We start from the raw sequence: 41,749 nt of genomic DNA, 5'->3' as shown, positions 1-41,749 counted from the left end.
GCGGGCGCCGGGATCGGCGGCAGGGGCGCGGTGGCGTCGTTCGGCGCGGCCGGCGGCAAGGTGGTCCAGCCCACGCCGCTCGGTTCGGGCGGTGGCGGCGACGGCGACGATAGGATCGGCGCGATGTCGAGCAAGGGGCGCTGGGCGATGGCGTCGAGCCGCTGCAGCACCGCATAGCCCTGGTCGCCGGACATGCCGGCCCAGTGATAGGCCGAGGCCAGGCGGTTGCTGTCGTGGGCGTCGATCGCGCTGGTGATCAGCCCGATCAGGTCGCGCAGATTGCGCGCGCAGCCGCCGACGTAGGCCTGTTGCTGCTTCTGCTGGGCGGCGGCGCCGCGCGGCAGGCGGTCGACCCCGCCGACCGCGGCGCAGTCGCGGTCGGTATAGACCGAATTGCCGTGGATGTCGGTGCAACGGCGGATCTGCGCCGGGGCGGAGCCCGGGTACAGCATCGCCACGGCCCACAGGGCGGTCGACGACAACAACAGGCAAAGGCGGGCGAACGAAGGCATCGGCGAAGACTAGCGCCGAGGGGCGGCGAGGGACAGTGCGGCGATACCGAACGCGGGCCGGGGGCCACGGTGACGCCGCCGTCGCGCCGCCGACGCCGCGGCCGGATCGCCGCGGCGTGGTGCAAGGACGCAGCCCACGGGCTGCGCCCTCGCGGCTGTCGCCTAGGCGGCGGTCAGCGGAACGCACCCACGGTGGCGGCGCGTTCGTTGAGCACGCGGGCGTTGTTGCTCTTCGCCGCGGTGCCCATCGGCACACCGTTGTAGGTGATGTTCGGGTTGGACCAATAGTTCAGGCGCGGGCAGTTGGAACCGCAGCTGTAGGCCATGATGGTGCGCCAGGTCTTGTTCGGCGCCCAATAGCCGTGGCCGTAGGCATAGGTGCCGTTGGTGCCGTTGTTCGGATCGTGGTGAGCGCCGAAGTTATGGCCGATCTCGTGGGCGAAGCTGTAGTAGCCGGTCATGCAGGTGTTGCCGACCACGCTGAAGGCGCTGGCCGCGTTCGAGTTGAGATAGCCCAGGCCGCAGTACGCCGGGTCGGTGATGATCAACACGTTGACGTCGGCGGCGATCGTGTTGCGGGTGGTGTGGTAGCTGTCGAGATAGCCGTCGCTGGTGCCGCGGAAGCGGCTCAGGTCGGTGTCGAAGCCGGCGCTGACGTAGCTGTTGGTGTAGTTGCCGGCCAGCTCGAAGCGCACGTTGACCGCGCTGTTGGCGAAGCTCTGGTTGCTCTCGGTGATCGCCAGGTTGGACTTGGTGGTGATGTTGCCGACCGCGTTGGCGGCCGCCTGGGTGTAGACCACCATGACGCGCACGGTGACCGGAGCCTTCTCGCCGGCGGCGGCCTCATTGAACTTGGGGTCGTTGAGGAAGGGCACGATCGGCTTGGCGGTGTAGCCCGCGGCCGGGTGATCCGGCGGCATCAGCGCCTCGTCGATCAGGCTGATGGTGTGGCCGCCGTTCTTGAGCGGATCGATGCGGTAGAGCTTGCCGCCGCTGCGCACGGTGCCGGACATCTGATCGCCCTGGCGCACGATGGTGGCCGATTCCTCCGGATCGCCGATGAGTTCGGCGCCGGTGAACCGGTTGATGCGCTTGAGCTGGGTGTTCGGGTCTCCGACCAGGCCCTGCCAGATCACCACGCCGTCGGACTTGCGCTCGGCCTGCAGCTTGTGCGCCTTGAGGCTGACGCCGGGTGCGAGGTTGAGCAGCAGTTCCTGCTGATTCTCGGTGATCTGAGCGGTGTTGGCGCGGACCAGGTCGACCTTGACCGCGGCGCGCTCGGCCTTGACGGCCTGGTAGGCGGTATCGGAGTTGGCGCTGCGTATCTGACTGACGGCAGGCGAAGAAAACAGCGGGGCCGGTTCGGCGGCCGAGGCGGCGCCGGCGAGGCCGAGCGACAGAGCGATGGCGAGGTTCAACGGCAGCAACTTGCGTGCGGACATGATGCGCTCTCTCCAGTGAGGACCGCTGCGCGTCGGGGCGCGGGGCTCCGACGGCGGTCGCGAGGGCATCGCCCGTCGTGGCGATGCGTCCTGCTGGCAGTGAGCTACCGCGCCGTCTCGCCGCTCAAGACCGAACTTGTCGCAGGACAAGTCGGAGATGAGACCTTTGCTAGCAATTCGTCATCGGCGCTCGCCGTGCAAAGCCGTTTCTTGACGCCTGCACTTGTTCTTTCAGGTGCCTGAATGCTTCAGGCGATGCGCGACAGCACCGTCAGGGTCGGCTTGGCCAGGTTGAGGGTGTAGAAGTGCAGGCCCGGCGCGCCGCCCTCGATCAGGCGGCTGCACAACTGCGCGACCACATCGGCGCCGAACTCGCGCACGCTGTCGACATCGTCGCCGTAGGCTTGCATGCGCTGGCCGATCCAGCGCGGGATCTCGGCGCCGCACAGGTCGGAAAACCGCCGCAGCTGGCTGAAGTTCGAGATCGGCATGATCCCCGGCACGATCGGAATGTCGATCCCGGCGGCGCGCACGTCGTCGACGAAACGGAAGTACGCATCGGGGTTGTAGAAGTATTGGGTGATCGCGCCGTCGGCGCCGGCGCGGACCTTGCGCTTGAAGTTCTCCAGGTCCGACAGCGCGTCGCGCGCCTGCGGATGGGTCTCCGGATAGGCCGCGACTTCGATATGGAAATGGTCGCCGGTCTCGGCGCGGATGAATTCGACCAGCTCGTTGGCGTAGCGCAGGTCGCCGGCGCTGGCCATGCCCGAGGGCAGGTCGCCGCGCAGGGTCACCAGGCGCCGGCACCCCAGTTCGCGATAGCGCGCCAACAGCTCGCGGATCTCCGCGCGGGTGCCGCCGACGCAGGACAGGTGCGGCGCGGCGTCGAGCCGGTGCTTATCGCGCAGACGCTGGATCGTGTCGGGGGTGTAGCTCAGGGTCGAGCCGCCGGCGCCGAAGGTGCAGGACACGTAGTTCGGCGAGTAGGGCTTGAGCTTGGCCGCGGACCGGTCCAGCTGGGTGCGCTGCTCGTCGGTCTTGGGCGGGTAGAACTCGAAGCTGATCGGCAGCATGGGCGAGTCGCACGGTGGTGGGTGACTGGATAATATCTCTCTATCGCGATGAATGAAACAAGCCTGTTCCAGTCCGGGCCGGCGCTTGCCTAAACTGGGGTCATTACCGCGATAAGTCGCCCATTCCCATGAGTACGAGCCGATGAATGCCGCCGAGCCCCATGCTCTCGATAACCCGATCTGGTCGTCCCTGCGCAGTCGCCACGCCGCGCTGGCGCTGAGCGCTGGGCCGCTCGCGCGCTACCCGGCGCAGGTCGCGCCGTTCATGGGCGTGGCCGAGGAGGGCGCCGACGCCGCGGCCGCTCTGGAGGAACTGGTGCCGGCGCAGGACACCGTCTTACTGCTCGACCGCGCACCGGCAGTGCCACCCGGCTGGGAGCTCGAGCACCTCGCGGACCTCGCGCAGATGATCTGCGAGGCGCCGATCGCCGGCGCCCCGGCGAGCGAGGACACGAACGACATCGTCGAACTCGGCGAAGACCAGCGCGGCGATGTGCTCGCATTGACCGCCCTGGTATACCCCCATTACTTCCGCCCGCACACGATGCGCCTGGGCCGCTACTTCGGCGTCTACCGCGACGGCCGCCTCGCGGCGATGATCGGCGAACGCATGGGCATGGACGGCTACACCGAAATCAGCGCCGTCTGCACCCACCCGGACTTCAACGGCCAGGGCCATGCGCGTCGATTATTGAGATTCCTGTCCAACGACAACCACGCTCGCGGGCGGATTCCTTTTTTGCACGTCAGCCACGAAAACCCGCGCGCGGTCGGGTTGTACGAACGCAATGGCTATCGCCTGAGGCGGGATATTCCGTTTTGGTCGTTGCGGCGTTCGTAGGCCCTAGCGGTCGCCGCACTGGCCTGCCGCTTGAGCTAAGCCGCCTAGCGATGCGCTTACGTGATCGATGCTTCCATCGGGCAGCAACGTGTCGCGGCTCGCGCCGCTCCTACCCCAAAGCCGCGCATCCAAGGGTAGGAGCGGCGCGAGCCGCGAACACGGTGCCGAGGCTCGCGGCGCTACTCCAGCTTAGCCGCGGAGTCTTCAAATCCCCGGAATACCCGGCACATCGTCCGGCAGGTCGATATCGGGCAGATCGATATCCGGCAGGCTCACGTCGGGCAAGTCGACGTCCGGCAACAGGTCCAGGTTGAGATCGGGCACGGCTACCGGCGGCAGGTCGGTAATGTCCGGGAACCAGGATTGTTCGGTCAAACGGTCGAACAAACGTTCGCCCTGTTTGCCGAGGGCGAGCGAAGGCCCCAGCGGGGTGAAGGCGAAGGGGCCGGCATCGCGCAGGTACTGCACGCCGGTGTCGCCGAGGATCTCCGGCACGTCTTCGGGTTCGAGCTTGCCGATGGTGATCTTGGTCTGGTCGATGCCTTCCTGGTTGAGCACGTCGCCGATGTCCGGGGTCAGCGCGATCACCGTCAGGTCCTGCACGGACAAGTCGTACAGGCCCGAGTCGACGTAGGCGTCGGGATGGCTGGCGAAGGCGAAGCGGCGGAACGCGGCGGAGTCGCGCTCCAGCTCGGCGAAGCCTTGCGGGTCGCGGATGCGGTAGTCCTCGATCGCCGTCTGCAGGGCGAGGGTGGTCTTGTCGCGCCATTCCAGCCCTTCCGGCGACAGGTCGGTGCCGTCCAGCGCGGCGAACCGTTCCATGTATTTGTCGCCATAGCCCAGGTAGTAGTCCGGCGGTTCCACGCCCGGATTGCGCGCCTGGAAGTCGGCGAGGCGCTGTTCGTAGTAAGCCGGGGTGCCGACTTCGACCGGGGCCGGGTCGTTGGCAGGCGGGGTGTAGCTCGGAAACGACGGGCCGTCGATGGGGCGGATCATGGCGTGCTCCTGCAGGGTTGCGCCGCCAGCCTAGCGGCCGCGATTGCGCCTGCCAGCCTCGGTAGGACCCTAGGTCGGCGGATGGTTCGCCGGTTCAGCCATGGGGGCATCAGTGTGTTGTGTGGCCCATTACACGCCTCCCTTCAGCCGATGCACCGTACTTGCGGGGGCGTGTCGCGGCTTGCGCCGCTCCTACCCTTGGATGCGCGGCTTCGGGGTAGGGGCGGCGCGAGCCGCGACCGGGATGCCGCGGTTGGCGGCGTCGCTGCGGTGAGCGATGTAGGGCGCCGGGGCGAGGGAACGTCGCGAGGAATAGAGATCGCAAAAAAAAACGGGCGCCGAAGCGCCCGTTTCGTGTCGCATCGATCCGCCTCGCGGCGGGACCGATCAATAGCGGTAGTGGTCCGGCTTGTACGGGCCGTCGACCGAGACGCCCAGGTACTTGGCCTGGTCTTCGGTCAGGGTGGTCAGCTTCACGCCGATCTTTTCCAGGTGCAGGCGCGCGATTTCTTCGTCGAGCTTCTTCGGCAGGATGTAGACCTTGGCTTCGTCGCTGTCCTTGTGGCCCACATGTTGATCCGTGCCAGATTCTGGTAGGTCTTCATCGCCGCTCGCATGCGCAGTTGACGTAAGTCGATACGCCGGTGAATCGAAGGAGTGTCGTAAGCGCCTATCGTGCAACTTCGGCACGATTCGGGTAGTGGTTTCGACGTGAATTCGATCCCGCGCCGCCGGTGATATTCGCCATCGCCATCGACGCCGCCATCGACGCCGCCAACGGCGACGGCGACGACGACGCGCAAGCCCTCAAGATCAATGCTTCGGACCAGCCATGCCGTCGAGCCTGAGAATCGACGGTTCCCAGCGGACAGCCAGCGAATGCTTTACTTCCTCAGGTCACATTTTGGTGTTTCCCGGTCTTGTGACGAGGCGCTCTGGTCGCTGACAATGCGATGGCCTCGCCTGTGTTCGAGGGCCGGCGCCAGTACGGCCAGCAGTAGCTTCTCGCCGCAAGTGCGGCAGCTTCAGTGAAAGGAATTCTTCGATGCGGCTGAGTGCTCGTCCCTGGACCCCGGTTGTGGTCTTTTTCGCATGGTTTCTTGCCTGTGCGCCAGTCGCGGCGCAACTGGCGCCGGATCATGTCTATGTCGCCTCGCGCTATATGCCGCACCTGGAGTATCAGAACTTCGGTACCCTGGCCGAAGCGGAGGCCTATCTGCGCACCGAGCCGGCAACTCCCATCGGTAATGCGTTGCTCGAAAGGACCGAGGTGCTCAACCTCGGTACCGATGTCGTTCTGAAGTACTCCGTTCCGAAGCGTAAGTACGTGCGGAGCGAGGACTACTACAGCGGGCACGTCAGCGGCAACCAGACCGATTGTTCGACCAACGGATGCGATACCGAAGCGCAGATGGTGGCGGCAAGCATGAAAGCCTACCCACTGCTCAACGAATATACCGCAAGCCTCCAGGGCAGCTATATCTCCGAGCCGTTTGCGGGCTGGTTTGGCGGCGAGAGGGCGGCGACCGTATACACCAATCCGACGCCGCAACCGGGTGACTCGCGCAGCCAGCGCTATGTCCTGGTGCACAATCCACGCACCGGCAACACGGACTACGCGTTTGCGCCTAACCGTACCGACCTCTATGAGTGTCCGCCGCTTTTCCACGCATCGGACAATCGTTCGAATGATCCGCGAATCGGCCCTTGGCCGCTGATTTGCCACAACTACGCGCGCGGTGAAATCCGCAAGATCGTCAAGCAATACGCGCCCAGCTGTCCGAAGCCGGCGGGTATCCAGTCGATCAATTCCCGAGTCGGCAACCCTTGCGCAACGGATACCGGGAATAAGGAGTATCGCGAATCTGACTTCGACTGGGACGGGTGGAGCTTCTCGCGAACCTACAATTCGATCGGCGATTTCGATCTCCAATCGGGGATGAGCGACAACTGGGCGCATTCCTTCTCGGATCGCCTTACCGTCAATATCTGGGGCGGCCCGGTTTTTTGGGTCCGCGCGGACGGTTACGTGGAGTGGTTTGCCGAAACCGCGACATCCGGTGTGTACCGGCCTTCGAGCAGCAACGATACGGCGCTGCGCAAGCAAATCGATCCGGCGACGATCGCGGCGAAAGGGGTGTGGGAACTGATGCTGCCGGATGGCAGCCGGTTGTGGTTCGATGCGAACGGCCGGCTCCGGCGCAGCGAGCGCGGAGCGCAAGTATTGGTGTTCGAGCGCTGCGGCGGCGTAGAGCTCGGCGCAGACTCTTGTCCTGACGACGCCAGCCTTGCCCGCGTCGTTAGCGCGAGCGGAAGGGAGCTGCGTTTCGGCTACATAGTGGTTTCCCTGCCCGGTGGCTCGGCCGGTTCGCGTCGTGCGATCCGTTTGCAAAGCATTTCTTCGGGCGGCACGGTGTTAATGCACTACGAGTACGACGCCTCGGCGCGCCTGGTACGCGCCCGTCATGGCGGCCCAACGGGCGTAGGACGGGAATACCTGTACGCGGAGGCGAACCGGCTGTGCCTGGATCATCTGGGGAACGTGGTGTCGCCATGCAACGCAACCGCGTTCCCCAATCACCTCACCGGTGTGGTTGACGAGAACGGCGACCGGTATGCGACCTACTCGTATGACGACAAGGGCCGCGTCACCGCGAGCGAACATGCGGGCGGTGTGGGACGGGTGGCGTTGCACTATGTTTCTGCCAGCACGACCAAGGTCGCCTTGCCCGGCGGGGCGATCCAGACGTTTACCTTCAGTGCCGACGCGTACAAGAAGCCGATCAAGGTCGAGATCGCCGCTGCAACTGGGGAATCACAGACTATGCTGGCGAGCTACGCCAGCGACCGAGCCACCTCTACGACCGATGCCGGCGGTACGCGGACTGACTTCGCTAGCGATGGAGTGCGCGAGAGTTCGCGCATCGAAGGGCTTTCTCCCTCCGGCGCGGCAACCGCGCATACGCGCGCCACCAAGACCGACTGGGATGCGCAAGCGGGAAGGCCGTCGCGGGTCCGCCGCTACGACGCGACCAATGCGTTGATCGCCCAGACCGATATCAACTACAACGCGCGCGCCCAACCGTTGACGGTCTCCGTGGTCGACCCGGGCAATGCGGCCGAAACTCGCGTGATCGCGACGACGTACTGCGAGCAGGCCGACGTGGCTATCGGCTTGTGTCCGCTGCCCGGCCTGACGATTTCCGTCGACGGGCCGAGAACCGATGTAAGCGACGTCACCCGTTACGACTACTACCCCAACGACGATATCGGCTGTGCGGTCGGGTCTTCGTGCCGTTATCGGAAGGGCGATCTGTGGAAGATCACCGATGCGCTCGGCATGGTCACCGAGCGTCTGGGCTACGACGCCTCGGGCCGCGTGCTTTCGAGCAAGGATGCCAATGGCGTAGTAACCGACTCCGAGTATCACTCGCGAGGCTGGTTGAGCGCGCAAAAGGTCCGCGGGCCGGACGCGGCGGTCGAAACCGATGACTTGATCACGCGCATCGAATACTTTCCGAGTGGTCTGGTCAAGCAAGTGACGCTGCCCGACGGCAATTTCACGCGTTACGGCTACGACGCAGCGCACCGACTCATCAGCGTCGAGGACCGCTCCGGCTCGGCGATCCGCTATACCTTGGATGAAGCGGGCCAGCGGGTCCAGGAAGATTTCAAGAAAAGCGACGGCGTGATGTATCGAACGCTCGCCCGGATCTATGACGCGCTCGGCCAGCTGAAGACCTACAAAGACGGCCTGGGCCACGAGACCCAATACAGTTACGACGCGGCGGGCCGCTCCGATAAGATAACCGACGCACTCGGTCGTATCGGCGACGACGACCATGATCCGCTGGGTCGATTGGTGCGTAACTTGCAGGACGTCGGTGCCGGACGAATCAACGCCGAGACCCGTTTCGAGTACGACGCATTGGATCAGCTGGTCAAGGTGATCGATCCGAAGGGTCTGGAAACGACCTATACGTACGACGCATTCGGTAGCTTGGTTCGCTTGGTCAGTCCCGATACCGGCACCATGAGCTACACGTATGACCGTGCGGGCAACCGCAAGACCCGCACCGATGCTCGCGATGTTATCGCCAGCTACAGCTATGACGGACTGGGGCGGCTGGCGCAGGAGTCGTATCCCGACGCGGCGCTGGGCACGAGCTACGCCTACGACACCGTCGCCGAGGGTTGTCCTGCTGGCGAAACCTATGCCAAGGGGCGGCTTAGCCAGACCAGCGGCACCGGCGGCACCGTACGCTATTGCTACGACCGCTTCGGCCGCATGGTGCGCAAGACGATTCAAACTACCGGCCCTGTTCTTACGTTGCGCTATGGCTACAGCGATGCGGACGCGCTGAAGTCGATCACCTACCCCGACGGCACCGTCGCCGATTACGTTCGCAGCACCCACGGTCAGATCATCGAGGTCGGCGTAACCCGGCCCGGCGTCGCCCGCGAGATTCTGGTGACCTCCGTGGATTACTACCCATACAGTTCGCCTGTGGGTTGGACTTACGGCAACGGACGTCCAATGACCCGTGGTCTGGACCGCAACTACAACGTCTATAAGCTCCTGGGCTCGCCGATGGATGGCCTGTCGGTTTACTTGCAACGCGACGCGGTAGGCAACGTGAAGCAGCTAAGCACGGCCGATCAGTCCCAGATTTTGGCGCGGTATGAGTACGACGCCTTGAACCGGCTGGCTCAGACTCAGGACGGCCCTACCGGAACCGCGCTGGAAAGCTATCGCTACGACGCAACCGGCAACCGTCTGAGCATGCAGAACGGCGGTGGGCTGCAGACGTATGTTTATCCGGCCACCAGCCATCGCTTGCAGAGCGTCGGCGGCGTGGACCGAACTTACGACGCAGCCGGCAATACCTTGAACATCGGCAGTCCGGCGCGCGAGTTCGTTTACAACGATCTGGGGCGGATGAGCCAGGTCAAGGCCAACGGCTCCACGACTATGCGGTATGCCTATAACGGGCAAGGACAACAAGTAAGGCGCTACATCGGAACTCAGGCGCGCCATGCGTTCTACGACGAATCGGGACGCTGGCTGGGCGAGTACGACGATACGGGCGCGGCGCTGCAGCAAGTGGTGTGGCTGGACGGCCTCCCTGTCGGTCTACTCGACGATGTTGGCGGCGGGCAGAAACTGCATTACATCGAGCCGGATCATTTGGGCAGCCCGCGGGTCGTGATCGATCCCGCGCGTAACGTGGCGGTGTGGAAGTGGCAGATCAAGGGGGAGGCGTTTGGAGCGACCCAGCCGGGACAGGATCCCGATTTGGATGGTGTCGAGTTCGTATTTGATATGCGGTATCCGGGGCAAAGGTACGATGAGGCCAGTCGCCTGAATTACAACTACTTTCGCGACTATGATCCAGAGTCGGGGCGGTATGTGCGGAGCGATCCGATCGGGCTTCGGGGCGGCATAAGCACGTATGCGTACGCGGACGGCGCGCCAATGGATTCCGTGGACTTCTACGGGCTGCAATCAAAAAAGCTTCCTGGCACTCCCGGAAGCACGCCTAACCCGTGGAATCAGTACCAAAACAGTCGCAGCGGCGATGGCAGCAGCATGGAGGACCGTGTGCGCGACTATCGCCAGGATCAACTGAATCAGATGGGCAATAAGGGGCCGGGTCCTGAAGAGGGGGCCGACAAGCTCACTCCATTCGGCGAAATGATTTGCACCCTGGTAGTTTGCTACAAAAAGGATGCCCCGAATCTTTGCAATCGTTCGGATGGTTGGTACCGAGAGTACTTTGTTCCGCGAGATCCGACGATGGCACAGGTGAACCGGATGAGGAATTGCGACTGCGTCAAAGCGAAGCATGTACTTTCTTACCAGCAACCTCAGGCCGATATCGAGGATGCATTGGAAATTTTGACCAGGTATCTCCAGGCAAGGAGTTCCAGGCTCCGTGGTAGATGAGAGCAGGGATGCGGGGCATCTGCGCATGGTCATTTCCGTGCGGCTCGGGATTTATCGCATCATTCGCTCGATCTTGGTGAAAGTGGGGTTCCGCGGTCGGGACTCGGCTTTGCGGCATATGTCGTGGGTCGCGCGTAACGCGCGTCGCCAAAAAAAGGGCGCCCGAGGGCGCCCTTTTCCTTTTTACTCATCGCACGCAGGCGAGTCGATCAGTAGCGGTAGTGGTCCGGCTTGTACGGGCCGTCGACCGAGACGCCCAGGTACTTGGCCTGGTCTTCGGTCAGGGTGGTCAGCTTCACGCCGATCTTTTCCAGGTGCAGGCGCGCGACTTCTTCATCGAGCTTCTTCGGCAGGATGTAGACCTTGGCTTCGTAGTTGTCCTTGTTGGCCCACAGGTCGATCTGCGCCAGGGTCTGGTTGGCGAAGGAGTTCGACATGACGAAGCTCGGGTGGCCGGTGGCGCAACCGAGGTTGACCAGGCGGCCTTCGGCCAGCAGGAAGATCGAATTGCCGTTGGCGAAGGTGTACTTGTCGACCTGCGGCTTGATGTTCAGGCGCTTGGCGCCCGAGGCGGCCAACGCATCGACCTGGATCTCGTTGTCGAAGTGGCCGATGTTGCAGACGATCGCCTGGTCCTTCATCTGCTGCATGTGGGCCAGGGTCAGCACGTCCTTGTTGCCGGTCGTGGTGACGTAGATGTCGCCGCGGCCGAGGGTGCTCTCGACGGTGTTGACTTCGAAGCCTTCCATCGCCGCCTGCAGGGCGTTGATCGGGTCGATCTCGGTGACCACGACGCGGGCGCCGTAAGCGCGCAGCGAGTGGGCCGAGCCCTTGCCGACGTCGCCGTACCCGCAGACCACGGCGACCTTGCCGGCCAGCATCACGTCCATCGCGCGCTTGAGGCCGTCGGCCAGCGACTCGCGGCAGCCGTAGAGGTTGTCGAACTTGGACTTGGTGACCGAGTCGTTGACGTTGATCGCCGGGACCAGCAGCGAGCCGGCTTCGGCGAGCTGGTACAGGCGGTGCACGCCGGTGGTGGTCTCTTCGGACACGCCCTTCCAATGCTTGACCACTTCGTGCCAGAAGCCCGGGCGCTCGGCGTGCACGCGCTTGAGCAGGTTCTTGATGACCTGTTCTTCGTGGTTGCCCGACGGGGTGTTGACCCAGCCGTCGCCGTTTTCGAGCTCATAGCCCTTGTGGATCAGCAGGGTGACGTCGCCGCCGTCGTCGACGACCAGTTCCGGGCCGCGGAACTTGACCGCGCCGTCGCCCGGGAAGGTCAGCGCTTCGAGGGTGCAGTCCCAGTACTCTTCCAGCGACTCGCCCTTCCAGGCGAACACCGGCGTGCCGCTCGCGGCGATCGCGGCGGCGGCGTGGTCCTGGGTCGAGAAGATGTTGCACGACGCCCAGCGCACGTCGGCGCCGAGGTCGCGCAGGGTCTCGATCAGCACCGCGGTCTGGATGGTCATGTGCAGCGAGCCGGTCACGCGCACGCCCTTGAGCGATTGCGCAGCGGCGTACTTCTTGCGGATCGACATCAGGCCCGGCATTTCGTGCTCGGCGATGTCGATTTCCTTGCGGCCCCAATCGGCCAGCGAGATGTCGGCGACCTTGTAGTCGCCTTCGGTCGAGAAGGTCTTAGGTACTGCGTTCATGCTGTGTCGCTCCAGTTCTTTGGGGAGCCGGCGGATGCCGGGTCCGGCGAGTCATCGCTTCAAAGCGATCGCTCAAACCGGGCGCCGTTGGGACTACGCCTCGCCGAGCCTGGCCGTCATTCTGGAAGTCCGCAGCGGGTGCGGGCTTTGCGGAAAGATCCGCGGACGACGGTCGCAGCGCCCCTCGGCGGGCTGAGCGCGCAGTATATCGCGGCGCCCATGACCGCCGCACGGCGCCGGGCCGGATGCGCCTGAATATGACGTTCATCGCGAAACCGCGCGGGCCGGTTTGCGGTCCCGAACGTCGCCCGAATGCATCCGCCCGGCGGCCCGGGCAGCCCCAATGGCATAGGCCGGCGGTCGCCGCCTCGGGCTAAGCTCGGGCGGGGTGCCCGGCCAGGCGAGTTCGCATCGGCCGAGCGCCGGCCGGGCCGCGGCGCTCAAGACTTCTTCACTTACGGATCGGATCGAGCATGAACTCAATCGCGCGACGCAGCGGCCACGACGGCCTGTCCTTCCCTAAGCCGCCGTTCCGGGCCCTGCGCCGGCCGGGCCTGCTGCTTCTGCTGTTGCTCCTGCCGGTCTCGGCGGCGAGCGCGCAGACCGCCCCGGCCAGCGGCTACCAGCTGCCGCCGAAGGCCTTGCAGGCCATCGTCGATGCGCCGCGACCGCCGCAGATGTTCACCAGCCCGAAGCGCGATACGGTCGCCCTGGTGCAGACGCCGTCGTTGCCTGGCATCGAGGTGGTCGCGCAGCCGGAACTCAAGCTCGCCGGCCTGCGCATTCATCCGCGCACGCGCGCGCAAAGCCGCTTCACCTTCGGCACCGGCCTGAGCCTGCTCGATATCGCCAGCGGCAAGAGCCAGGACGTGGAAGGCTTGCCGGCGCCGTTGTCTCTGGCCACCCTGGACTGGTCGCCGGACCAGCGCTGGATCGCCTTCAACCGGGTCGACAGCGCCAGCGGCGCCAACGAGCTGTGGCTGGTCGAAGTGAGCCGGCGCCGCGCGCACAAGCTGGTTTCCGGCCTCAACACCGTCTCCGGCCGCGGCTATGCCTGGATGCCCGACAGCCGCCGCCTGCTGGTGCAGTTGCAGCCCGAAGGGCAGGGCGAGGCGCCGCCGACCGACGCCACCCCGAGCGGGCCGGCGGTGCAGGAAACCGAAATCAGCGCGACGGTGCGGCAGATCCGCACCTACCAGGACTTGCTGCGCAACGAGAGCGATGCGCGCGTGTTCGAGTACTACCTGCGCTCGCAACTCGCCACCGTCGACCTGGCCGGGACGGTCGTGCGCGCCGGCGCGCCGCAGCTGTACCTGGAAGCGACGCCGTCGCCCGACGGCCGCCATGTCCTGGCGACCCGGGTCGAGCGGCCGTTTTCGTACCAGGTGCCGGTGTCGATGTTCGCGCACCGTATCGAGGTGTTGGCGCCGGACGGCAAGTTCGAGCACGAGATCGCGCGCCTGCCCTTGGTCGACGGCCTGCCGACCGGCAACGATGCGGTGCCGACCGGCGTGCGCGAGATCGCCTGGCGCGGCGATGCGCCGGCGACGCTGATCTGGGCCGAAGCCCAGGACGGCGGCGACCCGGCGCGCAAGACCGAGATCCGCGACGCGGTGATGATGCAGGCGGCGCCGTTCGAGCGCCCGCCGCAGACCCTGATGCGCCTGAGCGCGCGCTATGCCGGCGCGCATTGGAGCCGCGGCGATCTCGCCCTGGTCGACGAATTCTGGTGGAAGACGAGGCAGACCCGGCAATGGCGGATCGCGCCGGACCACGGCGATCGCGCGCCCGAACTGATCTTCGAAGGCTCGAGCGAAGACCGCTACAACGATCCCGGCGACCCGGTCAGCATGCGCGACGAAAACGGTCAGCGCCGCCTGCTGACCAGCGCCGACGGCGCGAGTCTGTTCTACATCGGCCGCGGCGCTTCGCCCGAAGGCGACCGGCCCTTCCTCGACCGCTACGACCTGGCCGACAAGAAGCGGACCCGGCTGTTCCACTCGCAGGCGCCGCATTACGAAGCGCCGCAGGCGTTGCTCGACGATCGCGGCCAGCGCCTGTTGACCCTGCGCGAGTCGCCGACCGAGCCGGGCAATCTGTACCTGCGCGACCTGTCCGCCGCCGATGCGGCGCCGCGCGCACTGACCCGCTTCCCGCATCCGACGCCGCAGCTCAAAGACATCAGGAAAGAACAAATCCGCTACAAGCGCGGCGACGGGGTCGAGCTGACCGCCGACCTGTACCTGCCGCCCGGTTACGACGCCAAGCGCGACGGCCCGCTACCGTTGCTGATGTACGCCTATCCCGCCGAATTCAAGTCGGCCGCCGCGGCCAGCCAGGTCAATGGTTCGCCGTATCGCTTCAACGCGGTCAGCTACTGGGGTCCGCTGCCGTACCTGGCGATGGGGTATGCCGTGCTCGACAACCCGTCGATGCCGATCGTCGGCGAAGGCGAGCGCGAGCCCAACGACACCTACATCGAGCAGCTCACCGCGAGCGCGCAGGCGGCGGTCGACGAAGTGGTACGCCGCGGCGTCGCCGACCGCGAGCGCATCGCGGTCAGCGGCCATTCCTACGGCGCCTTCATGACCGCGAACCTGCTCGCCCACACGCGCTTGTTCAAGGCCGGTATCGCCCGCAGCGGCGCCTACAACCGCACCCTGACGCCGTTCGGCTTCCAGGCCGAAGAGCGCAACTACTGGCAGGCCGAACCGACCTACCGGGCGATGTCGCCGTTCAACTACGCCGACAAGATCAAGGACCCGCTGCTGTTGATCCACGGCGAGCAGGACAACAACTCCGGCACCTTCCCGGTGCAGAGCGAACGCCTGTTCGCCGCGATCAAGGGCCTGGGCGGCAAGGCGCGCCTGGTGATGCTGCCTAACGAGAGCCATGGCTACCGCGCGCGCGAATCGATCCTGCACATGCTGGCCGAGACCAACCACTGGCTGGACCAGTACGTCAAGAACGCCAAGCCCGCGGCGGCGCCCGCCGCGAAGGGCAAGGACAAGTCGGCGGCGGCGAAGTAGCCCGTCCGGCTCGCCGCCGGACATCGCACCGATCCCGAAGGGCCGCTCATGCGGCCCTTTTTCGTTAAGCAGGACAACGAGGGCCCATGCCGCCGGCACCGGCTGCGTCCGGCCTTGCGCCGGCGGGTCTCGGATCTCCGCACGGCAGGCGCATCGAACCCCTGACGAAGGAGCGCGAACACCATGCGAGTCAAAGTAGGCCTGGACGAATGGCTGGCGGCCGACCCGAAGCAGACCGAGCTGATCACCGATGGTCTGCTGGGTTGCGTTGCGGTGGCATTGACCGGCAAGGACCGGATCGCCCTGACGCATGTCTACGATGTCGCCAAGGACGGCGAGCTATGGCCGGGGTACCGCGAGAAACTCGACGATGCCTTGCAAGCCTCGCAGTTGGGCGAGCCGAAGGACATCCGCGCGGTGCTGGTGTATTCCGATCACACCAGCGGACCGTTGTGCGAGCGTATCGGGAGTTGGCTGTCGCAGCATGGCATCCAGTCGCAACGACGGCAGGACGACGGCTGCCGGGTGTCGGATTCGGTGTCCGGGCCGATCGTCGTCGGCAAGAGTCTGGACCGCAGCGACGACTACACCTACGGGTATCGGACCACGAGCGAGGCCGACCTGCCGGTGGCCCGGTCCGCGTTGTCGAAGGACGCGGGGGCGGCCACGCCGGCGTTGCGGGACCCGCGGGTTTCGCTGGCGGACGCGAAGACGCCGACCTTGGGCGAGCCGTCGCATCCGGGATATCCGTTGTATGCCTCGATTCTCGGCGGCGTAAAGGCTTTGGACGGCGGCATGTTCAAAGGCAATGATATCTGGGAGCAGCAGATCGCCGCCGAATTGACCGCGCGATGCCTCGATGCCGGCGTCCGCGAGGTCAGGCAAGTCGCCTCGGGCACCAACGATGCCGATCAAGTGTTCGTGCTCCCGGCCGGCCGGCAGGAGTCCGCACCGCACGATCTGTGCGTGGACGCCTTGGACGTCAACGAGGAGACCATCGCCAACGCGAGCGAACGCGCCTTCAAGCACTATGCGCCGATCGGCCAGCACAGCGAAACGCAGGGGGGGCAGGCGCAAACCCAGCAGAGCGGCCTGACCAAGGGCATCTAAAGCGGCGTTGCGACGGCGCGCCCCGACCGTATCGGCCGCCGTTTCGCGTTGAGTAATCAGTTCGACGCGGCGAATTCGTCGCCGCGATCCCTCGAACCCGAAGTCTGCTCGTCATGACGGAGAATGCAATGAACGATCGAGTCAAAGTCGGTTTGAACGAATGGATCGTCGCCGATGCCGGCACCACGGATCTGGTCACCGACGGTTTGTCCGGTTGCGTGGCGGTGGGGCTGGCGGGCAACGGCAAAGTCGCGCTGTCGCACGTCTACTCGGGTTGCGACAGCGAGAAGGCCTGGGGCGACTACCATCCCAAGCTGGAAGCGGCCCTGGAAAATTCGGGCTTGGGCGACCTGCGCGGGAAGAAGGCCGTGCTGGTATGCGCCCAGGGCGGAGACGCCGGCGGCCAGGACGGATGGTTGCCGGCAAAGCTCAAGACCTGGCTCGAAAGCAAAGGCGCGGTCGTCGAAACCCGGCAGGACAACGGCTGCCGGATTTCGGTCGACGCCGATGGGGTGACCTCGACTCTCAAGAAACACGACACCGCCGAGTTCTACAGCCACGACTACAAGACCTCGCGCGATTACGGACTGTCGGCCGACCCGAGTACCGAAGCGGCCACCTTGGCGACGCTCGGCAAGCCTTGTTACCCGGCGGCGCTGGCGCAGTCGAGGGAAACGCCCAGCGTGTCGACGCCGGTTTTGGCGGTCGGGGCAAGCAAACCGGCCGAAGCGGCGGCGCTGACCGATAAGCACCACCCGATGCATGGCCTGTACGCGGAAATCCTGGGTAAGGTGCCCGGCAAGGCGTTCGATCTGCAGGAAGGCGAGAACGTCGCCGATTTGTTCAGCGCTCAACAAGCGGCAGCGGCCCTGACCGTGGCCTGCATGAAGCGAGGCATCTACGGCGACATCGACGAGATCAAGACCTTCGTCCCGCCGGGCAAGGAGGACACGATGCTGAGCGCGACCAACCGCGCGCCCATCGAATCGCGCACCTTCGCCGCGGTGAATCTGGAAGACGTATGCGATATGTCGATGTCGAAGCTGAGCGCCGAGGCGGCGAGCCTGCATGCCGCGCGCGCGCTGTCGGCGACGCCGTCGAATACGAACCCATCGCAGACCCTGGGCAGCACCTCGCCCCAGCATTTGTAAGGCCGCGGCCAAGCGGCGCGACCACGAAAAAGGGCCGCTTTCGCGGCCCTTTCTCTTGAGGCGATGTCGCTGCCGGCTTATTTCTTCAGCCCGGCATCCTTGCGCAGGTCGTCGGCCTTGTCGGTCTTTTCCCACGAGAACGCGGTCGCGGTCTGCTTCTTGCCGGCGCCGTCGACGTAGCCGACTTCCTTCGGCTTGCGGCCGAAGTGGCCGTAGGCGGCGGTGGGCTGGTAGACCGGGTGGATCAGGTCGAGCATCTTGACGATGCCGTACGGGCGCAGGTCGAAGTGCTTGCGGATCAGCTTCTCGATCTTGTCGTCGCTGATCTTGCCGGTGCCGAAGGTGGTGACCGAGATCGAGGTCGGCTCGGCCACGCCGATGGCGTAGGAGACCTGCACTTCGCACTTGTCGGCCAGACCGGCGGCGACGATGTTCTTGGCGACGTAGCGCGCGGCGTAGGCGGCCGAACGGTCGACCTTCGAGGGATCCTTGCCCGAGAACGCGCCGCCGCCGTGGCGGGCCATGCCGCCGTAGCTGTCGACGATGATCTTGCGGCCGGTCAGGCCGCAGTCGCCGACCGGGCCGCCGATCACGAAGATGCCGGTCGGGTTGATGTGGATCTTGTTCTTCGGCAGCTTCTCGAGCCAGGCCTTCGGCAGCACCGGCTTGAGCACGTGCTCGTACACGCCTTCGACCAGGTCCTTCTGCTTGATGCCCGGGTCGTGCTGGGTCGACAGGACCACGGCGTCGAGGCCGACCACCTTGTGCTCGTTGTCGTAGCGCAGGGTGACCTGCGACTTCGCGTCCGGACGCAGCCAGGGCAGCTTGGAGTTCTTGGCCTTGCGGATCTTGGCCTGCTGCTCGACCAGGCGGTGCGAGTAGTAGATCGGCGCCGGCATGAATTCCGGCGCTTCGTTGCAGGCGTAGCCGAACATCAGGCCCTGGTCGCCCGCACCCTGTTCTTCCGGCTTCTTGCGGTCGACGCCGGCGGCGATGTCGGGCGACTGCTTGCCGAGCATGTTGATGATCGCGCAGGTGTGGCCGTCGAAGCCGACGTTGGAGTTGTCGTAGCCGATGTCGTTGATGACCTTGCGCGCGATCGCCTCGATGTCGACCCACGCATTGGTGGTGACTTCGCCGGCGACGATGGCTGCGCCAGTCTTCACCATCGTCTCGCAGGCCACGCGCGCGCGCTTGTCCTGGGCCAGGATGGCGTCGAGGACGGCGTCGGAGATCTGGTCGGCGATCTTGTCCGGGTGGCCTTCGGAGACGGATTCGGAGGTGAACAGGTAGCTGGACATCGAGGCTATATCCTCGTATTCGGATAGAAAGATGGCCGCACATGATACAGACTCGGCCGCGAGCGCGCATTGTGCCGTGTCTTGGGGTTGCCGAGGGTTAAGCGGTCTTTAACTGCGGCCTATGTCCGGAATCTTCGGGGAAAAGCCGGCCTGCCGGGCGCCGCCGGGCGTGTCACCGGACTGACCCGAAACCGCCATGATGCTGTCGCCGGCCCGGCTCAGGCTCCGCGGCATACCGCCGCCGATGCGACGCCATGCTGCAATTCGAACGCCGACTGCAAGAGCGCTTCCCGCAATGGTTCCGGGGCCGCCGGGCCGGGATCGCCCGTCCTTTGCTGCGCACCATCGGCCGCTGGTCGGGTTTCGACCGGGTGGATGGCTTCCTGGCCGAGAACGGCCACCTGCGCGGCTTCGCCTTCGTCACCGCCGCGCTGGATTTCCTGCAGGCGCGCTACCTGGTCGAGGCCGCCGAACTGCAGCGGATCCCGGTCACCGGGCGCCTGCTGATCGTCGCCAATCATCCGTCCGGGGCGGTCGACGCCCTGGCCCTGCTCGATGCGGTCGGCCGCGTGCGCCGCGACGTGCGCATCGTCGCCAACGATTTGCTGTCGGCGCTCGACGGCCTCGAAGGCCTGATCCTGCCGGTGCGCATTCTGGGCGGCCGGCCGAGCCCCGACAGCCTGCACGCGATCGAGGCCGCGCTGCAGGCCGAACAATGCGTCATCGTGTTCCCGGCCGGCGAAGTCGCCCGGCTCGGGCTGCGCGGGGTCACCGACGGCCGCTGGCGGCGCGGCTTCCTGCGCTTCGCCCACAGGACCGCCGCGCCGGTGCTGCCGGTGCGGATCGAGGCCCGCAATTCGGCGCTGTTCTACGGCGCCTCGGCCTTGTTCAAGCCGGCCGGCACCGCCTTGCTGGCGCGCGAGATGTTCGCCCGCCGCGCGCGCCGGGTGGCGCTGCGCATCGGCCGGCCGCTGCAGCTGCCGCTCGACGGCGACGCCGAGCGCCTGCTGCGCGAAGTGCGCAGCGAACTGCACGCGATCGGCACGCCGCGCGAGCGCGCCGCGCCGGTCGGGCCGGAGCCCTTGATCGACGCGGTCGACCCGGCGCTGGTGCGGTCCGGGGTCGAGGCGATGGAGTCGCTGGGCCGCACTGTCGACGGCAAGCAGATCCGGGTCGGCGTGCTGCCGGCCGGCGCACCCCTGTTGCGCGAGATCGGCCGCCTGCGCGAGCTGACCTTCCGCGCGGTCGGCGAGGGCACCGGCCAGCGCCTCGACGTCGACGTCTTCGACAGCTGGTACGAACACATCGTGCTGTGGGACGCGGCCGAGGCGAAGATCGCCGGCGCCTACCGGATCGCGCGCGGCAGCCGGGTGCTGGCCGAGCGCGGCCTGGCCGGGCTGTATACCGCGTCCTTGTTCCGCTATGCCGACGACGCAATCCCGCGCCTGGCCCAGGGCATGGAGCTCGGCCGCAGCTTCGTCGTGCCCGAGTATTGGGGCAGCCGCAGCATCGATTACCTGTGGCAGGGCATCGGCGCCTATCTGGCCCGGCACCCGGGCGTGCGCTACCTGTTCGGGCCGGTCTCGATCAGCGCGGCCCTGCCGGCCGATGCGCGCGAGCAGATCGTCGCCTACTACGCCCGCTACTACGGCAGCGAGCAATCGGCCGCGGTGTCGAAGCAACCCTTCGTCTACCGGGCCGCGCCGCCGCAGTTCGACGCGCTCGATGCGGCGACCGCGTTCCGCGTGCTCAAGGGCAATCTGGATGCGCTCGGCGCCACCCTGCCGATGCTCTACAAGCAATACACCGACCTTTGCGAACCCGGCGGTGCGCGTTTTCTCGCTTTCGGCGTCGACCCGGCGTTCAGCGACGCGGTCGACGGCCTGATCGAAGTGGACCTGCAGCGCCTGCGCCCGAAGAAGCGCGAACGCTACCTCGGCGCCGCGCCGCGCGCGGCCGGGTCCGGCATCGAACCCATCGCCAGCGAGGCCGTGTCATGAGTCCTGCATCGATCGTGCAGTTGCCGGTGCGCCGCAGAGCCGTGTTCGTCTCCGACGTGCACCTGGGCGCCAAGCACTGCCATGCCGAGGAGTTCGCCGACTTCCTGCAGGGTTTGCGTTGCGATCGCCTGTACCTCGTCGGCGACATCGTCGACCTATGGTGGATGGCGCAGCGCCGCGCGGCCTGGGGCTCGGCCCAGTACCGCGTGGTCGAGGCGCTGCATGCGCTGGTGCGTGCCGGCACGGAACTGATCTACGTGCCCGGCAACCACGACCGCTCGATCCGGCGGTTCTGCGGCCTGGTGCTGCCGCGCATGCAGGTGCGGCGGCGGGCGATCCACCTGACCGCAGACGGCCGCCGCCTGCTGGTGACCCACGGCGACGACTACGACACCGTGACCCAGTTCGGCGGCATGCAGGAGAGGTTCGGCGACTGGCTGTACGAGCGCATCCTCACCGGCAACCGCCTGACCAACCGGGTGCGCCGCCGTTTCGGCCTGCGCTACTGGTCGCTGGCGGACTTCCTCAAACGCCAGAGCGGCGCGGCCGAACGTTATATCTCGCGTTTCGTCCAGGCCGGCCTGGGCGATGCCGGCCGGCGCGGCCTCGACGGCATCGTCTGCGGCCACATCCATCGCGCCGCCCTGTTCGAACGCGACGGCTGCGTCTATGCCAACGACGGCGACTGGGTCGAAAGCCTGACCGCGCTGGCCGAAGACCCCGACGGCACCCTGCGCCTTTTGGCCCACACCGGCGAGACCCTGGCGCTGTTGCCGGCGCGCGCACCGCGGCAGTTGCCGGGCGCGTTGCCGCACGCGGCCTGAGTACGCTCCGACATCGCGACTACGCTTTGCTCCTCTCCCGCGTAAGGAAGAGGCCGGGGTGAGGGCGGCAAACGCCGTGTTCCCATCCGAAGCCCTTGGCCGAAACCCTTCCGAAGCCCTCAGGCCTCCGACAGCGACCGCTGCAACGCCGCCTGCGCCAGCAGCCGGGTCGAATCCAGAGTCGGCAGCGGCGAGTTCGCATCGTCGATGATCAGGGGGATCTCGGTGCAGCCGAGCACCACCGCATCGCAGCCGGCATCGCGCAGCCGGCCGATGACCTGCTGGAAATACGCCACCGACTCGGGCTTGAACTCGCCGTAGACCAGCTCATCCATGATGATCCGGCCGATCTGCGCGCGTTCCTCCGCGTTCGGCCGCAGCCAGTCCAGGCCGAGCGCGCCGAGCTTGTCCGGGTAGACCTCGCTCTCGACCAGCCAGCGCGTGCCGGTGATGCCGATCCGGCGGAAGCCGCGTTCGGCCGCGCGTTGCGCCACGACCTGCGCGATGTGCAGCCACGGCAGCGGCGAGCGCGGCTCGACATAGGCCATGGCCTGGTGAATGGTGTTGTCGGGGCAGATCAGGAACTGCGCGCCGGCCGCGGCCAGCTTGCGCGCCGACGACAGCATCAGCTCGCCGACGCCGTCGAGGTCGCCGCGGTCCAGGCAGGTCACGTAGTCGGCCAGGGAATGGCCGTGCAGGACGATGTCGGGATGCGCATGCGGGCCGAGCAGGCGCGCGCCCTCGGCGCAGATCGTCCGGTAGCACAGCGCCGCGCCCTCGGCCGAACAGGCGACGATGCCGATGGGCTGGGGCGGGGGGCGGTTCGGCATGCGGGCGGTTCCGGATGGGGACGCGGCGATTATCGGGCAGCGCCGCAAACGCTTCCAGGCAAGGTCCGGGGGGAGGTTCATGGCGAGATTCATGGCGAGGCCCGGGCACCCGGCTGCGCCTCGCAACGAAAAACAAACTCGCCGCCGCCGGGCCTGCGGTTAGCATTCGCGCATGGATTCCCTGACTCAAATCGTGCTCGGCGCGGCGCTGAGCGCCGCCATCGCGCCTGCCGGGCATCGCCGCGCGGCTTTGCTTGCGGGCGCCGCGCTCGGCACCTTGCCCGACCTCGACGTCATCCCGGTCAACCTGTTCACCGCCGACCCGGTCGAGCGCATGACCTGGCACCGCAGCCTCAGCCATTCGCTGTTGGTGTTGCCCTTCATCGCCTGGGCCATCTGGGCCTGGTGCCGCGAGCGCGGCGGCCGCGTCGCGCAGTCGCCCAAGCGCTGGTTCTGGGCGATGCAGGCGGCCTTGCTGACCCATCCGATACTCGATGCGTTCACCGTCTACGGCACTCAACTACTGTGGCCGCTACCGGTCAAGCCGGTGATGTGGTCGAGCGTGTTCATCATCGACCCGCTGTATACGGTGTGGCTGTTGCTCGCCTGCGCGGTGGCCTGGTTCGCGCGCGAACGCAGGCTCGCGCAGCCGGCGCTGGTCGCCGGCCTGGCCTTGAGCACGCTCTACCTCGGCGGCTCGCTGTGGGCCAAGGCGCGGGTCGAACGCGACGCCGAAACCGCGCTGGCCAAGCTCGGCCTGGAGGACGCGCCGCGGTTCTCGGTGCCGATGCCGTTCAATACCCTGCTGTGGCGGGTAGTGGCGATGACGCCCGGCGGCTTCGTCGAAGGCGAGCGTTCGCTGGTGGCCGACCGCGGGCCGATGCGGTTCCGCGCCTACGACTCGGACATGGAGGCCTACCGGCAAGTCAGCGGTTATCCGGCCGTGCATCGCCTGAATTGGTTCAACCACGGCTTCATGAAGGCCGAACAGCGCGACGGCCGCCTGATCGTGACCGACCTGCGCATGGGCGCCGAGCCCGACTACAGTTTCCGCTTCGCGGTGGCCGAACGCGCCGCCGAATCCTGGCGCGAGATTCCGCCGCAGCAGTTGCAGTGGCCCTGGGACGCTGCGCGCAAATTGCCGGCGATGTGGACACGGATCTGGCAGGAGCCGGAGATCGTGGCCGACGTGGAACCGCCCGCGCCGGTGTCGACGCGCGCCGCGGCGATTCCGGCGCAGAGCCACAACGGCGGCATGCGTTGAGTCGCGGCCGCAGGCCGCGTCATGCGCCGGCTTCGCTTCGAGATGTGAGGCGGCCTGCACTGCGAGGCCGACGGCTCAGGCCGCGACCGGCAGCTCCGGCGACACGCCCGCGACCAGGGCATCGAAGTAATCGCGGGTCAGCCGCAACTGCAGCTCGGCGGTGTCGGCGCGGTTGACCACGGCGCGGAAGGCGGCGTTCTCGGGCCGGTCCTTGGCGTACCAGCCCAAGTGCTTGCGGGCGATGCGCACGCCCGAGACTTCGCCGTAGAACGCGTGCAGATGTTCGAGATGGCCGAGCAGGATGTCGCGCACCTCGGCCAGGGTCGGCGGCGCGAGTGTTTCGCCGCGTTCCAGGTAGTGGGCGATCTCGCGGAAGATCCACGGCCGGCCTTGCGCGGCGCGCCCGACCATGACCGCGTCGCAGCCGGTGTGGGCCAGCACGTAGGCCGCCTTCTGGGGCGAGTCGATGTCGCCGTTGGCGATCACCGGGATCGACAGCGCCGCCTTGATCGCGGCGATGGTGTCGTACTCGGCGCTGCCGGTGTATTGCTGGTCGCGGGTGCGGCCGTGCACGGCGAGCGCGGCGATGCCGGCGTCCTCGGCGATGCGGGCGATGTTCGGTGCATTGCGCTGGTCGTGGTCCCAGCCGGTGCGGATTTTCAGGGTGACCGGCACCTCGACCGCCTTGACCACCGCCTCGACGATGCGCCCGACCAGGGCCTCGTCGCGCATCAGCGCCGAACCGGCCCAGGCGTTGCAGACCTTCTTGGCCGGGCAGCCCATGTTGATGTCGACGATCTGGGCGCCGTGGTCGACGTTGTAGCGCGCCGCGTCGGCCATGATCTGCGGCACGGTGCCGGCGATCTGCACGCTGATCGGGTCGGGTTCGCCGTCGTGGTCCATGCGATGACGCGACTTGGCCGTGCTCCAGAAGCGCGGATCGCTGGTGGTCATCTCCGACACGCACAGGCCCGCTCCCAGGCGCTTGCTCAGCACCCGGAAGGGTTTGTCGGTGACCCCGGCCATGGGCGCGAGGATCACGCGCGGCATGAGGGAATAAGGGCCGATACGCATGGCGGCATTGTAAGCCACCCTGCGCGCGGGCCTGGCTAGGCTGGCCGCGACGGCCGGCGAGGCGGGCTGGCCGAGGCGGACCCGGCTCAGACGGCGTGATCGTCCAGGACGGCGGTCGGGGCGTTCAGCCTGACCGAGGCGATCCCTTTTTCGAGCGCGCCGGTGCTCGAATACAGCTCGCTGGTGCCGACGATCTCGCCGTTGCCGGCCTTCAGGACGAAATAGGGGCGGTCGTTGGACGAGGTCTTGCGCTCGTAGCGGGCGTCGTTCTGGCTGTTGGCGCGCACCGATTCGACGCCGTTGGCGCACGAGTCCTTGGCCTTGTAGCCCTCGCTGCTGAGGATCGGTTCGCCGTTGCCGGCCTTGAGCACGAACTGGAACTCGCCGTTGCTGCGCTTGCTGATTACGAACTTGCCTGCCATTTTCGTTCCCTCGGTTATAGCCGCCGGCGGCGGACGTGTGACATCCGGTTACACGTCGATAGAACGCGGTTGTGAAGCCGATCCGGCCGCGGCCGCGACCGCGGTCGCCTCGGCGATCCCGAGCCCGGGCCGCGGTCGCGGCGCCCCCGGCCTTCAGGGCGATGCAGGCGTGGATGCGGCCGGTCTCCCGGTGCGGTTCGGGCGGGCGGTGGACCTCAGCCCGCGAGCGAGCGGCAAGGGCTCAGCGATTGCGGCGCCGGCGCCAGAACAGGAAGCCGGTGACGAGCAGGAACGGCGGCGCCAGCCCGGTCAGCGCAATCAGCGCTTGCCACAGGCGGCCGCCGACGAAGCCGCCGTGCAATGGATAGATCGAGTCGTAGCTGCGGGTGCCCAGGCCCTGCCGGGTCGCGTCGAGCGTGCCGATCAGACGGCCCTGGTAGGGATCGAGCCAGACCATGCTGCGCCCGACCGGATGCCATTCGTCGACGGCGCGGCTGCGGATCGCGATCAGGCCGCTGCCGGCCTTGGGTAGGCTGATGCGGTTCAGGCTCGCGCCCGCGAGCGGGCCGCCCGCCGCGACCGCGGCCTCGGCCGTGCGCAGGGTCGCGTTCCAGTCGATCGGCTCGTCGCGCGCGGCGAGCTTGGGCGGCTTCGGCGGCTCGGCATCGCCGAAGGCCGCCTGCAGGCCATCGCGGACCACGCCGTCGTAGATCATCGATACGCCGGTCAAGCTCGCCAGCAAGGTCAGCGGCAGCAGCCACAGGCCGATGCCGCGATGCCAGCTGAGCCAGCGCCGGGTCGGCGGCCCGCGATACCATTTCAGGCTGGCCGCCAACGCTCGCCAGCGCGGCCACCATAGGTACAGGCCGCTGGCGAGCAGGAACACCGCGACCAGCCCGACCGCGCCGAGCACCTGTTCGCCGGTTTTGCCGGCGAGCAGGTGGATGTGCAGGTCGCGCAGCCACAGCAGCAGGTCGTTGTCGGTATTGCGCAACAACAGCAGTTCGCCGCTGGCCGGATCGAAGTAACGGCGTTCGTTATCGGGGAAATACGCTTGCCATACCGGCAATTTCGCCGTGGGCAGGTCGAGCGAACTCATCCCCTGGCTCTGCCAATGACCGACGATGCGCTCGAGCGCGCGTCCGCGTTGCTCCGCGGTCGGCAAGGCGTGTTCGGCGAGCTGCGGGTAGGCGAGGACTAGCAGCTCGCGCTGGAACGCGAGCGCCGTGCCCGACAGGGCGGCCACGGCGAACACCAGCCCGGCGCTGAGGCCGAGCCACAGGTGCAGCCACTTCAGGCTCGTGCGCAGGCGCGAACGCAACGAAGTGTGGGCCTGGCGATGCGACATGCTGGGCGGACCGGAAGCGGACTCAGAAACGATATTGCCAGCTCGCGCTCAACACCCGGCCGCGGCCGGCGACGTAGGTGTCGTTGCGCGGCGTGCTCTGCGAGTAATAGGTCACGTACTGCTCGTCGAGCAGGTTCTCCACGCCGAGGTTGAGCTGGCCGACCGGCAGCTTGAAGCGGGCCTGCAGGTCGAGGGTGGTGTAGCCGTCGGTGCTGGCGACGCGCACGCCCTTGAGGTCGAAGTCGCGGTCCAGCGAGCGGCTGCCCTGCAGGCGAGTGGAGATCGTCTCGTTCCAGCTGTGATCCCAGAACGCGATGATGCGGTCGGGACTGATGTTGATGCCCGGTAGGTCGCTGTCGACGCGGTCGTCGCCGTCGCTGTCGTAGCGGCCTTCCGCGCCGGCGTAGCCCAGGCCGACCCGGCCGGCCTCGGAGAACTGGAACGCCAGGTTGGCTTCGACGCCGCGGATCTCGGTGCGTTCGCGCACCACGTTGTAGCTCTGGGTGTTGCGGTCGAAGGACAGGCGCGAGCCGAGGTCGGAGTCCGACCAGTACGCCGCCACGTGCGCGACCCAGCGGCCGTTGTCGAAGTCCAGGCCGACCTCGCGGTTGTCGGAGACCACCGGCGACAGGTCGACCAGGTTGTCGACGCGCTGGTTCGGCGCGGTGATGCCGCGCAGCACCCGGCCGATGTCGGCGACGGTGTAGCCCTCCGAGTACGAGGCATAGAATTTCAGAGAGTCGCTCGCTTCCCAGACCGCGCCGAAGTTCGGCAGGGTCTTGCTGGTCTTGGGCGAGCCGCCCTCGACGAAGCGGCTGCCGCCGGCGTTGGCCGGGATGGTGCTGAAGTCGTCGACCTTTAGCCGGCCCCGTTCGTGGCGCAGGCCGCCCGTCAGCATCACCTTGTCGGCGACCCACCATTCGGCCTGGACGAACGGCGACCAGGATTCGTACTCGGTTTCCGGCACCCATTTCAGGCCGCTGACCACCAGCTCCTGATAGGTCGTGTCGCGGCCCCAGTCGAGGCCGAGGGTGACGCGCAGGCGCTGGTCGAACAGGTTGTCGCGCGACCAGCTGAACTTGCCGCCGAGCTTTTCCGAGACGTTCTGCGACTGGTCCCACCAGTGCAGGTCGCGGCCGTCGCGCCAGAAGTCTTCCCAGTCGGTGGCGCCGTACAGGCCCTTGAAGTCGACCCAGTACAACTGCGCCTGCAGATAACCGCCGGCCATGGACTTGTCGGTGTAGTCGAGCACCAGCGAGGTCGAGCGGTTGCGCGCGCCCTGGCCCTCGCGGCTGCCGCGCGCCGAGGTGGCCAGGCGCCCGGTGCGGATGTCGCCGTTGACGGTGATGTAGTCGTTGTTGCCTTCGAGCTCGTAGCGGTTGGCGGTGAGCTGCAGGCGGCGCTGCTCGTCGATGTCCCAGCCGGCCTTGGCGAACAGGTTGTTGCTGCGCGCGTCCATCAGGTCGCCTTGGATGTCGTTGACCGCGATCGCGTCGCCGTTGCCGTCGTAGTACAGGCCTTCGCTGGCGAAGGACGCGCCGCCGACGAAGTCGAGCGCGCCCTGGCGGGTGCCGAACAGGTAGGAGCCGCGGTAGCCGCTGCCGTCGCTCTGGCTCGGGAGCGCGGTGCTGGCGCCGAGGCTGAGCTCGTGGAAGCTTTCGCCGTCCTGGCGCGGCGCGCGCTTGGTGATGATGTTGATGATGCCGCCCGAAGCGCCGAGGCCTTGCAGCGCATTGGCGCCGTGGATGACTTCGATGCGTTCGATCATCGCCGGGTCGATGGTGTGGCCGTCGCGACCCCCTTCGCGCAGCGGCGTCGACTGCGGCACGCCGTCGACCAGGTACAGCGGTTTGCGCCCGCGCAGGGTTTCGCCGCCGTTGGTGAGCTTCTGCCGCGATGGCGCGAACGAGGGGATCAGGTTGGCGAGGACCTGCGAGATGTCCTGGGTCACGGCCAACTGCTGGCGCAGTTGTTCCTGGTCGATCACGGTGATCGTATTGGCCAGCGCGGCCTCGGAGTTCGGCATGCGGCTGGTGCTGGCCGACACGGTGACCCGGTCGATGTCCTTGGCCTCATCGGCGTGGGCGACGGACGCGGCGAGGGCCGCCAGCACGGCGCTGGCGAGTAGCGGGAGACGGGGCATTCGGGATAGGCCTGAGAACTGCGACAGGGTTGGCATGTTAATGCGAACCATTCTCAAACTAAAGAGTGGGCGGGTTTTGCCCCTGGCGGAACCCGGTTGGTGGGCGTTTCCGGCCTGTGGGGGCGCCGCGACCCCGCATCGGAGGCGCTGGCTCCAGGGTAGGAGCGCGCGAGCCGCGACCGAGGACGAGTAGAAACCGCATCGCCGGCGCCGCCGATCGAAGCCGTGAACCCTCGCTGGGGCAGGAGCGACGCGAGCCGCGACCGCATTGTTTCAACCTTGCTGCGTCGCCGGCTGGGTCCCCTGTAGGAGCGGCGTAAGCCGCGACCAAGGGACGGGTGGAAACCGCATCGCCAGCGTCGCCGATCGGAGCCGTGAACCCTCGCTGGGATAGGGGCGACGCAAGTCGCGACCGCATTGCTTCAACCTTGCTGCGTCGCCGGCTGGGTCCCCTGTACGAGCGGCGTAAGCCGCGACCAAGGGACGGGTGGAAACCGCATCGCCGGCGTCGCCGATCGGAGCCGTGAACCCCCACTGGGGTAGGAGCGACGCGAGTCGCGACCGCGCTGCCTAGGTCTTGCGGCGTATCTTTAGATCAAATGCAAAGCTTCCGTCCGCTGACGCGGCCGGGTACTTTCTTTTGTCTAAAGCAACAAAAGAAAGATAACCAAAGAAGTTGCTTTGTTTTGAATCACAAGCCCGCGCGGTCGATGCCGACGCAGGGATGCTCCAGACAGGCCCTCCATGGCCTGCTTGCGCACGGCCCGCCTCCCTGCGGGCCGCCCTACGGGTCAGCTTTCGACCGGCAAAGCGATAAAGCGAATCAAAATCCAGGCAACGGCAGACGATTCGAATCTGCTCTTGGGTAGGAGCGGCGCAAGCCGCGACCACGCAGCCCCGATCGCCCGCGCCAGCAGCCGCAGATTCGCGGTCGCGGCTTGCGCCGCTCCTATCCCGGCGAAAGTGCGCCGCTTCGATGGACGACATTGGCCCTGTTGTGCCACGCGTCCCGTGGTCGCGGCTTACGCCGCTCCTACAGGGGAGGCGTCGCCGCGCTCCGGTTCCCTGCTATCGGCTTTGGCTGTTGCTGTTGCTGTTGCCGTGCGTCGCCGCGCACTGGCGAAGGCCATCGAAGACCCGGAGGGCGGCGCGCAGGGATGCGCGCCGTTTTTAATCGGGACAAGGATGTCCCGTATGAAAAATCCCCGCGGAAGCACCGCTCGTGCGGGCCCTTGATTCAAAGAAAAGCAACTTCTTTGGTTAGCTTTCTTTTGTTGCTTAAGACAAAAGAAAGTAACCCGCCGCTTCAGCGGCGGAAGCTTTGGGTTTGATCTTGATCCAGATCTTTCTTGATCCATGCGCCGCAAGACCGGATCGTCGCGGTCGCGGCTTGCGCCGCTCCTACCCCTGGCGAACGCGCGCCGCTTCGATGGACGACATTGGCCCTGTTGTGCCACGTCCCGTGATCGCGGCTTACGCCGCTCCTACAGGGGGAGGCGTCGCCGCGCTCCGGTTCCCTGCTATCGGCTTTGGCTGTTGCTGTTGCCGTGCGTCGCCGCGCACTCGCGAAGGCCATCGAAGACCCGGAGGGCGGCGCGCAGGGATGCGGGCCGTTTTTCATCGGGACAAGGATGTCCCGTATGAAAAATCACCGCGTATGTATCGAACGCGCGGGCCCTTGATTCAAAGAAAAGCACTTTTCTTTGGTTACCTTTCTTTTGTTGCTTTAGACAAAAGAAAGTAACCCGCCGCTTTAGTGGCGGAAGCTTTGGGTTTGATCTTGATCCAGATCTTTCTTGATCCATGCGCCGCAAGACCGGATCGTCGCGGCCGCGGCTTGCGCCGCTCCTACCCTGGCGAAAGCGCCTTGCTTCGATGGGCGACATCGGCCTTTGCGTTTCTGCGCGTCCCGCGGTCGCGACCCACGTCGCTCCTACAGAGGTCCTACGTGATGACCCGAGTTGAGGGATGCAGGCGCGGCTCGCGTCGCTCCTACCCTTAAGACAATGCCGCCCCTCAAGGCAAATCCCGCCGGGGAGCCGCCCGCTTCTCAGCCGAAGCGCGCGCTCACTTCGGCATCGCGCGGCATCGCCGCCGCGGCGCCGACGCGCTCGGTCGACAAGCCAGCGTAACGATTCGCATAGGCGACCTGGCGCTCGAACGGGGCTGCCGGGTCGCGGGCGAGAGCGGCGGCGAGGGCGCCGTTGAAGGCGTCGCCGGCGCCGGTGGTGTCGACCGCTTTCACCGCCGCGGCGAGGCAACGGTAGTAAGCGCGGTCGTCGCCGCGCAGGGCGCCGTCGGCATGGGACACGAAGCAGCCAGCCTTGCCCAGGGTCAGGATCACGCTGCCGTGCCCCAGCAGGCGGCGGCAGTGCGCGTGCAGTTCGGCGTCCGGCAGGGCGCTGAGGGTGTCGGGGTCGAGCGCGCTGCCGGTGCGCTGGCGCAGTTGCGCGCAGAACTCGGTTTCGTTCGGGGTGATCACGTCGGCCAGCGCCCACAGCGCGTCGCTGGCGACGGCGTCGGCCGGGGCCGGGTTGAGCACGGTCAGCGCGCCGATGCGGCGCGCCGCGGCGAAGGCGGCTTCGGCCGATTCGACCGGCGTTTCCAACTGGCTCAACAGCACCTGGGCGGTGCCGAGCAGGGCGTCGTGGCTGGCGACGAACTCGGCCGACAGCTCGGCATTGGCGCCCGGGCCGATGACGATGGTGTTGCGGCCGTCGGCGTCGACGTAGATGCCGGCGGTGCCGGTCGGCGCTGCGCTGCGCAGGTCGCGCAGGTCGATGCCGTCGGCAGCGGCGAGCGCGCGGGCGAGCTGGCCGCCGGTGTCCTCGCCCAGGGCGCAGACGAAGCTGGTCCGCGCGCCGGCGCGCGCGGCTGCGGTGGCCTGGTTGAAGCCTTTGCCTCCGGGACCGGTGTGGTAGCGGCCGGCCAGAGTCTCGCCGGGCTGCGGCAGCGCGGCGAGGGACCAGACATGGTCGACGTTGAACGAGCCGACGACGACGACGCGGCCTGTGCTGGCTTGGCTCATGGGCTTAGGCGGAGAAGTGGGTCAGCACGCCGGCGATGGTCGCGGTCATGAAGGTCGCGATCGAACCGCCGAGCACCGCGCGCAAGCCGAAGCGGGCCAGGTCCTGGCGACGCTCCGGAGCCAGGCCGCCGATGCCGCCGATCTGGATCGCGATCGAGCTGAAGTTGGCGAAGCCGCACAGGGCGTAGGTGGCGATCAGGCGGCCTTCGTCGCTGAGGGCGACTCCGGCGACCTTGCCGTTGACGATGTCGGCCAGGTGGGTATAGGCGACGAACTCGTTGAGCACCACCTTCTCGCCGATCAGGCCGCCGACCACGTTGGCGTCGGCCCAGGGCGTGCCGATGACCCAGGCGATCGGCGCGAGCAGGAAGCCGAGCAGGGTCGACAGGTCGGTCGGCTTGCCGATGGCCGCGGCCAGGCCGGTCTGTTCGCCGAGCCAGGTCAGCGGCGCGTTGACCAGCGCGATCAGGGCGATGAAGGCCAGCAGCATCGCACCGATGTTGAGCGCCAGGCGCAGGCCGTCGCCGGCGCCGGCGGCGGCGGCGTCGATGATGTTGGCGGTGTTCTTCTCGACTTCCATCTTGACCGTGCCGCGGGTCAGCGGTTCGCCGGTCTCGGGCACCAGGATCTTAGCGATCACCAGGGTCGCCGGCGCGGCCATGATCGAGGCGGCGAGCAGGTGCTTGGCGTAGAACGCCTGCGCGTCCGGGTCGCCGGCGCCTAGCATGCCGACATAGGCGGCGAGCACGCCGCCGGCGATGTGGGCCATGCCGCCGATCATCATGGTGATCAGCTCGGACTCGGTCATCTTGGGGATGTACGGCCGTACGGTCAGCGGCGCTTCGGTCTGGCCGATGAAGACGCTGGCGCAGACGCTGGTGGTCTCGGCGCCGGACACGCGCATCACCTTGGTGATCGCCCAGGCCATCGCCCGCACCACCGCCTGCATCACGCCCAGGTGGTAGAGCACGCCCATCAGAGCGGAGAAGAAGATGATCGTCGGCAGCACCTGGAAGGCGAAGATGAAGCCGAATTTGCTGACGTCCATGAGGTCGCCGAAGATGAACTTCGAGCCGGCGCCGACGAACTCCAGCACGTGCACGAAGCCCTTGCCGATCGCGTCGAACACGTCCTTGCCGCCCGGCACCAGCAGCACCACCGAGGCGAAGGCGATCTGCAGGGAGATGCCGATCGCGACCAGCTTCCAGTCCACCGAACGGCGGTTGACCGAGAACACCCACGCAATGCCGACGAGCACCGCCAAACCGAACAGGCCGAAGGCCACGCGCGTAATCGAATCCACTCCACTCTCCCCGGGCGCCGGAGCCCCGGCGGCTTGTTAGCGACTTATTAATCGGGGCAGCCTAGTGCAGTGACGGCGCCAGCGGCAAGCTGCGCCGCGGGGCTTGCCAGGGCCGGCTCGTTCAGATATCGCGGGCGACCACGCGATTGCGGCCGGATTGCTTGGCCCGCTGCAGGCGCAGGTCGGCGCGGCGGAGCAGCCGTGAGAGGTCGCCGCCTTCCTGCGGAAACGTCACCAGGCCGGCGCTGAAGCTCAGCCATAGCGGCTCGGCGCCGCGGCCGGGCTCGAACGGGCGCTCGGCGACGGTGCGGCGGATCGCGTCGACCTCCTCGAAGGCGGTACCCAGCGGCTTGCGCATCACCAGCAGGAACTCGCCGCCGCTCAGCCGGACCAGCCACTCGCTGGGTTCGGCCTGCTCGCGCAGCACCGCGACCAGGTGGCGCAGGCTGCGGTCGCCGAGGCGGTGGCCGTAGTCGTCGTTGATGCGCTTGAAGTGGTCGAGGTCGATCAGGGCCAGGGTCAGGCTGCCGCCGTCGCGGCGCACGGTGTCGAACAGGCGCGGAATGCGGTGAGTCAGCCAGGTGCGGTTCGGCAGCCGGGTCAGGCCGTCGGTGCCGGACATCTCGATCAGCCGCTGCATCCGGTACACGACCATCGAGGTGGCGATGGTGATCATCGCCAGCAGGACGATGCGCTGGGACTGGCTGCCCACGGTGACCGCGCCGTAATCGCTCGACATCAGCTCTTCCGGCGAATCGGCGGCGGCGAACACCGCCACGATCAGCACCCCGTACTGGGCCAGGGCGAGCAGACCGGCGAACAGGGTGACCCGGCCGTCGCTGCGCAGCGCGGTCAGCAGGATCGCGAACAGATAGCCGCACCAGACGATCAGGCTGTTGAGCCCGGCCGGCAGGTGCTGGGCGGCGAGCGCGGCCAGGACCAGGGTGGTGGCGGTGACGTCGAAGCCGGCGGTCGTGAAGGGCAGCCAGCGGTAGCGGCGCTGGCGCCGGGCCAGGGCCAGCCACAGCTGCGAGAACACGTTGACGAACACCGCTCCGCCCAGGCCGATCATGGTTTCCTTGACGCTGCCGCCGCCGATCGCGTTGAACAGCGGCAGCAGCAACAGCATCGCGGCGAGCACCGCGCGCAGCCGCGCCACCAGCAGTTCGCCGCCGGCGCCGATCTCGAGCATGATTTCGTCCGGCCGCAGCAACAGCGCCACCAGTACGCCGCGCAACCTTCCGCCGATGCCGTGCATCCCTACGCGATCCCCTTGCCGTCCGCGGCGAGCATAGCGCGAGAGCCGGTCGCCCGGCTCCCGTGGTGGCACCCGCGTGGGTGGCGATCAGCCGATTCCGCGGACCGCGACCCAGATTGCGAGCGCCGCGAACACCGCCGCGGCGACGTAGCGCGCGGTTTTCAGCGGCAGGCGGTCGGCGAAACGGCTGCCGAGCAGGGCCACCGGCACGTTGGCGAGCAGCATGCCGACGGTGGTGCCGGCGATCACCGCCCACAGCGGCTCGTAGCGGGTCGCCAGCAGTACGGTCGCGACCTGGGTCTTGTCGCCGATCTCGGCGAAGAAGAACGCGATGGTGGTGGCGAGGAAGGCGCCGCGCGCCGAGAACTGCGGCTCCTCGTCGAGCCGGTCGGGCTTGAGCGTCCACAGCGCGACCGCGAGGAAGCTGGCGGCGACCACCCAGCGCAGCACTTCCGGCCGCAGCCAATGCGCGACCAGGGTGCCGAACCAGGCGGCTAGGGCATGGTTGAGCAAGGTGGCGACGAGGATGCCGGCGATGATCGGCCAAGGTTTGCGGAAGCGCGCGGCGAGCAGCAGGGCGAGCAACTGGGTCTTGTCGCCGATTTCGGCGAGCGCGACCGTGCCGGTCGAGACGAGGGTGGTGACGACCGAGGCCGGCAGAAAGGACAGATCCATGACAACTCCGGGGTCGGGCTTTCGCGTGGACGCGAAGGCGGACGATGCACGGCCCGACCCGGGTTGCGCGCAACGCCTGCCTTCGGTCTTGCCCGTGGTCGCTAGCGCCGCCCGGTCGGGTCGTGGACCCGGATCGTTCGCGCTGGCTGCCGCTCATGCGCCATGGCCGGTGGGCCAAGTGTGTTGACGCATGTCCCCGCGAGCCTGGCGGCTGCGGGTGGGCTACTCCCCGGAGGAGGAAAGTGGGGCGGATTGTAGCGGGAACGGGGGAGAAGATGGGGAATGAGAATCTTTTGCTATTGAGGGTGCGCGCGCTGGGTCTGGGGCCATCGAGGGCGGAGTAGCGGCGTGGGCGTAGCGTCCGTTGGGAGGCTTCGGCTCTAGGAGTAGGAGCGGCGCAAGCCGCTACCGCGTCGCCACCGGTTCGCGGCGCTATTGGCGGTAGCTCCCTGTGGAAGTGGCGCAAGCCGCGACCGCGTCGCAATCCGCTGCTGCACCTCTTATCGTGGGACGATGAAAGCAACATCAAGATCTAAAGCTTCCGTCCGCTGACGCGGCCGGGTTACTTTCTTTTGCCGGCCCAAAAGAAAGATAACCAAAGAAAAGGCCCTCCTTGACGAAGCTCCCTGCGAGTGCGCAGCGCGCGCCCTGTGCGCCGCCCTCCGGGTCTACGGTTGCATCGCGAGTTCGGTGCTGCCCCAAGCTCTGACGGCAACGGCAATCGTTGATGGCTATGTGACCGCTCCTACCCTGCGACAGCGTGTCGCCTCGACGGAGTGCATCGGCGCTGTTGTCTCTGCGCGTGCCGTGGTCGCGGCTTACGCCGCTCCTACAGGGGAAGCGTCGCGGCGCTCCGGTTGCTGATGCCGACTTTGGCTTTGGCTTTAGCCTTGGCCGTTGCTGTGCGTAGCCGAGCACTCGCGAAGGCCATGGAAGACCCGGAGGGCGGCGCGCAGGGATGCGCGCCGTTTTTCATCGGGACAAGGATGTCCCGTATGAAAAATCACCGCGTCGGCAACGCTCGTGCGGGCTTGTGATTCAAAAAGAAGCATTTTTCTTTGGTTACCTTTCTTTTGTTGCTTTAGACAAAAGAAAGTAACCCGCCGCTTCAGCGGCGGAAGCTCTGGGTTTGATCCTGATCCTGATCCTGATCCTGATCTTGGCCTTGATCTTGATCTTGATCTAGCTCGATCGATAAGTGCGCACGGCAAGATCAAATACAACAAATCGCGCCAGCTCACCTCACTGCGAACACGGACTCTCCACCCCCTCATCCGCATACAACGAAGCGAACCCCGCCGGCATGACACGGGGCATGCGCTGCAGGGGCGGTCTCAGGGTCGGGAAGTAATCGCGCTGCCACTGCGCGGCCAGGGCGGCGGCGGCCGGTTCGAGGGTGGCGTAGCGCGCCTCGGGGCGGTCGGCGGGTTTGCCGGACAGCCGGCCGATCAGCAGGCGCATGGCGCGGGCCTTGGTCGGGTCGTTCGGGATCAGGCCGGTGATCGGCGAGGAGTTGTCGCTGTAGCCGACCATCAGGTCGAACACCGAGGGCAGGTAACCGGCTTCGAACGCGAGCTGCATCATGTTGCCGGCCTCGGCGCGCCAGCGGTCGAATTCGGGCGTGCCCATGCGCGAGTAGTCGATCAGCACCGAGTCGCCGCGGGCGTAGCGGTACATCGCTTCGGGTTCGCCGGCGAGGGCGGCCTGACGCAGGTAATGGTTGCCCTGCTTCCAGGCATCGGCGGGTGCGTTGCGGCACTCGGCGACCAAGTGCCGCGCGCGGTTCTCGAGCTTGCTCATGTAGGCGCGTTGCTCGGCCGGCATGTCCGGCCGTGCGTTGTCGTCGGCCGCGGCCACTACTTGCTCGGCAGCGGTCAGGTCGGTGCAGCGCAGCAGCTCCATGCCGAGCTGGCAGGAGGCGCGGCTGTCGCCGCCGTCGGCCCGGTTCTTGAGTTCGGCCAGGGCCGGGTTGCGGTAGTCGCCGGCGGCCGGCTGGATCTTGCGCGGCGTGGCGTCGGCCGGTGCGGCGTCGCCCGCCGGGGGCACGGCGTCGGCGGGCTCGGCCTGTGCCGCATCGGGTTCGGGCGCGGCCGGCGCGGGCGTGCGCAGACGCCGCAGTTGCCAGGCCAACAGTGCGACCGCGATCGCGATGAAGATCACGATCAGGCCTCGGGTTTTCAGGTTCGTCGTCGCCACGGGCAGTCCTTTGTCGCATCGTCCAGGGGCGTAGCATGACCGCAGTCACCGCTCAGATTGGAGTGCATCCATGCAGTACCGTCGCCTCGGTTCATCCGGCCTCCAGATTTCGGCGCTGTCGTTCGGCGCCTGGGTCACCTTCGGCGCGCAGATCGGCCGCGAAACCGCCCGCGAGCTGATCGCCGCGGCCTGGGACCACGGCATCAATTTCTTCGACAACGCCGAAGGCTATGCCAACGGCGAGGCCGAGCGGGTGATGGGCGAGGCGATCGCCGGCCTGCGCCTGCCGCGCGACGGCTACTGCGTGTCGAGCAAGGTCATGTTCGGCTCGGTCGAGGAGCCGGGGCCGACCCAGAAGGGATTGTCGCGCAAGCATGTCACCGAAGCCTGCCACGACGCGCTGCGCCGGCTGCGTGTCGAACATCTCGATCTGTACTACTGCCATCGTCCCGACCCGGAGGTGCCGGTCGAGGAGACCGTATGGGCGATGGACGCGCTGATCCGCCAGGGCAAGGTCTTGTACTGGGGCACTTCGGAATGGCCGGCGGCGCTGATCCGCGAGGCGCACAAGATCGCTCGCGCCCATCACCTGCATCCGCCGACCATGGAGCAGCCGCAGTACAACCTGCTGCATCGCGAGCGGGTCGAGCTGGAGTACGCGCCGTTGTACGCCGAGCTCGGCCTCGGCACGACCATCTGGTCGCCGTTGGCCTCGGGCCTGCTGACCGGCAAGTACCGCGACGGCATCGCCGCGCAAAGCCGGCTCGGCCAGGCCGACCAGCAATGGCTGCAGCGGGTGGTGTTCGGCAGCTCGGAGCAGCGGCGGCCGCAACGGGCGGGAGCCTTCGTCGAGGTCGCGCGCGAACTCGGCGCGGAGCCTGCGCCGCTGGCGATCGCCTGGTGCCTGCGCAACCCGCACGTCTCCAGCGTGATCCTCGGCGCCAGCCGCACCGAGCAGCTGCTGCAGAACCTGCAGGCATTGGACTGGATCGAGCGCATCGACGAGGCCGGCTGGCAGCGGGTCGAGCGCGCGACGGCCTGAAGGGCGGGCGGCGCATGACCGGGGTCGCAGATCCGCGCGCCGGGGTGTTGACTGTCAAATGAGAATCATTATCATTCTTGTCGAGCCCACCCCCAACGAGCCACCGTCATGTCTCTGCGCAATCCGGTGCTGCAACTGAAACCCCGTGCCGAACGTCCCCTGGCTGCCGTTCCGGCGCCCGCTGCCTTGTCGTCGATCGCTTCGGCGTCGGCCACCTCCGCCGTCGTCGCCGCCGCCCAGGGCGTCCTGGTCGAGAGCACGGCGCTGCTTCGCGGCGCGCGCGAAGTGTTGATCCGCCACGGCGGCGAGGTCTATCGCTTGCGTCACACCCGCAACGACAAGCTGATCCTTACCAAGTAACCCCGCGATCGGCGTGGTCGGCGTGACTGGCGCGACCCGCCACGTCGGCCCGGCCGCACCCGCTTTCCGATCGACTTGACCGGATCGGCGCCCCCGATCCGATCGCAGCCCGCGTCATCCGCCATACCGCGCTCCGGCAGGGGCGCGGCATGGCGCGTCGGCTCCGGCCGACTCGCCAGCACCTTCTCTCTCAAGGCTGCCAGCCCCTCCGCTTTGCACAGTCGTTGCAACGGACGCCCGCTCGCCTCGGCCCAACCACTACCGAGTCCGACCGAATGTCCCGCGTTCCTACTATTGCCGTGCCCGCCCGTTCCGCTTCCCCGTGCCCGCGCGCACCGGCGCGCTCCGCGCTCGCCCTGGCCTTGATGCTGGCCCTGCCGGCGGCCGCCGCCGCGGACGAAGCCGCCGACAGCGCCGACGTCAACGAAATGCAGCGGGTCGTGGTCAGCGCCACCCGCACCGAGCGCGCCGTGCAGGACGTGCCGGCGACGGTCGGCGCGATCGACCGCGAGCGCATGGACCGCGAACTGGTGCGCGACCTGAAGGACCTGTTCCGCTACGAGCCCGGCATCGAAGTCGGCGCCAACAGCGAACGCTTCGGTCTCGGCGACATCCGCATCCGCGGCCTCGGCGGCAACCGCGTGCGGGTGCTGGTCGACGGCATCTCGGTGTCGGACGGTTTCTCGATCGGCAGCTTCTCCAGCGCCGGCCGCAATTTCGTCGACCTCGACACGATCAAGGAAGTCGAGGTGGTGCGCGGCCCGAGCAGCGCCTTGCACGGCTCCGACGCGCTCGGCGGCGTGGTCTCGTTCGCGACCAAGGACCCGGCCGACTACCTCAACGACGATGCCGGCAGTTACTTCGGCCTCAAGGCCGGCTACGACGGCAAGAACGAAAGCCTGTTCGGCGGCGCCACCGCGGCGTTCGGCGGCGAGCGCTGGTCCGGTCTGGTCGTGCTCAATCACCACCAGGGCGAGGAAACCGGCAACCAGGGCGGCAACGCCGCGCTGGACGCGCGCCGCACGCGCCCCAACCCGCAGAGCAGCGACGGCCGCAGCCTGCTGAGCAAGCTGGTGTACGCGCCGAGCGACCGCCAGCGCTTCCGCCTGACCGTGGAAGGCAGCGAAGACCAGACCGACACCCAGGTCTTCAGCGCCCGCGGCACCGCCTTGTCGATGCCGGGCGCGCCGCAGGTGCGGGTGCTGTCGCAGACCGGCGACGATCGCCAGACCCGCGCGCGGGTCGCGTTCGCGCACGAAATCGACAGCCTGGACAGCGTGCTCGCCGATTCGCTGCGCTGGCAGATCTATCGCCAGGACAGCGAGACCACCCAGCGCACCCGGGAGCAGCGCGCCAGCGTGATCGGCGGCCGCGAGGTCGGCCCGACCCTGCGCCTGCGCGAGTTCAATTTCGACCAGCGCGTGTACGGTGCGGAGGCCACCGCGCACAAGGACTTCGCGACCGGCGCGGTCGAGCACACCCTGACCTACGGCTTCGAGTACGAAGCCACCGAGTTCCGGCAGAAGCGCGACGGCCGCGCGATCAACCTGACCACCGGCGCGGTCAGCAGCGTGATCTCGCCCGACACCTTCCCGGTGCGCGATTTCCCGGTCAGCAAGACCCGCAACGCCGGCGTGTTCGTGCAGGACGAGATCCGCTTCGCCGACGGCACGTTCCGCCTGGTACCGGCGGTGCGGGTGGACCGTTACGAACTGCGTCCGCAGCACGACCCGATCTGGAACGCCGACAACCCCGGGGTGGAGATCAGCGACCTCAGCAAGACCAGCGTCTCGCCCAAGCTCGGCGCGGTCTGGCACTTCGCCGAGGACTGGTCGTTGTTCGGTGGCTACCAGCGCGGCTTCCGCGCGCCGCCCTACAGCGACGTCAACCTCGGCTTCACCAATCTGCAGTTCGGCTACACCGCGATCCCGAACCCGGACCTCAAGCCCGAAACCAGCGACGGCTACGAACTCGGCCTGCGCTTGAGCACCGCCGCGGCGTATGTGCAGTTGTCGGTGTACTCCAACGACTACCAGGACTTCATCGAATCCAACCGCCAGGTCAGCGCACCGCCGCAGACGCCGTTGATCGTGTTCCAGTCGCAGAACGTCGCCAAGGCGCGCATCCGCGGCGTCGAGCTGCGCGGCGGGGTCGATTTCGGCCAGCTCTCCGAAGGCCTCGCCGGCTGGTCGCTGCGCGGCGCGGCGGCCTGGAGCGAGGGCGAGGACAAGACCAGCGACCGGCCGCTGGAGTCGGTCGCGCCGTTGACCGCCACCCTCGGCGTGGCCTACGACCGCGAAAGCTGGGGCCTCGAACTGGCCGGCCGTTTCGCCCACCGCAAGACCGACCTGCCGGCGCCGAACCGCTTCGCCACGCCCGGCTACGGCGTGCTCGACCTGCTCGCGCACTGGGACTTCGCGCCCGGCGCCCAGTTCAACGTCGGCGTGTTCAATCTCGCCGACAAGAAGTATTGGGACGGCGCCAATCTGCCCGGCCTCAGCGCAGGCAGCGCCATCGTCGACCGCTACACCGCGCCCGGCCGCAACGTCGGCATGAGCGTGGCGGTGAGCTGGTAAACCATGCGCGCTCCGTCGCCGACCGCGAGGCTCGATCGCGCCGGCCTGCCGGCGCCGGAGCGCCTGGCCGCAGTCGCGACGGTGTTGTGCGTGTATCCCTCGCGCCATCGCGACGCGCTCGACGGCTGGCTGCAGGCGCACAGCGCCGAGCGGCTGGTCCGCCACGACGGCGAGGCCTCGTGCGAGGCCTTGCTGTTCCGCAACGGCGCCGGGCGTGCCTGCTGGCGTTTGTATCTGTTGCCCGACAGCGACTTCCTGGCCTGGGACGATGCCGCCGCCGAGCTGCCCGCGCACCGCGGCTCCGAGGCGCGCGGCGGCCTGTGGCCGCGTCTGCGCCGTCGCTGGTGGC

The 41,749-nt window shown here is 67.3% G+C and carries 26 protein-coding genes, 3 pseudogenes and 1 riboswitch; of the genes and pseudogenes, 12 read left to right on the top strand and 17 right to left on the bottom strand.

The genetic code is table 11. The features are described from left to right. From ACSAMQ_RS09445 to metF, 3 genes and pseudogenes are all read right to left on the bottom strand, one after another. Positions 1-512 (bottom strand): annotated as a pseudogene (locus tag ACSAMQ_RS09445) (hypothetical protein); the annotation flags it as partial. A 173-nt stretch (positions 513-685) separates the two neighbouring features. After that, positions 686-1,954, bottom strand: a complete 1,269-nt coding sequence (locus ACSAMQ_RS09440; protein WP_435395399.1) for a M12 family metallo-peptidase — start codon at positions 1,952-1,954, stop codon at positions 686-688. 248 nt (positions 1,955-2,202) lie between these two features. Then, positions 2,203-3,027: a methylenetetrahydrofolate reductase [NAD(P)H] gene (metF, locus tag ACSAMQ_RS09435; protein WP_435395398.1), complete on the bottom strand. Its 825-nt coding sequence runs from the start codon at positions 3,025-3,027 to the stop codon at positions 2,203-2,205. A gap of 142 nt (positions 3,028-3,169) precedes the next feature. On the opposite strand from metF, the gene ACSAMQ_RS09430 reads away from it, so the two are divergent. After that, positions 3,170-3,868 (top strand): GNAT family N-acetyltransferase, encoded by a 699-nt coding sequence (locus ACSAMQ_RS09430; protein ID WP_435395397.1) that lies wholly within the window; start codon positions 3,170-3,172, stop codon positions 3,866-3,868. Positions 3,869-4,072: 204 nt separating this feature from the next. Here the strand turns inward: ACSAMQ_RS09430 and ACSAMQ_RS09425 are convergent, their stop codons facing one another. Together ACSAMQ_RS09425 and ACSAMQ_RS09420 are read right to left on the bottom strand one after the other, a co-directional pair. Then, positions 4,073-4,864: a hypothetical protein gene (locus ACSAMQ_RS09425; RefSeq protein WP_435395396.1), complete on the bottom strand. Its 792-nt coding sequence runs from the start codon at positions 4,862-4,864 to the stop codon at positions 4,073-4,075. Positions 4,865-5,251: 387 nt separating this feature from the next. Beyond that, positions 5,252-5,457, bottom strand: a pseudogene (locus tag ACSAMQ_RS09420) (adenosylhomocysteinase); the annotation flags it as partial. A gap of 452 nt (positions 5,458-5,909) precedes the next feature. Here ACSAMQ_RS09420 and ACSAMQ_RS09415 point away from each other — a divergent pair. Continuing rightward, entirely contained in the window at positions 5,910-10,811 is a 4,902-nt protein-coding gene (locus tag ACSAMQ_RS09415; RefSeq protein ID WP_435395395.1) for an RHS repeat-associated core domain-containing protein, read from the top strand. A 209-nt stretch (positions 10,812-11,020) separates the two neighbouring features. Here ACSAMQ_RS09415 and ahcY read toward each other — a convergent pair whose 3' ends face one another. Further along, the gene (ahcY, locus tag ACSAMQ_RS09410; protein ID WP_435395394.1) at positions 11,021-12,466 is read right to left on the bottom strand and encodes an adenosylhomocysteinase; all 1,446 of its coding nucleotides are present in this window, start codon (positions 12,464-12,466) and stop codon (positions 11,021-11,023) included. Positions 12,467-12,538: 72 nt separating this feature from the next. Then, a riboswitch (S-adenosyl-L-homocysteine riboswitch) is annotated at positions 12,539-12,658 on the bottom strand. Positions 12,659-12,939: 281 nt separating this feature from the next. Here ahcY and ACSAMQ_RS09405 point away from each other — a divergent pair. The 3 genes from ACSAMQ_RS09405 to ACSAMQ_RS09395 all read left to right on the top strand — a co-directional run bounded on the left by ACSAMQ_RS09405 (position 12,940) and on the right by ACSAMQ_RS09395 (position 17,756). After that, on the top strand, positions 12,940-15,495 hold the full coding sequence (locus ACSAMQ_RS09405) for a prolyl oligopeptidase family serine peptidase (protein WP_435395393.1): 2,556 nt from the start codon (positions 12,940-12,942) through the stop codon (positions 15,493-15,495). Positions 15,496-15,678: 183 nt separating this feature from the next. Continuing rightward, a complete protein-coding gene (locus tag ACSAMQ_RS09400) occupies positions 15,679-16,605 on the top strand; it encodes an XVIPCD domain-containing protein (RefSeq protein ID WP_435395392.1) in 927 nt (308 codons plus the stop codon). Between the two features lie 128 nt (positions 16,606-16,733). Further along, positions 16,734-17,756: a hypothetical protein gene (locus ACSAMQ_RS09395; protein ID WP_435395391.1), complete on the top strand. Its 1,023-nt coding sequence runs from the start codon at positions 16,734-16,736 to the stop codon at positions 17,754-17,756. Positions 17,757-17,833: 77 nt separating this feature from the next. Here the strand turns inward: ACSAMQ_RS09395 and metK are convergent, their stop codons facing one another. Next, positions 17,834-19,057 (bottom strand): methionine adenosyltransferase, encoded by a 1,224-nt coding sequence (metK, locus tag ACSAMQ_RS09390; RefSeq protein WP_435395390.1) that lies wholly within the window; start codon positions 19,055-19,057, stop codon positions 17,834-17,836. Between the two features lie 254 nt (positions 19,058-19,311). Between metK and ACSAMQ_RS09385 the strand changes: the two genes are divergently transcribed. Next, complete coding sequence (locus ACSAMQ_RS09385; RefSeq protein WP_435395389.1) at positions 19,312-21,057, top strand: lysophospholipid acyltransferase family protein; 1,746 nt, start codon at positions 19,312-19,314, stop codon at positions 21,055-21,057. Further along, positions 21,054-21,881: a UDP-2,3-diacylglucosamine diphosphatase gene (locus ACSAMQ_RS09380; RefSeq protein ID WP_435395388.1), complete on the top strand. Its 828-nt coding sequence runs from the start codon at positions 21,054-21,056 to the stop codon at positions 21,879-21,881. Before ACSAMQ_RS09385 ends, ACSAMQ_RS09380 begins: the two co-directional genes overlap by 4 nt. A 119-nt stretch (positions 21,882-22,000) precedes the next feature. On the opposite strand, the gene ACSAMQ_RS09375 is transcribed toward ACSAMQ_RS09380, so the two are convergent. Continuing rightward, entirely contained in the window at positions 22,001-22,711 is a 711-nt protein-coding gene (locus ACSAMQ_RS09375; protein WP_435395387.1) for an aspartate/glutamate racemase family protein, read from the bottom strand. A gap of 172 nt (positions 22,712-22,883) precedes the next feature. Here ACSAMQ_RS09375 and ACSAMQ_RS09370 point away from each other — a divergent pair, with 172 nt between their 5' ends. Next, complete coding sequence (locus ACSAMQ_RS09370; RefSeq protein WP_435395386.1) at positions 22,884-23,975, top strand: metal-dependent hydrolase; 1,092 nt, start codon at positions 22,884-22,886, stop codon at positions 23,973-23,975. A gap of 75 nt (positions 23,976-24,050) precedes the next feature. Here the strand turns inward: ACSAMQ_RS09370 and dusB are convergent, their stop codons facing one another. The 9 genes from dusB to ACSAMQ_RS09325 form a co-directional block, all read right to left on the bottom strand. Continuing rightward, entirely contained in the window at positions 24,051-25,049 is a 999-nt protein-coding gene (gene dusB / locus ACSAMQ_RS09365) for a tRNA dihydrouridine synthase DusB (protein WP_435395385.1), read from the bottom strand. A gap of 86 nt (positions 25,050-25,135) precedes the next feature. Then, a complete protein-coding gene (locus tag ACSAMQ_RS09360; RefSeq protein WP_435395384.1) occupies positions 25,136-25,471 on the bottom strand; it encodes a YegP family protein in 336 nt (111 codons plus the stop codon). Between the two features lie 241 nt (positions 25,472-25,712). Then, entirely contained in the window at positions 25,713-26,819 is a 1,107-nt protein-coding gene (locus ACSAMQ_RS09355; protein ID WP_435395383.1) for a PepSY-associated TM helix domain-containing protein, read from the bottom strand. A gap of 22 nt (positions 26,820-26,841) precedes the next feature. Continuing rightward, positions 26,842-28,962: a TonB-dependent receptor gene (locus ACSAMQ_RS09350; RefSeq protein WP_435395382.1), complete on the bottom strand. Its 2,121-nt coding sequence runs from the start codon at positions 28,960-28,962 to the stop codon at positions 26,842-26,844. Between the two features lie 2,050 nt (positions 28,963-31,012). Continuing rightward, a complete protein-coding gene (locus tag ACSAMQ_RS09345) occupies positions 31,013-31,990 on the bottom strand; it encodes a ribokinase (RefSeq protein ID WP_435395381.1) in 978 nt (325 codons plus the stop codon). A gap of 4 nt (positions 31,991-31,994) precedes the next feature. Then, positions 31,995-33,293 (bottom strand): NupC/NupG family nucleoside CNT transporter, encoded by a 1,299-nt coding sequence (locus tag ACSAMQ_RS09340; protein WP_435395380.1) that lies wholly within the window; start codon positions 33,291-33,293, stop codon positions 31,995-31,997. A gap of 121 nt (positions 33,294-33,414) precedes the next feature. Further along, positions 33,415-34,551 (bottom strand): GGDEF domain-containing protein, encoded by a 1,137-nt coding sequence (locus ACSAMQ_RS09335; protein ID WP_435395379.1) that lies wholly within the window; start codon positions 34,549-34,551, stop codon positions 33,415-33,417. A gap of 87 nt (positions 34,552-34,638) precedes the next feature. Continuing rightward, positions 34,639-35,226 (bottom strand): TMEM165/GDT1 family protein, encoded by a 588-nt coding sequence (locus tag ACSAMQ_RS09330; RefSeq protein WP_435395378.1) that lies wholly within the window; start codon positions 35,224-35,226, stop codon positions 34,639-34,641. A gap of 1,242 nt (positions 35,227-36,468) precedes the next feature. Beyond that, on the bottom strand, positions 36,469-37,422 hold the full coding sequence (locus ACSAMQ_RS09325; RefSeq protein WP_435395377.1) for a hypothetical protein: 954 nt from the start codon (positions 37,420-37,422) through the stop codon (positions 36,469-36,471). 70 nt (positions 37,423-37,492) lie between these two features. On the opposite strand from ACSAMQ_RS09325, the gene ACSAMQ_RS09320 reads away from it, so the two are divergent. From ACSAMQ_RS09320 to ACSAMQ_RS09305, 4 genes and pseudogenes are all read left to right on the top strand, one after another. Then, positions 37,493-38,464, top strand: a complete 972-nt coding sequence (locus ACSAMQ_RS09320; protein ID WP_435395376.1) for an aldo/keto reductase — start codon at positions 37,493-37,495, stop codon at positions 38,462-38,464. A gap of 108 nt (positions 38,465-38,572) precedes the next feature. After that, the gene (hemP, locus tag ACSAMQ_RS09315) at positions 38,573-38,824 is read left to right on the top strand and encodes a hemin uptake protein HemP (protein ID WP_435395375.1); all 252 of its coding nucleotides are present in this window, start codon (positions 38,573-38,575) and stop codon (positions 38,822-38,824) included. A 365-nt stretch (positions 38,825-39,189) separates the two neighbouring features. After that, a complete protein-coding gene (locus tag ACSAMQ_RS09310) occupies positions 39,190-41,400 on the top strand; it encodes a TonB-dependent hemoglobin/transferrin/lactoferrin family receptor (protein ID WP_435395400.1) in 2,211 nt (736 codons plus the stop codon). A gap of 3 nt (positions 41,401-41,403) precedes the next feature. Beyond that, a pseudogene (locus ACSAMQ_RS09305) lies at positions 41,404-41,749 on the top strand (Hemin transport protein); the annotation flags it as partial.

Origin of the sequence: Lysobacter sp. 1R34A (assembly GCF_051217035.1) — a bacterium.
Classification (GTDB): Bacteria; Pseudomonadota; Gammaproteobacteria; order Xanthomonadales; family Xanthomonadaceae; genus Lysobacter.
Note: the sequence above shows the minus strand (reverse complement) of the source record. Positions and strands in the feature narration are given on the sequence as shown.

Excerpts from the sequence above, each read along its gene's own strand:
- ACSAMQ_RS09350 (WP_435395382.1), bottom strand. The coding sequence starts at position 28,962 with ATGCCCCGTCTCCCGCTACTCGCCAGCGCCGTGCTGGCGGCCCTCGCC.
- ACSAMQ_RS09415 (WP_435395395.1), top strand. The coding sequence starts at position 5,910 with ATGCGGCTGAGTGCTCGTCCCTGGACCCCGGTTGTGGTCTTTTTCGCA.
- ACSAMQ_RS09440 (WP_435395399.1), bottom strand. The coding sequence starts at position 1,954 with ATGTCCGCACGCAAGTTGCTGCCGTTGAACCTCGCCATCGCTCTGTCG.
- ACSAMQ_RS09395 (WP_435395391.1), top strand. The coding sequence starts at position 16,734 with ATGAACGATCGAGTCAAAGTCGGTTTGAACGAATGGATCGTCGCCGAT.
- ACSAMQ_RS09430 (WP_435395397.1), top strand. The coding sequence starts at position 3,170 with ATGAATGCCGCCGAGCCCCATGCTCTCGATAACCCGATCTGGTCGTCC.
- ACSAMQ_RS09330 (WP_435395378.1), bottom strand. The coding sequence starts at position 35,226 with ATGGATCTGTCCTTTCTGCCGGCCTCGGTCGTCACCACCCTCGTCTCG.
- ACSAMQ_RS09335 (WP_435395379.1), bottom strand. The coding sequence starts at position 34,551 with ATGCACGGCATCGGCGGAAGGTTGCGCGGCGTACTGGTGGCGCTGTTG.
- ACSAMQ_RS09425 (WP_435395396.1), bottom strand. The coding sequence starts at position 4,864 with ATGATCCGCCCCATCGACGGCCCGTCGTTTCCGAGCTACACCCCGCCT.
- ACSAMQ_RS09360 (WP_435395384.1), bottom strand. The coding sequence starts at position 25,471 with ATGGCAGGCAAGTTCGTAATCAGCAAGCGCAGCAACGGCGAGTTCCAG.
- ahcY (WP_435395394.1), bottom strand. The coding sequence starts at position 12,466 with ATGAACGCAGTACCTAAGACCTTCTCGACCGAAGGCGACTACAAGGTC.
- ACSAMQ_RS09320 (WP_435395376.1), top strand. The coding sequence starts at position 37,493 with ATGCAGTACCGTCGCCTCGGTTCATCCGGCCTCCAGATTTCGGCGCTG.
- ACSAMQ_RS09385 (WP_435395389.1), top strand. The coding sequence starts at position 19,312 with ATGCTGCAATTCGAACGCCGACTGCAAGAGCGCTTCCCGCAATGGTTC.
- ACSAMQ_RS09375 (WP_435395387.1), bottom strand. The coding sequence starts at position 22,711 with ATGCCGAACCGCCCCCCGCCCCAGCCCATCGGCATCGTCGCCTGTTCG.
- ACSAMQ_RS09380 (WP_435395388.1), top strand. The coding sequence starts at position 21,054 with ATGAGTCCTGCATCGATCGTGCAGTTGCCGGTGCGCCGCAGAGCCGTG.
- ACSAMQ_RS09345 (WP_435395381.1), bottom strand. The coding sequence starts at position 31,990 with ATGAGCCAAGCCAGCACAGGCCGCGTCGTCGTCGTCGGCTCGTTCAAC.
- metK (WP_435395390.1), bottom strand. The coding sequence starts at position 19,057 with ATGTCCAGCTACCTGTTCACCTCCGAATCCGTCTCCGAAGGCCACCCG.
- metF (WP_435395398.1), bottom strand. The coding sequence starts at position 3,027 with ATGCTGCCGATCAGCTTCGAGTTCTACCCGCCCAAGACCGACGAGCAG.
- hemP (WP_435395375.1), top strand. The coding sequence starts at position 38,573 with ATGTCTCTGCGCAATCCGGTGCTGCAACTGAAACCCCGTGCCGAACGT.
- ACSAMQ_RS09310 (WP_435395400.1), top strand. The coding sequence starts at position 39,190 with ATGCTGGCCCTGCCGGCGGCCGCCGCCGCGGACGAAGCCGCCGACAGC.
- ACSAMQ_RS09370 (WP_435395386.1), top strand. The coding sequence starts at position 22,884 with ATGGATTCCCTGACTCAAATCGTGCTCGGCGCGGCGCTGAGCGCCGCC.
- ACSAMQ_RS09405 (WP_435395393.1), top strand. The coding sequence starts at position 12,940 with ATGAACTCAATCGCGCGACGCAGCGGCCACGACGGCCTGTCCTTCCCT.
- dusB (WP_435395385.1), bottom strand. The coding sequence starts at position 25,049 with ATGCGTATCGGCCCTTATTCCCTCATGCCGCGCGTGATCCTCGCGCCC.
- ACSAMQ_RS09400 (WP_435395392.1), top strand. The coding sequence starts at position 15,679 with ATGCGAGTCAAAGTAGGCCTGGACGAATGGCTGGCGGCCGACCCGAAG.
- ACSAMQ_RS09355 (WP_435395383.1), bottom strand. The coding sequence starts at position 26,819 with ATGTCGCATCGCCAGGCCCACACTTCGTTGCGTTCGCGCCTGCGCACG.